Source organism: Planococcus kocurii, from assembly GCF_001465835.2.
In the GTDB taxonomy this organism is placed as follows: domain Bacteria; phylum Bacillota; class Bacilli; order Bacillales_A; family Planococcaceae; genus Planococcus; species Planococcus kocurii.
The window spans coordinates 1,153,428-1,211,098 of the sequence record NZ_CP013661.2 but is presented as its reverse complement, the minus strand read 5'-3'; the positions used below and the strand labels follow the sequence as shown (position 1 = coordinate 1,211,098).

Annotated in this window: 47 protein-coding genes, 2 pseudogenes and 1 riboswitch (2 of these 50 cut by a window edge); of the genes and pseudogenes, 38 read left to right on the top strand and 11 right to left on the bottom strand. The window is 42.0% G+C overall.

Going from position 1 to position 57,671, the window contains the following annotated elements; all coding sequences use genetic code 11:
- Nucleotides 1-1,102: the 3' portion of a uracil-xanthine permease family protein gene (locus tag AUO94_RS05905; RefSeq protein ID WP_058386355.1), read on the top strand. Its footprint begins 239 nt before the window's first position; the window shows 1,102 of its 1,341 coding nt (coding positions 240-1,341); its start codon lies beyond the left edge, outside the window; the stop codon is at nt 1,100-1,102.
- 44 nt (nt 1,103-1,146) lie between these two features.
- On the opposite strand, the gene AUO94_RS05900 is transcribed toward AUO94_RS05905, so the two are convergent.
- Complete coding sequence (locus AUO94_RS05900) at nt 1,147-2,493, bottom strand: LLM class flavin-dependent oxidoreductase (RefSeq protein WP_058386354.1); 1,347 nt, start codon at nt 2,491-2,493, stop codon at nt 1,147-1,149.
- A gap of 373 nt (nt 2,494-2,866) precedes the next feature.
- On the opposite strand from AUO94_RS05900, the gene AUO94_RS05895 reads away from it, so the two are divergent.
- Entirely contained in the window at nt 2,867-3,766 is a 900-nt protein-coding gene (locus AUO94_RS05895) for a mechanosensitive ion channel family protein (protein WP_058386353.1), read from the top strand.
- A gap of 139 nt (nt 3,767-3,905) precedes the next feature.
- Here the strand turns inward: AUO94_RS05895 and AUO94_RS05890 are convergent, their stop codons facing one another.
- Nucleotides 3,906-5,312 carry an MDR family MFS transporter gene (locus AUO94_RS05890; protein ID WP_058386352.1) on the bottom strand — a complete coding sequence of 469 codons (1,407 nt, stop codon included), beginning with the start codon at nt 5,310-5,312 and terminating at the stop codon, nt 3,906-3,908.
- Nucleotides 5,313-5,681: 369 nt separating this feature from the next.
- Between AUO94_RS05890 and AUO94_RS05885 the strand changes: the two genes are divergently transcribed.
- From AUO94_RS05885 to AUO94_RS05825, 13 genes and pseudogenes are all read left to right on the top strand, one after another.
- Nucleotides 5,682-6,431 carry an SDR family NAD(P)-dependent oxidoreductase gene (locus AUO94_RS05885; RefSeq protein WP_237150186.1) on the top strand — a complete coding sequence of 250 codons (750 nt, stop codon included), beginning with the start codon at nt 5,682-5,684 and terminating at the stop codon, nt 6,429-6,431.
- Between the two features lie 194 nt (nt 6,432-6,625).
- Nucleotides 6,626-7,201 carry a TetR/AcrR family transcriptional regulator gene (locus AUO94_RS05880; protein WP_058386350.1) on the top strand — a complete coding sequence of 192 codons (576 nt, stop codon included), beginning with the start codon at nt 6,626-6,628 and terminating at the stop codon, nt 7,199-7,201.
- A 57-nt stretch (nt 7,202-7,258) separates the two neighbouring features.
- Nucleotides 7,259-8,587: an MATE family efflux transporter gene (locus AUO94_RS05875; protein ID WP_058386968.1), complete on the top strand. Its 1,329-nt coding sequence runs from the start codon at nt 7,259-7,261 to the stop codon at nt 8,585-8,587.
- 364 nt (nt 8,588-8,951) lie between these two features.
- Entirely contained in the window at nt 8,952-10,670 is a 1,719-nt protein-coding gene (locus AUO94_RS05870; RefSeq protein ID WP_149457089.1) for a hypothetical protein, read from the top strand.
- Nucleotides 10,667-11,689: a membrane dipeptidase gene (locus tag AUO94_RS05865; RefSeq protein WP_058386348.1), complete on the top strand. Its 1,023-nt coding sequence runs from the start codon at nt 10,667-10,669 to the stop codon at nt 11,687-11,689. Before AUO94_RS05870 ends, AUO94_RS05865 begins: the two co-directional genes overlap by 4 nt.
- On the top strand, nt 11,671-12,462 hold the full coding sequence (locus AUO94_RS05860) for a DUF3726 domain-containing protein (protein WP_058386347.1): 792 nt from the start codon (nt 11,671-11,673) through the stop codon (nt 12,460-12,462). The genes AUO94_RS05865 and AUO94_RS05860 overlap by 19 nt, the downstream gene beginning before the upstream one ends.
- A 28-nt stretch (nt 12,463-12,490) precedes the next feature.
- Nucleotides 12,491-13,963, top strand: coding sequence for an aldehyde dehydrogenase family protein (locus AUO94_RS05855; protein WP_237150185.1), 1,473 nt, complete (start codon nt 12,491-12,493; stop codon nt 13,961-13,963).
- Nucleotides 13,964-14,058: 95 nt separating this feature from the next.
- Nucleotides 14,059-14,799 (top strand): IclR family transcriptional regulator, encoded by a 741-nt coding sequence (locus tag AUO94_RS05850; RefSeq protein ID WP_058386346.1) that lies wholly within the window; start codon nt 14,059-14,061, stop codon nt 14,797-14,799.
- Between the two features lie 19 nt (nt 14,800-14,818).
- Nucleotides 14,819-15,262 (top strand): RidA family protein, encoded by a 444-nt coding sequence (locus tag AUO94_RS05845; RefSeq protein ID WP_058386345.1) that lies wholly within the window; start codon nt 14,819-14,821, stop codon nt 15,260-15,262.
- 63 nt (nt 15,263-15,325) lie between these two features.
- Nucleotides 15,326-16,819, top strand: a pseudogene (locus tag AUO94_RS05840) (BCCT family transporter); the annotation flags it as partial.
- 375 nt (nt 16,820-17,194) lie between these two features.
- Nucleotides 17,195-17,701, top strand: a complete 507-nt coding sequence (locus AUO94_RS05835) for a GNAT family N-acetyltransferase (RefSeq protein WP_058386343.1) — start codon at nt 17,195-17,197, stop codon at nt 17,699-17,701.
- A 550-nt stretch (nt 17,702-18,251) separates the two neighbouring features.
- Nucleotides 18,252-19,745: pseudogene (locus tag AUO94_RS05830) on the top strand (BCCT family transporter); the annotation flags it as partial.
- 361 nt (nt 19,746-20,106) lie between these two features.
- Nucleotides 20,107-20,952: a DegV family protein gene (locus AUO94_RS05825; RefSeq protein WP_058386341.1), complete on the top strand. Its 846-nt coding sequence runs from the start codon at nt 20,107-20,109 to the stop codon at nt 20,950-20,952.
- Between the two features lie 69 nt (nt 20,953-21,021).
- Here AUO94_RS05825 and AUO94_RS05820 read toward each other — a convergent pair whose 3' ends face one another.
- The 4 genes from AUO94_RS05820 to AUO94_RS05805 all read right to left on the bottom strand — a co-directional run bounded on the left by AUO94_RS05820 (nt 21,022) and on the right by AUO94_RS05805 (nt 24,990).
- Nucleotides 21,022-21,369 carry a DUF6568 family protein gene (locus AUO94_RS05820; protein WP_058386340.1) on the bottom strand — a complete coding sequence of 116 codons (348 nt, stop codon included), beginning with the start codon at nt 21,367-21,369 and terminating at the stop codon, nt 21,022-21,024.
- A 163-nt stretch (nt 21,370-21,532) separates the two neighbouring features.
- On the bottom strand, nt 21,533-22,627 hold the full coding sequence (locus AUO94_RS05815; protein ID WP_058386339.1) for an NAD/NADP-dependent octopine/nopaline dehydrogenase family protein: 1,095 nt from the start codon (nt 22,625-22,627) through the stop codon (nt 21,533-21,535).
- Between the two features lie 44 nt (nt 22,628-22,671).
- Complete coding sequence (locus AUO94_RS05810) at nt 22,672-24,099, bottom strand: YfcC family protein (RefSeq protein WP_058386338.1); 1,428 nt, start codon at nt 24,097-24,099, stop codon at nt 22,672-22,674.
- Between the two features lie 168 nt (nt 24,100-24,267).
- Nucleotides 24,268-24,990 (bottom strand): GntR family transcriptional regulator, encoded by a 723-nt coding sequence (locus AUO94_RS05805; protein WP_058386337.1) that lies wholly within the window; start codon nt 24,988-24,990, stop codon nt 24,268-24,270.
- Nucleotides 24,991-25,370: 380 nt separating this feature from the next.
- Here AUO94_RS05805 and AUO94_RS05800 point away from each other — a divergent pair, with 380 nt between their 5' ends.
- The 3 genes from AUO94_RS05800 to AUO94_RS05790 all read left to right on the top strand — a co-directional run bounded on the left by AUO94_RS05800 (nt 25,371) and on the right by AUO94_RS05790 (nt 28,255).
- On the top strand, nt 25,371-26,327 hold the full coding sequence (locus tag AUO94_RS05800; protein ID WP_058386336.1) for a sensor domain-containing diguanylate cyclase: 957 nt from the start codon (nt 25,371-25,373) through the stop codon (nt 26,325-26,327).
- A gap of 286 nt (nt 26,328-26,613) precedes the next feature.
- Nucleotides 26,614-27,597 carry a tRNA dihydrouridine synthase gene (locus AUO94_RS05795; protein ID WP_058386966.1) on the top strand — a complete coding sequence of 328 codons (984 nt, stop codon included), beginning with the start codon at nt 26,614-26,616 and terminating at the stop codon, nt 27,595-27,597.
- A gap of 193 nt (nt 27,598-27,790) precedes the next feature.
- Nucleotides 27,791-28,255 carry a MarR family winged helix-turn-helix transcriptional regulator gene (locus tag AUO94_RS05790; RefSeq protein WP_058386335.1) on the top strand — a complete coding sequence of 155 codons (465 nt, stop codon included), beginning with the start codon at nt 27,791-27,793 and terminating at the stop codon, nt 28,253-28,255.
- 62 nt (nt 28,256-28,317) lie between these two features.
- Here the strand turns inward: AUO94_RS05790 and AUO94_RS05785 are convergent, their stop codons facing one another.
- On the bottom strand, nt 28,318-28,830 hold the full coding sequence (locus AUO94_RS05785) for a CarD family transcriptional regulator (protein ID WP_058386334.1): 513 nt from the start codon (nt 28,828-28,830) through the stop codon (nt 28,318-28,320).
- Between the two features lie 240 nt (nt 28,831-29,070).
- On the opposite strand from AUO94_RS05785, the gene AUO94_RS05780 reads away from it, so the two are divergent.
- The 5 genes from AUO94_RS05780 (at nt 29,071) to metH (ending at nt 36,637) form a co-directional block, all read left to right on the top strand.
- Nucleotides 29,071-29,283 carry a hypothetical protein gene (locus tag AUO94_RS05780; RefSeq protein ID WP_058386333.1) on the top strand — a complete coding sequence of 71 codons (213 nt, stop codon included), beginning with the start codon at nt 29,071-29,073 and terminating at the stop codon, nt 29,281-29,283.
- 118 nt (nt 29,284-29,401) lie between these two features.
- On the top strand, nt 29,402-29,917 hold the full coding sequence (locus tag AUO94_RS05775; RefSeq protein WP_058386332.1) for a YehS family protein: 516 nt from the start codon (nt 29,402-29,404) through the stop codon (nt 29,915-29,917).
- A gap of 174 nt (nt 29,918-30,091) precedes the next feature.
- Nucleotides 30,092-30,679, top strand: a complete 588-nt coding sequence (locus tag AUO94_RS05770) for a hypothetical protein (protein WP_237150183.1) — start codon at nt 30,092-30,094, stop codon at nt 30,677-30,679.
- A gap of 504 nt (nt 30,680-31,183) precedes the next feature.
- Nucleotides 31,184-31,288: riboswitch (SAM riboswitch) on the top strand.
- Between the two features lie 71 nt (nt 31,289-31,359).
- Nucleotides 31,360-33,219 (top strand): bifunctional homocysteine S-methyltransferase/methylenetetrahydrofolate reductase, encoded by a 1,860-nt coding sequence (locus AUO94_RS05765; protein WP_058386331.1) that lies wholly within the window; start codon nt 31,360-31,362, stop codon nt 33,217-33,219.
- Nucleotides 33,200-36,637, top strand: a complete 3,438-nt coding sequence (gene metH / locus AUO94_RS05760) for a methionine synthase (protein WP_058386330.1) — start codon at nt 33,200-33,202, stop codon at nt 36,635-36,637. The genes AUO94_RS05765 and metH overlap by 20 nt, the downstream gene beginning before the upstream one ends.
- 675 nt (nt 36,638-37,312) lie before the next feature.
- On the opposite strand, the gene msrA is transcribed toward metH, so the two are convergent.
- The gene (msrA, locus tag AUO94_RS05755) at nt 37,313-38,452 is read right to left on the bottom strand and encodes a peptide-methionine (S)-S-oxide reductase MsrA (protein ID WP_058386329.1); all 1,140 of its coding nucleotides are present in this window, start codon (nt 38,450-38,452) and stop codon (nt 37,313-37,315) included.
- A gap of 249 nt (nt 38,453-38,701) precedes the next feature.
- Here msrA and AUO94_RS05750 point away from each other — a divergent pair, with 249 nt between their 5' ends.
- Together AUO94_RS05750 and AUO94_RS17685 are read left to right on the top strand one after the other, a co-directional pair.
- Nucleotides 38,702-39,709 (top strand): LLM class flavin-dependent oxidoreductase, encoded by a 1,008-nt coding sequence (locus AUO94_RS05750; protein ID WP_058386328.1) that lies wholly within the window; start codon nt 38,702-38,704, stop codon nt 39,707-39,709.
- Between the two features lie 56 nt (nt 39,710-39,765).
- Nucleotides 39,766-39,897, top strand: a complete 132-nt coding sequence (locus AUO94_RS17685; protein WP_256204315.1) for a hypothetical protein — start codon at nt 39,766-39,768, stop codon at nt 39,895-39,897.
- A gap of 159 nt (nt 39,898-40,056) precedes the next feature.
- Here AUO94_RS17685 and AUO94_RS05745 read toward each other — a convergent pair whose 3' ends face one another.
- On the bottom strand, nt 40,057-41,085 hold the full coding sequence (locus AUO94_RS05745) for an NADP-dependent oxidoreductase (protein WP_058386327.1): 1,029 nt from the start codon (nt 41,083-41,085) through the stop codon (nt 40,057-40,059).
- A 183-nt stretch (nt 41,086-41,268) separates the two neighbouring features.
- On the opposite strand from AUO94_RS05745, the gene AUO94_RS05740 reads away from it, so the two are divergent.
- On the top strand, nt 41,269-42,390 hold the full coding sequence (locus AUO94_RS05740) for an NADH-dependent flavin oxidoreductase (protein WP_058386326.1): 1,122 nt from the start codon (nt 41,269-41,271) through the stop codon (nt 42,388-42,390).
- Between the two features lie 111 nt (nt 42,391-42,501).
- Here AUO94_RS05740 and AUO94_RS05735 read toward each other — a convergent pair whose 3' ends face one another.
- On the bottom strand, nt 42,502-43,830 hold the full coding sequence (locus AUO94_RS05735) for a TrkH family potassium uptake protein (protein WP_058386325.1): 1,329 nt from the start codon (nt 43,828-43,830) through the stop codon (nt 42,502-42,504).
- Between the two features lie 178 nt (nt 43,831-44,008).
- On the opposite strand from AUO94_RS05735, the gene AUO94_RS05730 reads away from it, so the two are divergent.
- From AUO94_RS05730 to AUO94_RS05680, 10 genes are all read left to right on the top strand, one after another.
- Complete coding sequence (locus tag AUO94_RS05730) at nt 44,009-44,857, top strand: MurR/RpiR family transcriptional regulator (RefSeq protein ID WP_058386324.1); 849 nt, start codon at nt 44,009-44,011, stop codon at nt 44,855-44,857.
- Nucleotides 44,858-44,990: 133 nt separating this feature from the next.
- Nucleotides 44,991-45,875 carry an N-acetylmuramic acid 6-phosphate etherase gene (gene murQ / locus AUO94_RS05725; protein WP_058386323.1) on the top strand — a complete coding sequence of 295 codons (885 nt, stop codon included), beginning with the start codon at nt 44,991-44,993 and terminating at the stop codon, nt 45,873-45,875.
- 24 nt (nt 45,876-45,899) lie between these two features.
- Complete coding sequence (locus AUO94_RS05720) at nt 45,900-47,279, top strand: PTS transporter subunit EIIC (protein ID WP_058386322.1); 1,380 nt, start codon at nt 45,900-45,902, stop codon at nt 47,277-47,279.
- 47 nt (nt 47,280-47,326) lie between these two features.
- Nucleotides 47,327-48,379 (top strand): DUF871 domain-containing protein, encoded by a 1,053-nt coding sequence (locus AUO94_RS05715; RefSeq protein WP_058386321.1) that lies wholly within the window; start codon nt 47,327-47,329, stop codon nt 48,377-48,379.
- 1,029 nt (nt 48,380-49,408) lie between these two features.
- A complete protein-coding gene (gene nagE, locus AUO94_RS05705; protein ID WP_058386319.1) occupies nt 49,409-51,325 on the top strand; it encodes an N-acetylglucosamine-specific PTS transporter subunit IIBC in 1,917 nt (638 codons plus the stop codon).
- A 64-nt stretch (nt 51,326-51,389) separates the two neighbouring features.
- Complete coding sequence (gene nagA, locus AUO94_RS05700; protein WP_058386318.1) at nt 51,390-52,559, top strand: N-acetylglucosamine-6-phosphate deacetylase; 1,170 nt, start codon at nt 51,390-51,392, stop codon at nt 52,557-52,559.
- On the top strand, nt 52,556-53,296 hold the full coding sequence (gene nagB / locus AUO94_RS05695; RefSeq protein ID WP_058386317.1) for a glucosamine-6-phosphate deaminase: 741 nt from the start codon (nt 52,556-52,558) through the stop codon (nt 53,294-53,296). Before nagA ends, nagB begins: the two co-directional genes overlap by 4 nt.
- 5 nt (nt 53,297-53,301) lie before the next feature.
- Nucleotides 53,302-54,024 (top strand): GntR family transcriptional regulator, encoded by a 723-nt coding sequence (locus AUO94_RS05690; protein WP_058386316.1) that lies wholly within the window; start codon nt 53,302-53,304, stop codon nt 54,022-54,024.
- An 18-nt stretch (nt 54,025-54,042) separates the two neighbouring features.
- Nucleotides 54,043-54,312 carry a phosphocarrier protein HPr gene (locus tag AUO94_RS05685; RefSeq protein WP_006828617.1) on the top strand — a complete coding sequence of 90 codons (270 nt, stop codon included), beginning with the start codon at nt 54,043-54,045 and terminating at the stop codon, nt 54,310-54,312.
- A 25-nt stretch (nt 54,313-54,337) separates the two neighbouring features.
- On the top strand, nt 54,338-55,072 hold the full coding sequence (locus AUO94_RS05680; RefSeq protein ID WP_058386315.1) for an SIS domain-containing protein: 735 nt from the start codon (nt 54,338-54,340) through the stop codon (nt 55,070-55,072).
- A 418-nt stretch (nt 55,073-55,490) separates the two neighbouring features.
- Here AUO94_RS05680 and AUO94_RS05675 read toward each other — a convergent pair whose 3' ends face one another.
- The gene (locus tag AUO94_RS05675) at nt 55,491-56,096 is read right to left on the bottom strand and encodes a YdhK family protein (RefSeq protein ID WP_058386314.1); all 606 of its coding nucleotides are present in this window, start codon (nt 56,094-56,096) and stop codon (nt 55,491-55,493) included.
- A 133-nt stretch (nt 56,097-56,229) separates the two neighbouring features.
- Here AUO94_RS05675 and AUO94_RS05670 point away from each other — a divergent pair, with 133 nt between their 5' ends.
- Nucleotides 56,230-57,156 carry a F510_1955 family glycosylhydrolase gene (locus AUO94_RS05670; protein WP_058386313.1) on the top strand — a complete coding sequence of 309 codons (927 nt, stop codon included), beginning with the start codon at nt 56,230-56,232 and terminating at the stop codon, nt 57,154-57,156.
- Nucleotides 57,157-57,190: 34 nt separating this feature from the next.
- Nucleotides 57,191-57,671, top strand: partial view of a sensor histidine kinase gene (locus AUO94_RS05665; protein ID WP_058386312.1) — the start only. Its footprint extends 908 nt past the window's final position; 481 of the gene's 1,389 nt are visible here — the first part of the coding sequence; the start codon lies at nt 57,191-57,193; its stop codon lies beyond the right edge, outside the window.

Below are 57,671 nucleotides of genomic sequence, written 5' to 3'. Positions count from 1 at the left end.
CATATGGAAGGTTGGTGCAGGACTCCCAGTCGTGATGGGGACGAGTTTTGGGTTTCTCCCTACGAATATAGCAATAGCGAGCTCATATGGCATATCCGGATTATTAGGTGCCAGTCTGATCGGCGGTTTATTCGGCGGCACTTTAGGGTTTTTTATCAAGAAATTAAAACGCTTTTTCCCGAAAATTGTAACAGGTACAGTCGTTCTTACGATCGGTTTGTCGCTTTTACCTACAGGTATTACATCTATGGCTGGAGGAAGTGGATCTGAGAATTTTGGGTCAGCTAAAAACTGGCTGGTGGCTTTACTGGTTTTGGTCATTGTGATCTTCCTAAATAGATATGCAAAAGGGATGGCTAAAACCTCTTCCATTTTAATCGGTATCGTTGTTGGGTATATCGTGGCTTTACCACTAGGCATGGTTGAGTTTTCAGCCATAAGAGAAGCCTCATGGTTTTCAATTCCAACCCCTTTTTATTTTCCGATGGAATTTTACTGGGGAGCGATTCTTCCTATGTTAATTATGTTTATCGTTACATCTGTTGAGACAGTTGGCGATGTGACAGCCATTACGAATGGAGGAGCAGACAGAGAACCTACGTCTGATGAACTTTCGGGTTCAGTAATAGCGAATGGGCTTACCTCTTCTCTAGCAGCAGTTTTTAACTCGTTGCCAAACACGTCTTTCAGTCAAAATGTTGGAATGATCGCATTTACAAAAATAATGAGTAAATACGTCGTAGCCGTTGGCGCTGTGTTTTTAATATTGGCTGGTCTTATTCCTAAGATTGGAGCGCTTATCTCTACCATGCCACCAGCCGTTATTGGCGGCGCCACCGTCATTATTTTTTCTCAAATCACATTAACCGGTATAGACATTTTGACGTCAGAGCCTTTAAACGAGAGAGCAAAGATTATCATTGGATTATCTTTAGTATTTGGACTCGGATTAAGTCAAGTACCCGATGCCATGAATGCATTTCCAGACATTATTCAACTATTATTTGGACAATCCGGAATAACAATCGCTTGTTTTGTTGCGATTTTGTTAAACTTAGTCATTCCAGAGGATTCAATAGAAAAAGACGCAGAGATAGAATAAAAGAAGCCTCTTAAAAATTCATTGAATTTTTGAGAGGCTTCTTTTTATACGTTTACGCGCATCCGGTCGTCTTTGGATTTTGCAGCAAGAATATCCTCCGTATAAGGCAACTCCAAATGATCCCGAAGTGTTGTCCCTTCGTATTCCGTTCGGAAAATCCCACGCTCTTGTAGAATCGGCACCACGTGATCGACAAACGCTTCGAGTTCGCTTGGCAAATTGGCAATGATCATAAAGCCGTCTGCTGCGTGTTGGTCGTACCACGATTCGATTAAATCAGCGATGTGTTCGGGTGTTCCCATAAAAGGAGTGCGCGGTGTAGCTTCTCTTAAAGCTACTTGACGCAAGCTTAAGTTTTCCTCGCGTGCTTCAGCTTTAATGCGATCGGTATCGCTTTGGAAACTGTTTTTGCCGATAGCGCCGAGTTCCGGAAACGGTTCGTCTAGTGGGTAGTGAGAAAAGTCATGGTGTTCAAACAGCCGTCCTAAAAAGGCGAGTGCTTGTTCAATTGTTACTAAACTCGCCAGTTGTTGGTATTTTCGTTCGGCTGCTTCGTTTGTGTCGCCAATAATTGGACTGATGCCTTGTAAGACCAGCACGTCATCCGGATGACGACCATTCAAGCGGGTTTGTTCTTTGATGTCTTGATAATACTGCTTGGCTTGTTCGACTCTAGGCATAATCGCAAACACCGCGTCTGCTTGTTGTGCAGAAAAGGCAATGCCGTCTTTAGAAGAACCGGCTTGAAAAATGACGGGCTGACCTTGCGGTGAACGGCCAATATTCAACGGGCCTTGTACAGAAAAGAACTCGCCTTGATGATTCAAGGCATGCAATTTGGTCGGGTCAAAAAATTGACCCGACGCTTTATTGCGAATAAACGCATCATCGTCCCAAGAATTCCATAAGCCTTTTATGACTGTCATAAATTCAGCAGCCATCCGGTAACGCTCAGCGTGACTTGGATGATCGCTTACTTTTTTGCTGAAATTTAGCGCGGTTTTTTCCAGTCCAGACGTTACTGCATTCCACCCGGCTCGTCCTCCGCTTAACAGATCAAGTGAAGCAAACTGTCGTGCTGCTGAAAAAGGTTCGCTATACGTAGTCGACAATGTACTAACGAGTCCGATGTTCGACGTGACCGCAGCAAGTGCAGAAAGAATCGTTAACGGTTCAAAGCGATTCAAGTAATGAGGATTTGATTTTTCGTTGATGTACAAGGCATCTGCAATAAAAACAAAATCAAACTTTCCACGTTCTGAAGTTTGGGCTTGCTGTTTATAAAAGGCAAAACTGACACTGGCATCTGACGGCATACTCGGATGACGCCAATCGGAAATCTTCTCGCCGACACCGTGAATCATCGTTCCTATTTTTAACTGCTTTCTCATATGGATTATCCCCTCAGCGGTCATATTACACACTATAACCATTCATTGTCTTTGATTATCGTATGTGTCGCGGTTTGTGTCAAGACAGGTGTCGTATGACGTGTTGCATGCTACAGAACTTGAAAAGTGAAATAACCATCAAAACCATTGGAGCAAAGGTAGTTGAACAATGAGAAATACCCTTATTGGTGATGGAACATAGATGGTTTCAGCGATTGTAAATAATAGAGAAAAACATATGATATAAAAGCTCACACATTCATAAAATGTGAAACTCTTTAATTTTGTAGAATCATACGATTTTCTTATCTAAAAATGGCTTCTCCAAATTAGGGTATACTACTAGTACGAATTGACCGAGGAGCGTGAAACGATGCCGGATTTTCTAAAAGATTATTTTACTGATCTATCGGAAGGCTTATTCTCAACGTTGAATACACCAGATGCTTATTTCAATAAAATCGCGCTGACGGTTATTGTGGTTGTGCTGGCTGCACTTTTTTATTTTTTGGTAAAGAAACTGCTGACACGCAATGAAACGGATTTTAAAAAACGACTCAAGTCTCAGAAAGTCTTAAAAAGCGGCGTGATGGTACTCACCATTCTTTCTATCTTATTTATTTGGATTCAGGCAATCAATGCACTGATCTTAATTGCGTTGCTGATTGGTGTTTTTTTGGCCTTTATGGTGAGAGGACTTACGACAAATATTACGGCGTATTTTGTCATTAAGTATTGGAAGTATTTCGAGATTTCTAACCGAATAGAAATCAATGGCATCATTGGAGATGTCATTGATATCACCCCGATAAACCTTAAGTTGCTAGAAGTACGGGGCGGACTATCAGCTGATGCCAACACAGGAAGAGTGATCAAGTTGCCAAACAGCATTATTTTCAACGAATCTCTTGAAATCGTTGGAGGCAAAAATTCCTTCGTATGGCAAGAAATCAGCTACGTTCTTTCTTTTGATAGCGATTGGCAAGCCGCTGAGAAGATGATAACCGAAGCAGGCGAAACGTATTTCGAAGAACAAGTACAGCATCAATTGAAAAAAGATATTCTTCATTTGTCAGAACAACAAGCAGCCTTGCGTCCGGTGTTCTCAGTAGATACGAATGATGCGGGAATTGTATTAGCATTACGCTATCTCGTTGATTACCAACACGGCACGCAGGTGAAAACAGAATTACAACGCAAGATTTTGCCGCAATTAATAAGCTGTTCAGCTATCGAATTTGCGGTTTTGGAAGTGAAGGTGTTTCGTGGGTAAGTTGGCGTGAGCGCCATAAAACTAGTTACTAGACCAAATAAACTCAATGGGAGACGATAGCCCATTCCGATAAAATATAAAAATTCTCCGACACATATGTGTGTCGGAGAATTTTTAAGTGGAGTAACCGATTCATCGATTATTGGCTTGATTTCTTGTCGCGAATAGCAAAAGACAATAGTAAACCGAATGCAGCGACACTCCCTGCTACGATGAAAGCAACGTTCACACCGTGAATCGCATCAGCTACAGAGCTACCGCTTGCCGCAGTAACGGTAATGGTCACAAGTACAGCTGTTCCAATCGCTCCTGAAATTTGGCGGAAGGTGTTATTCATTGCTGTACCATGAGAAATTAGGTGAAGGGGCAATTGGTTCAAGCCAAGTGTTGTAGATGGCATCATCACCATTGCGATACCAAGCATCCGAATGGCGTTCAACGTTGCTAAATACGCAAAGGTTGTTTCTTGCGAAAGATTGGCAAAGAAAAACGTTGTAACTGTCAAAATGGCAAAACCAATACGCAATAACCATTTTGCTCCGTATTTATCAAACAACGCACCGGTTACAGGGTTCATGACGCCCATAACAATCGCCCCTGGCAACAACATCAGCCCAGAATGCAAGGCGTTAAAACCGAGGAGATTTTGCATGAAAAGTGGCAAAATAACGGTTGTTGCAATCATTGAAGCAAATACGATCATACCAAGCGCTGTAGCCAGTGAGAAAATGCTGTACTTAAATACACGAAATTCAAGGATAGGTTCTTTCAGTTTTAACTGCCTAGTGATAAACAAGTACAGCGTAACCGCACCGACTAAGAGTGAAATGAGTACATTCGGGCTAAGCCAACCGACGTTCCCTGCCACACTAAAGCCGTAAAGAAGACCGCCGAATCCAAATGTCGAAAGGACAATCGATAAATAATCCATTTTCGGATTGGTTTGTTCGGTTACGTTTTTTAGTAAAAAGTAAGCTGCGACAATAATAACAATCGCAATCGGTAACACGACATAAAATACACTGCGCCACGGATAATGGTCAACTAGGTAACCCGATAAACTCGGTCCGATCGCAGGTGCAAAGGCAATGATTAAACCAAACATGCCCATCGCTTTGCCGCGTTGCGAAACAGGGAAGATTAAAAACAAAATGGTTTGCAAGAGTGGCATCATAATTCCGGCACCCGCACCTTGCAACATACGTCCTATTAACAAAAACGTGAAGTCAGGAGAAACGGCTGCGACGAGCGTACCTGTCGCAAATATGCCCATCGCGGTCAAAAACAAACTGCGCGTCGTAAACTTACCGATTAAAAACGCGGTGATGGGAATCATAATGCCGTTGACCAGCATGAAAATCGATTGCAACCATTGAACCGTACTTTCACTAATCTGAAGATCTTTCATAATTGGCGGTAATGCCGTAGCAAGAAGTGTTTGGTTCAGAATGGTGATAAAAGCACCTGATAGCAACACAGCTAACAGCGGAATGTATTTTTTTAAATCGAATGATTGCGGTGTATCGACAGTTTGTGAATGAACCATTATTTTATGAACACCTCTCTAGTTGGGTTGTGAACCTTTGTATAAGGCTGTTGGAATCTAAAGTCGACTTGCTTTTAAAACGAAGAACAGTTATCTATACCCTAATTTTCTCGTTTGATGCCACGAGGTGTGGATGTTTTCTACTACCGACTTACCCGCAGTTATATAGAAGAAAATAGAAAAAAACAAATAATTATTCATTCAACTTGATTGTAGAATTTCAGAACAATGAACCTAACTTCATACCTATTACTTCATATAGTTGCCTATTGAATCGAGCGATTTTAAAGCAAAAGCAGGATAAAAATAAAGTATACAGAATCATTAGAATGTATGGATAAAAAAGGAGGAATTGGTTTGGGTGCTCTAATGATGGATAAGGTAGGAATTATTACAGCAGCGGGGAGTGGACTTGGAAGAGCGAGTGCACTTGCGTTTGCCGCAGAAGGTGCAAAAGTGGTCGTCTCTGATATTAACGAAGAAGGCGGTAAAGAAACAGTGCGACAAGTCGTAGAGGCGGGTGGCGATGCAATTTTCTTACGATGTAACGTTGCAGATGAGCAAGAAGTAATCGATCTTGTGAAGCAAACGGTCGAACATTATGGCCGCTTGGATTGGGCACATAATAACGCTGGAATTGGTGCGCCATCTTTGCCGATTGCCGAAACGAAAACAGCCGACTGGGACCGTTGTATACAAATTACGCAACCTAGTTTGTACTTTTCATTAAAACACCAAATTCCAGCAATGCTCGATTCTGGTGGAGGGAATATTGTAAATACCGCCTCTACATCAGGTCTGATTGGATCAGAAAACTTAGCAACGTATAGTGCTGCAAAATGGGCGGTCAATGGACTGACGAAATCAGTCGCGCTAGAATATGCGAAAAAAGGAATTCGCGTCAATTCAATTTGTCCGGGGATGACGCTAACTCCTGCTGTAGAGGCGTGGGCAAAAGAAGTACCTGACCAAGCAAAATACGTAGAAAATGATATTCCACTTGGGCGCATGGCACTCCCGGATGAACAAGCACAAGCGGCATTATGGCTTTGTTCAGATCGATCTTCATACATCACGGGTGTCAATTTAGCAGTAGACGGTGGTCAAACTGCAAAATAACCAACTAACGCAGCTCGGCTAGTGCAACTAATCTCAGTACAAAACCTAATCCTCCTATGGATTAGGTTTTTTGAATCCCTCGAATACGAGGAAATGGCTTTGAGGCTTTTTTATAGACACAAGTTACAGATTATACTATTGTTAAACCAGAAAAACTAAAATGGTTTTTAAAGTTTTCTAAGGAGGAGAATATATTGAAAGCACGAATCATACAAGCATTTATTGAAGAAACACGTTACAACGGCATCAAATTCACGATGGATGAGCTGGCAAAGCGCCTGGGCATAAGTAAGCGCACATTATACGAAAATTTTTCATCGAAAGTGGATATTCTTGATGCCATTATCGACAGCACACTTAATAAATTTGACTATCAGACTCGGCAAATAATCGATAACACAGATTGGACGCTTGCTGAAAAGATTAAAAAAACCATTGCTGTTTTACCGAAATACAACGAATTTTACGATTTGCGCATTCTGGAGCAATTAAAACGCTCCTATCCTGAACAGTGGGAGCGCGTAAATCGGGAGTTCAACCAGTGGGATGATATTAAGGAGCTTCTTGAAGAAGGTATTCGAACAGGGATTGTTAAGGATATAAACATCGACTTGTTGATCAGAGTGATTATAGAGACTTCCAACATTACACTGGATAAACATTTCTTTTTAGTACATAGCATTGCGGTAACAGAATCAGTTGAAACAATTGTGGACGTATTATTGACCGGAATTTTAACTGAAAAAAAGGATGAATGTCCTAATTCGTAATATACCAATCCCTTTTATGTTGGTAACGTAATTCTTAGGTGAGGATTTGAATTGGTTATGGAAGAGAAACAAACAACAAATAGATTGGACATGGAATCAGTAGGAAAATCTTTCTTGAGGTACTTAATTCCGTCGATTGTTGGAATGTTGCTGATGGCTGTTAATATTGTTGCTGACGGGATTATGGTCGGCAACAAGTTGGGACCTATCGCTTTGGCTGGTGTCGGAATTGCGGGACCCGTATTCACTATTTTTGTAGCGATGTCCTTATGGATTGGTATTGGTGCTGCGACTCGATATTCGGCAATGATGGGTGCAAAACGTCCAGATCAAGCACGGATCATTTTTTCACATGCGATCGCCTCTATCTTTGTCTTAACGATCATCATTGGGCTGACTGCCTTTATCTTCAGAACAGAACTTGCTTATTTACTAGGTGCGAATGTGGATACGTTTGAATATACATCCGGTTACTTGAACGTTATGTTGCTGTTTGGATTCGTCTTCACAGTAGAAAACACTTTTAGTATTTTAGTGCGAAATGATGGAGGTCCTAATACAGCAATGATTGCGCTGATCTCTACGTCAGTGGTCAACATCATATTGAACTATGTGTTTTTATTTATACTAGATTTTGGCGTAGAAGGTGCAGCTTTTGCAACGATACTTGGTGGACTTGTTGGTTTAGTTATTCTCAGTACGCATTTTTTTAGAAAAAAAAGCAACTTACGTTTGGTACGTTTCAAGTTTGATAAGAAGCTTACTCTTCTTATATTAGCGGTTGGGTTTCCAAGTTTTCTTGCAGAAGTCGGAATTTCAGTTTTTACGATTTCTCATAATCTTACCTTTAAATATCTTGCTGGAACTGTTGGTGTATCAGCTTTTACCATTTTGAACTATGTTCACAGTGTGATGTTGTTGTTATTTCTCGGAATGGGTGCTGCTATCCAACCGTTGATCAGTTATTACAGCGGAGCCAAGGATGAACAAAAGATAAAGCAAACGATACGTCTGGCAATTGCTACATCTCTAGCAGCGGGTATCTTCTTTATGCTCATTGGTCAATTTGCAGCAACTCAGATTGTCAGTTTGTTTGGTGACTTCCCAGAAGAAGTGCTGGCGCTAGCGGTATCGGGCATTAAACTATTCTTTATCGCCTATCTCTTTATGGGAACAAACTTTGTCATGATGACTTATTATCAATCTATTGGACATATTCGAATGGCGACCTGGATTACTGCAGCACGCGAAATGATTGTTTTGCTAATCTTACTGATGATTATGCCTCGACTATTTGGACTGACGGGTGTCTGGCTCGCGATTCCAACGTCCGAATTTATCGTTCTTGTGACAATTTACTACTATCATAGAAAATGGCATAGCTAAGAGTTGATTTTGATGATATTTAGATCGTGTTCGACTTTACAGTTAGCTAAAAATATATTAAAAGAGAGAAACCTTAGCGTATTTGGGTTCTCTCTTTTTTTTGCATCGTGAAAATAGGAAGTGCTGAAATCACATAAAATAGAACTGGATTACTAGTTTCTCAAATGAAGGAGCGGAAGCTTGGTATCACTCAAATAGGAGTATAGAATATAAAAAAAATTTGAACATTTCGTATTATTTTATACGAAATGATTGACAGAGTATTCAAACGGAATTATGATAAATGGAGTGATTCGGAAATGCATCCCGTTATTCGGAATTAGATAAAAGTGCTGTAGGAGTAGAAAGATGGAGGATGGTTATTATGGTCAACCGAGCGATTGAAAATTGTGATGCACTTAGACCTGCATCTGAAGTAATGCAAATCCAAAGACTAGGAGTTATGCGCTCAACCAGTCTCAGTTTTTTACGAATTATGTTCCGCAAAATGATGCGCGAAGCTTGGGATATTAAACAAACATTATTCGATTTAGATAACGATGGCTACGGGGAAGCTTTATATAAAATTACAACTCCGCAAGGACATTATACGTTTGTTGCCTTGTCACGAGAAATTAGTGATGAAGTTCGAAGTGATCGTGTCATTTCAGAACGATGGGATATCACATTCGCATTGTGTGAAGGCGAAGTTTCCGAAAAGAAATTAAAAAAAATGAAGCAAGAACTTCCAAAACAAGAAATGGGCAGAGGCGATGTAACGGATCTCGTTTGGTCAAGAGCTAATAAAAGTCAGCGTGTTTTCAAGCACGTTGTGGAAGCGCTATCAAAAGGAGAACAGCCAGACTTAAATATCCTATACGAAATTGGCTACTTGTTCAGAACGACAGCGGTTTATGGTAATGGCAAGTTTGGCATTGCGCCTTATGAAAAAGTAAAAGAACATCATACATTCAGCGGTGCATTTCAAGCGCAAATGTTCGCGGTATATATGTTGCGTCATTTCAGCTTTGAAATGGTTGAACACATCGCGCGCAAACGGAATCCACAAGCGGCTCAACTGGGAGTAGAGGCAAAAAGATTAGTAGGCACAGGGAATGCAACGGGCCTTGGAATGGTTCCTTATGTGATTTCGCATCCAAAACTTCTTAACCAGTGGATGATGATTCGAGAAACGGCATTGGCGTGTGCAAAACAAAAAAACCCTTCACCTGAAGATTATAAGCGTTTCATTCGCAACTTAGATCGGGTTCATCACTTCTTTGAAAGTGCACCTATTCCACACACATTGTTTTTTGAAAACCCGAGACACTTAGCTAATGAAGTCGAAGCCATTTTAACGTTAGTAAAAGATAGTAGTGAAACAGCAATTCGTTCAGGAGGCAATACTGAACAGACTTGGGTGCAATTGACGGACCGAGTAAAAGAGCAATTTACTGTCGAAGCACAAGAACTTATTAATTCTCAACTAATCGAATTATATCCAGAAATTATTGTAGACTTGGAGCAACAAACAAATGCAGATGATCGCATTCTCCTAGTACCTGAAATGACGATTGGAGCTCTGCGTTCAATTATTAAAAAGCAGTACGAGTGGGTATTCCAATATGATTTCAGTCAACCCGAGCAAAAACATTATTTCTGGTATCGATCAGTCGAAAAAGAAGAACCTCGTCTAGGTGAACACGGAGTCGATCCCGGCGCTGAACTCGCAATGCCGATGAATATCGCCGAGCAAGTTCAACAACTCACAGCAGAACTAGCAACGTGTGAAGATGAGCAGTCAGTTGCGTTATTCTTATTTGAAAAGCCAGAATTAAGAGGAATTGTTAGAAGAATTCAATCTCTTGAAGGATTACCGTATGGGGAAGTACAAGCGAATTTAACAGGGGCTGATTTACTGCCAGTGTACTTGTTGCGATGTAAGCTTGCCATTTTTGGAGCAGAACGATTTGATCCGAAGTCGAATCGGTGGGTTCGCATTACATTATTCCAAGGTGCTCCATTAGTTGAAGAAATCGGAACCTCTGCATTTAATGATGATTGGTTCTATCCATTATTACCAAATTCGGAGGAGATCAAATGACGATTGATATAAAAGACATGATGGTTATAGACGCACTGGAACTAAGTAAATGGGACCGAGATTTTGTAGTGATGCTGCAAAAGGGTGGCGTTAAGTGTGTGCATGCTTGTGTTGGATTGTGGGAGAATGCTCGTGAAACTTTGACCAAAGTGGCGGAATGGCATCGATTCTTTGCGGATCACAACGACCTAGTAATGGCTGTAAAAACAGGAGAAGATATTGCTACAGCGAAGCGTATCGGAAAACTGGGCATCATTCTTGGTGCACAAAATACATCTGCTTTAGAAGATGAACTGGGATTAGTATCGGTATTCAATCAACTTGGTGTGAAAATTATGCAATTAACATACAATAATCAAAATCTTGTCGGCAGCAGCTGTTATGAAGAAACAGATCCTGGTCTTTCAAGATACGGCAAGAACGTTATTGCCGAGATGAACCGCGTTGGAATGGTCATTGATTTGTCCCACGTGGGCAACAAAACATCATTAGACACACTGGCACTATCAAGTCGTCCAGTTGCGATTACCCATGCTAATCCAGATTGGATTTACCCTACAAAGCGTAACAAGTCAGAAGAAATTTTAACGGCATTACGTGACAATAAAGGCGTGCTTGGTGTGTGTGCTTATCCTCACTTGATCAACGGAGCAGGTACAACTTTAGAAGAGTTTTGCGATATGATTGCACGCACTGCAGATTTCATGGGCATTGATCACATCGGAATTGGAACCGATTTGACGCATAACATGTCTGTTGATTTTCTGGCATGGATGAGAATGGGAAGGTGGACGCATGAAATCGAGTATGGTGCGGGTTCAAAAGAAAATCCAGGTTGGCCGGATTGGCCAGAATGGTTCCAAACGCCACTTGATTTCCCGAATATTGTTCAAGGGTTATCTGCTCGTGGCATGACGTTTGATGAAATTTCTAAAATTATGGGTGGCAACTGGTACCGTTTCTTCGACGAAGGGTTTAAGGCGCAGAAGGAGTTGGTGACATGCGTGTCTCTCACATAGAATTATATACGCATTGCAAAAAAATCTTTCAAGCGTGTGGAGTTCCTTACGGATACGCAGAAGAAGGGGCAGAAACCGTTGCAAATGCCGAGTTTCTTGGGTTATATGGATTGCAGCAATTATCAGATGAGTTGCCAAACTTACAAAGCCAACTAGAAGAATTGAAAATAGTAAGTGAAACAGCGCAACTGACAGTGATAAATGGTGGCAAACAAAGTGGAATGTTACTCGGAAAAGCGTGCGCTGATTACGTAATTGCGCGTTTGCAAAATCAACAATCAACCGCTGTGTGCATTAAACAAACGACTCCGTCACGCGTACTGGCGCAGCAAGCTATGTATATGTCGAAAAAAGGACTGGGAAGCATCATTTTGTATAAGTTAAGAGGTCATTCGTCGCTCATTATCGCGTCACCAAGTATGGAGTTTCCGGTGATGATTCATAAGCGAAACAATGCGGACATAGTGGAAATAATCAATAAACAATTGAGGCTTACTGGAGACAAAGCGCTCGTATTGCCGGAAACCTTTACAGACTTTTTCATGTTCGGAACAAAGTCTATAGAAGCCATAGATCAATTGATTGAGCAATTCGAACAAACCATCGACCCATCTTGCATTATCACAACAACTGAGGATTTCGAACAAAAATGGATTTCTTCATGGGAAAACGGCGCAGAAATCAACAAAGAATTGTGGATGGATTTAAACGAAACGGGCAAGCGAATGTTAGTCGAATCAACAGACCAATCCCGATCGCATGGAGCGGGCTAAACCATATAACAGCTGGAGGAGATTGTAAATGATGACAGTAAAAAATGAAGTACGCGTGTTAAAGAACTTTATCAATGGTGAATGGGTAGAAACATCAGGAACAGATATGCTTGAAATTAGAAACCCTGCAAACAAAGATGAAGTTGTGGTAAACGTTCGTCAGTCTAACGAAAAAGACGCGCAAGCAGCTATTGAAGCGGCAGCAGCAGCATTCCCAGCATGGAGTAAAACACCCTCTCCTGCAAGAGGCGAATACTTATTCAAAATTGCAGCGATCATGGAAGCAGAAGCAGAAGAAATTGCTCGAATCATTGTTCAAGAAGAAGGTAAAACATACGCAGATGCATTTAAAGAAGTGAATTACGCAGCAGGCATCGTGAAGTTTTATGCAGGTGAAGGACGCCGCATGACAGGACGTATCATTGAATCGGATATGGCGGGCGTTCAAATTGAATTACACAAAGAAGCACTAGGTGTTGTATTAGTCGTAACACCATGGAACTTCCCATTGTCGATTCCAGCTTGGAAAATTGCGCCTGCTATTTTGAGCGGCAATACAGTTGTGTTAAAAGCTTCTTCTGAAACGCCATTGACGGCACAGAAATTTATGGAAATTGTTGAAAGAGCGGGTGTACCTTCAGGTGTCGTAAACCAATTAGTGGGACCGGGTCGCCTTGTAACGGAGATGATCAATCATCCTGCAGTTAAAGCCATTACATTTACAGGATCAAATCGTGTAGGAAACTTAATTTACGCAGAAGCCGCAAAAGAAATGAAACGTGTCTTGCTTGAAATGGGTGGCAAAAATCCATTGATCGTGATGGAAGATGCCGACGTGGATGCAGCAGTCGCACTTGCCGTAGCTGGTGGATACGGTCAAACGGGGCAAGCCTGTACAGCAACGAGTCGTGTAGTTATTCACAAAGACATTCGTCAAGAGTTTACGGATAAATTAGTGGCGAAGTCAAAAGAAATCAAAATAGGTAATGGCATGGATGAAGGCGTTACAATGGGTCCTCAAGTAAGTGAAGGAGAGCGTCAATCTACATTAGATCTAATTCAGAAAGCAATCGATGAAGGCGGCGAAGTATTAACGGGTGGCGGAATTCCAGAATTTGCAGGGTCAGACAAAGGATTTTTCGTTGAACCAACGGTTATCGGTAGTGTAAAATCAGCGATGACCATTGCACAAGAAGAAGTATTTGGTCCTGTTATTAGCATTATTGAAATTGACTCAATTGATGAAGCAATTGAAGTAGCAAATGACGTGGCATTTGGTTTGTCAGCTGCTATTTGCACGAAAAACTTAACATACATGAACCGCGCACTTAGCGAAATTCAAGCTGGAATTGTCAAAGTGAATATGACGACAACAGGCACATTCTTCCAAGCACCTTTTGGCGGCTACAAGCAGTCAAGCACAGGCACATATAAAGAGCTAGGCAGCGAAGCCGTTGAGTTTTATTGCCAAAACAAAACACGTTACATTAACAGTAACTAAGTAAAGAGTAGCAGCAGGGAAGGATGCAGCCTTCCCTTTCTATTTTACTAATTTGCATGTAACATAATGAGTCATAATAGAGTGCAAAGGAGTATATGAATGTGAAAAAAACGCCGGAAGTATCAGCAACAGTAGTACGTGCCATATCAATTATTAATTATTTGAATGAAGGATCAGGTTCAAAAGGTGTCGGGGAAATTAGTAAAGACTTAGGGCTATCAACGACAATTGTTCATCGCTTGTTAACAACATTAAAAATTGAGGGCATGGTTTTTCAAGATCCTCGCTCTAAATTATATTCTTTAGGAACTGTATTTTTAGATTACGCCAATAAAATCTTAACGGAAGTGCCAATTGCCCCTGTGGTTGAACCGTGGCTGTTGTCGCTACGCAACGAAACAGAAGAAACAGTTGGATTTTATATGCCAACAGGTCAAATGCGCATCTGTGTATTAGAGTATGAAAGTCAGCAAGAAATCAGACGTTCAGTTGGAATGGGCAAACGGTTACCGATTCATGTCGGTGCAAGCGGACGGGCGATTCTTGCATTTCAGTCAACTGAATTACAAGAGCGTGTGCTGTCAACACGCCCACCAGAAGAAAGAAGTCGAATCGAGCAATTGCTTGAAGAAACAAGAAATCAAGGATATGCAACAAATGAAGAGGAAATTACGACCAATGTAGCAGCGATATCGGCACCGGTATTTGATCCGCAACACCGCGTCATTGGTGCAATCTCTATATCCGGCCCACTTTTTAGATGGAACCGTAAAACGATGGAGCCACATATCTCGAATTTATTAGCTGCAACAAAAGAAATTGCATACTCACTTTAAAAAGGGCAAGGTGATCCAGATGAAACCAGAAGAGAAATTAAAAGAACTAGGATTAGCGTTACCTGAAAAACGTGCAAAAGGTGGGAATTACATTTCTTGTGTTCGAACAGGAAATTTACTGTTTTTATCCGGTTCACTTTCTTATGATGTAATTGGCAAAGTAGGCGATACCTTAACAATTGAAGAAGGCTATGAAGCTTCAAGACAAGCGATTTTATTTGCGTTAACGACGATTAAAGAAGAAGTTGGAGAATTATCAAAAGTGAAGAAATTCGTCAAATTACTCGGCATGATCAACACGGCTTTCGATTTTACGGGTCAGGCAAAAGTTATGAACGGCGCATCAGACTTATTGGTTGAAGTGTTTGGTGAAGAAGTTGGCACGCATGCGCGAACTGCAGTTGGCATGATGTTGCCGCGCGGAGCAGCTGTTGAAATTGATATTATCGTTGAAGTGGAGTAAAGTTTCTCCACTTTTTTTAAAAAGTAAGCGGTTACAACATATGCGGATAGAGGAGGTTTTATTTTGAACAAATATGGATCTAGAACAGACTGGCCTGTACTGCTAATTAGTGGGGGGTTACTCGTTGCTTTTGTACTTGCGGCATTTATCAATGTAGATTTTGTATCAAATATGGTCAACCAATCTTTCGCATTTGCCGTAAAATACTTCGGATCATTTTGGCAAATATTGCTGTTAGGAACGTTTTTTATTGCACTTTTCCTCGGCTTCTCAAAATACGGCAACATTCGTTTAGGAGGTCTCAAAAAGCCGGAAGTTGCTTATTTTAAATGGATTGCCATGATTATGACGACGTTACTAGCAGGTGGCGGGGTATTTTGGGCCGCTGCTGAACCGATGTATCACTTTCTTGATCCTTCCCCTAATTTTGCTGGGGCAAGTGTAGTGGGCGGTACAGAGAGCGCTGTTATTCCTGCATTTGCACAATCTTACTTGCACTGGGGTTTTCTGGCATGGTCGATTCTCGGAACGCTTGGAACGATTGTGTTGATGTATGCACATTACCAAAAAGGCATGCCGTTAAAGCCGCGTACTTTGCTGTATCCTTTACTCGGTGAAAAAATCATGAAAAACAATGCACTTGGGACGATTATTGATGCGTCTGCAGTCATTGCTGTAGCAGCAGGAACGATTGGACCGATTGGGTTTCTCGGCTTGCAAGCGGCTTACGGAATGGAAGCGTTGTTCGGGGTACCTAACACTTTGTTGACACAAGTAATCATTATCATCGCTGTAGTTGTTATCGCTACGATATCAGCTGTTACAGGTTTGCGTAAAGGAATCCAATTTCTTAGTAATTTAAATGTCATCATTACGCTAATCCTAATGATTGCGATTTTACTACTGGGTCCAGGTGGATTTATTTTCGATACATTTCTCGCGGCATCAGGCGTTCACTTGCAAGAATTCCTTGCCATGAGTACGTTCCGCGGAGATTCGGTGTGGTTAGGATCTTGGACCATTTTTTTCTGGGGCTGGTTCCTTGGCTATGGTCCAATGATGGCGATCTTTATTTCAACGATTACCCGGGGACGTACGATTCGTGAATTGATTTTGGCGGTGTCCATTATCGCACCAGTCGTTACGGCATTTTGGTTTACGGTTGTCGGAGGTACGGGGATGTTTTATGAACTAGCTCAGCCAGGCGTTATTTCGGAGGCATTGAATGCATCAGGTACACCAGCTGCCATGGTAGCGATTACGCAACAATTGCCACTGAGTTCATTCATAGCACCGCTATTCCTGCTAGTTACCATTTTGTTCGTTGTCACGACTGCGGACTCGATGGCTTATACCATTTCAGTTGCGATAACAGGAGACGGTCATCCGCCAAAATCGATGCGTGTGTTCTGGGCAATTATTATGGGGGCAGTAGCGGTTGTGCTGTTAATGATTAGTGAAGGCGGGATCCAAGCGATTCAATCGTTTATTGTTGTTACAGCAATTCCGGTTTCCTTGTTGTTACTACCGACTTTTTGGGCTGCTCCAAAAGCAGCGAAAATCATGTATGAAGATCAGTTTGGAAAAGCAGTTAAAGAGAAGAAACCAGTGACAATAGCTGATGAACTGATTGCAAGTTCATTAGAAGACTAAGAAAGCTAGAAATTTCAATGGATTCGCATATGTTAGTTAGCAATATGCATTGCATCAAAAGGCCGCTAATCCAGTAATGGATTGACGGCCTTTTGAATGTTGTATTCACTACTGCTTATGTTGAAGTTCGGCTACTCGTTATTGAGGTATAGTAAGAGTGTTGATTTAAAAGCGAGTGTAACACGAGAATCTTTTTTGGAAGGTTGGTGAAACGTTTGCCAAACTTTGCAATCACCATCTTTGATAGAGCATTTAACGAATAGAAAGAAGGAAGTTATAGTGACCTATGCCATACGGAGTGCACAGCCAGAAGACGGTACGAAAATTATTGAGTTTTATAATAGAGTTGGTGGAGAGACAGACTATTTGTCATTTGGTCATGATGAATATTCCCTGTCTGCGGAGAGCCTGACACAAGTCATTGTACAAATGAAAAAATTCAAAGGTACTTGTATGTTTCTTGTAATAGAAGGAGAAGAGATTTTGGGGATCGGCACAATTGATTCTAGTTCTAAGCCTAGGTATCGCCATGTGGGAACACTGGGCCTTGTGATTAGTCAGTCATATACAGGAAATGGACTAGGCCGCGTATTGATGAATACTTTAATCGATTGGGCTAAGACAAATGGACAAACCGAAAAAATTTCACTCGTCACGCGTGCAGATAATGAGCGTGGCATCGCACTTTATAAGAAAGTAGGGTTTGAGCAAGAAGGTACTTTTTATCGAGACGTCTATGACGGCGAACGTTATTACGATAACTTATCCATGGCACTTTATTTATGAGGATAAAAATCCCTAGCATAAAAGCGTGTTAAAGACTTTTTGAATGTATTTACTAATAAAAGGAGCGGAAATGGTTTTAAGTAGAATTTAAAGGATAAACAAAAGAGAAACAAGCTAATGTTCAGAGATAACTACTTGGTTTTGGGCGTTTGTATGATAGAACTTCCGTAAAAAGGATGTTAACTGAATCTATCTCTTCAATTCATATTGTAAGTGATGAAAGAGTTGGTAAATTGTGTGTATATCATATACAATTGTATACTTATTGCAAAAAACCTTTCAAGTGAAAAGTTCTTTCTTTCTATGCAAAGTAAGAGTGGAAACAATTGAAACGATTACTGTTTATGGAGGTACAGCTTATCATATTTGCCAGGTCAATTGTCTAGTACACAGGATCAACAAAAGTAGATGAAAACAAAAATGGATGGTTGCTTAGACACTTGTGTACAGCAGATGCTGTCGATTGCGGCAACTATTAAAATGGATATCATAACCAAACAACAGCTAGAAATATGTATGTAGATTTTATGCGGATAAAGGAGGTTTTATTTTGAATAAATATAGATCGAGAACAGACTGGCCTGTACTGCTAATTAGTGGGGGATTACTCGTTGCTTTTGTACTTGCGTCATTTATCAATGTAGATTTTGTATCGAATATGGTCAATCAATCTTTTGCATTTGCTGTTAAATATTTCGGAGGATTTTGGCAAGTGCTGTTTTTAGGAACGTTTTTTATTGCACTTTTCCTTGGGTTCTCAAAATACGGCAACATTCGTTTAGGGGGTCTTGAAAAGCCGGAAGTTGCTTATTTTAAATGGATTGCCATGATTATGACGACGTTACTAGCAGGTGGTGGGGTATTTTGGGCCGCTGCTGAACCGATGTACCACTTTCTTGATCCTTCCCCTAATTTTGCTGGGGCAAGTGTAGTAGCTGCTACAGAGAGTGCTGTTATTCCTGCATTTGCACAATCTTACTTGCACTGGGGCTTTCTGGCATGGTCCATTCTCGGAACACTTGGAACGATTGTGTTGATGTATGCACATTACCAAAAAGGCATGCCGTTAAAGCCGCGTACTTTGCTGTATCCTTTACTCGGTGAAAAAATCATGAAAAATAGTGCACTTGGGACGATTATTGATGCGTCTGCAGTCATTGCTGTAGCAGCAGGGACAATTGGACCGATTGGGTTTCTCGGCTTGCAAGCGGCTTACGGAATGGAAGTATTGTTTGGAATTCCGAATAACTTGTTAACGCAGGTAATTATTATTATTGGTGTAGTGATAATCGCTACAATTTCGGCTATTTCAGGTTTACGTAAAGGGATCCAATTTCTTAGTAATTTAAATATTATTATTACACTGATCTTAATGGCTGCGATTTTGATACTAGGACCAGGTGGTTTTATCCTCAATACATTCCTGGCGGCGACAGGCGTTCATCTTCAAGAATTTCTTGCCATGAGTACGTTCCGTGGAGACTCAGTGTGGTTAGGTTCTTGGACCATCTTTTTCTGGGGTTGGTTCCTTGGTTATGGTCCAATGATGGCGATCTTTATTTCAACGATTACGCGCGGACGTACGATTCGTGAATTGATTTTAGCAGTGTCTATCACAGCACCAATCGTCACGGCATTTTGGTTTACGGTTGTTGGAGGTACGGGGATGTTTTATGAGCTAGCCGAACCAGGCATTATTTCGGATGCTTTGAACACTTCGGGTATGCCAGCTGCGATGATGGCCATTACACAACAATTGCCACTCGATTCATTCATTGCACCGTTGTTCTTGTTGGTTACCATTTTGTTCGTTGTCACGACTGCGGACTCGATGGCCTATACCATTTCAGTTGCGATAACAGGAGACGGTCATCCGCCAAAATCGATGCGTATTTTCTGGGCAGTTATTATGGGGGCAGTAGCAATTGTGCTGTTGATGATTAGTGAAGGGGGAATTGAAGCGATTCAATCGTTTATTGTCGTTACAGCAATTCCGGTTTCCCTGCTTTTAGTGACAACTTTTTGGTCTGCTCCAAAAGCAGCAAAAGTTATGTATGAAGATCAATTTGGCAGAACTGCTAAATTGAAAAATAGAGCAGTAGTCAGTAAGAAAACAAAAGATAATTCACTAAAAGACTAAGTTCATGCTCATCTTGTTAACGGATGTATGTTGAAAAACACACTAGAAATAACTACTCAAACAGCCAGCAACGGATCATCCGTTGCTGGCTGTTTTTTTGTCAAGAAAAAGCAAAAGGGTAGATATGTTCAAAATATGACAGCGCTTTTAAAACTTCTCCTATATATGACAACTGTCACTAGTGCGCTCGTTGTCAGTCAGGTAAGTTATCGTTAGTAGATAGCTAGTTCCAATATGAAACTTGTATGTAGAGGGGAAGTTTTTAATGAAAAAAATAGCTTGGATTACGGATACAGCTGCACAATTAGACGACGCTTTTATCCAAAAACATGATGTATACGTACTGCCTTTAAGTGTTGTTTTTTCTGATGGGTCATTTAGAGAATCCGTCGATCTCACACAAGAGGAGTTTTACGATAGATTACGCTTATCAAAATTTTCACCTAAAACTTCACAACCAGCAATTGGAGAAATGCTTGCTTTATACGAAAAACTAGAATTAGAAGGCTATGATTTTGCAGTTGCTGTACATCTATCAAGTGGACTTTCGGGGACAATTGACTGCGCACAGGCCGCTTCAAAAATGACCGACTTTAAAGTATATCCGATTGACTCGAAAATTGGTTCTTTTCCAATGATTAAAATGATTGAAATGGGTAGTAAACTGTTCGCAGAAGGCAAAGACGTAGAAGAAGTAGTGGCAACTATTACGAGAATGACAGATAAATCGAAGCTGTCTTTTATTCCTTCGAGCTTAAACCAATTACATAAAAGTGGGCGTGTTTCTGGAACACAAACCTTCATTAGTAATTTACTGAACATTAAAGTTGTTATCAGTTTCATAGATGGCAAACCCGTTATGACCGAAAAAGTACGGTCAAATAAGCGGGCGAAAGATCATGTCCTGTCTTTATTGCGTGCAGATATGGCCATAGCCACGGTGCCAGAAATTGCTGTGATTCACTGTAATAACGAGGAAGACGCAACAACCTGGAAAGACGAGCTCGTGCAAGAGTTTCCTGATCTGAACGTACACGTGATGGCACTCAGTGTTTGTGTAGGTGTTCATGCGGGCGAAGGGACGACCGGATTGAGTTGGGTTACTTATTAAGTTTAAAAGACAAAAAGACCGCTGATTCCTACTAGGATCAGCGGTCTTTTCTTTTTTGTTGGAAGTAGCTTATTTATTCATATAAGCTTTGATTTCTGCTTTGTTCATAGATGAATCACATTTTACGTTTGTCGTGTCACCTTTTGTATAGATGAAACCAGGAACTGTTGGAATGTTGTATTGGTTACGGAATGCTGAAATGCCATCCATATCAGCTGCTTCTACGCTGTTCACGTAGTAGATATGCGTATTCGTTTGCTCCGAAACATCTTTTAGTTTTTTAACGAAAGTTTGGCAGAAAGGACATACAGCCTTGCCAACGTAGATGACGGCTTCGGTTTCCCCTTTTACCAATTCTTGTGCTTTCGCGGAATCAATTTTTTCAAAACCTGCTATGTTTTCTTCGTAAGTCGTCATTACCAAATCAATCTCCTCTCTCTATTATCTTCATTGTACAGGAGTGCCTGTGTAGACGAAAAAAATATGCTTGAGCGGATGTAAGGAAATAGGGAATTCGAAATGGTCAGTCTGTTTTAAGACTCAACCACTCGGATGCGGCTGCCAGGTATAAATCCAGTTTTTAAGATCGCTGACCCGTTTGGACATATTGCAAAAATTCTTCGGCGGTCATGTCGTCAATACCAAGATTTTCAAGCGTTCTTGCATGAGTCATTAAATCACGGTCAAGGACAAGTTGTGCCATCTCGATAATTACTTCCATTCGTGCTGTCGGTAATTGAAGCAACTTGCCAAGAGCGACGAAAGGCACAAGGCCCATAGGAATATCTTCTGATAAGTAACGTGTATCAAGCGTTTTTTGTCCTTTAATATCCTGATATACGCTATTATTCCGTACCGATTCTGCGAGACTATTTTCATAAACATCATACTCAACTTCAAGCTGCTGACGACACGATAATAACTCAAGACCTAAAGCGCGTCCGATTGCAAGCCGTTCCTCATCCATGCTTTCAACAAATCGTCCAATGGATGGAGTAAAGCCATCAATATAAAAATGCCATTCGCGATCGGATTCGATTGTGCCGGCATTCAGCAATGTTGTCGCTGGGTGCAAAATCGGATTGGTGTTATCAAAGCTTGTTACCAAAATGCTATCGGCGGCTTCAAACTGCGGAAATGCCGTTTGCAAAGCTGCCACAACTCTTGGCGTTTCAGTAGCGGGAAGTGCCGCAATCAAAATTCGGTTTTTCAGTCCGAACACTTGAGTTCTACCGGCTTCGATTATGCGGCAACCATACAATAACGTGTTTGTTTCTGCCAGTGTCACATTTGCTGTACAGCCTTCGTCATGGAGAGTTTTTTCAAATGCTAATGATCCGAATGTGGCTGCTGGATTTAAGACAATAATTTGCCCATCTTTCAAATGCTTTGCACATGCCTTGGCAACTAAAGTATGTGCAGTAGCAGGTACTGTGATCAGTACGATATCGGCATCTTGCAATGCTTCTTCGATATTCGTTGTGGCACAGCTAACTTTGCCGAATCCAGTTAATGCATCTTCAAGAAAGACGCCACCTTGTTTTTTAATGGCTTGAATCGTATCTTCAAAAATGTCATACAGTGTCACGTCGAATCCCATTATTCCTAAATGCCCAGCTGTTGTTTGCCCGCCGTTGCCGCCACCTAAGATCGTCCATTTTGTGCTTTTTTTCATCTTTATCTACTCCCAGTTCGCGATTTTTCTTTTACTAGTTGGAATCAAAATGGACCCCAGTCAATCCATACACCAATTGCTAAAATAATCATTGTCCAAATCGTCCATTTTAATACGAGTGGTCCTGCAAAACGAATCCATTTACCAAATGGAACAGCTGCAATGCCAAGTGCCGCCATCAGAACTGGATGTGTTGGAGTAATCATATTCCAATAGCCATCTCCAGATTGAAATGCCTGAACGGCAATTTGACGGTTAATGCCAATCACATCACTAATAGAAGACATAATCGGCATCACAACAGCAGCTTGTCCTGTAGATGACGGAATAACAAAGTTAATAAGTCCTTGTGAAATGTACATGCCCCAAGCGGCAAAGACACTATGTAAGCCTGCTAGCGGCGTAGACACAGCATAAACGAAAGTATCAATAATCTGTCCTTCTTCCATGACGACAAGAATCGCACGAGAGAGGCCGATGATAAGGGCGGCAGCTGTTAATTCAGCAGCACCTTTCATAAATTCATCGGTAAATTGATTAAAGCTACCATTGAATGCAATAAGACCAACGATAATGCCCATCAGTAACATTAATGCAGAAATTTCTCCGAGGTACCAGCCGTATTTCAATACACCGAAAACGAGTGAAACAAGTGATAAGCCCAAAATAATCATAATGGCTTTGTGTTGCTTGGTCATGGTGAGATTATCCAGCAATGTAACGTCAGTTTCGACTTCGACTGTTTCTCCTGATAAGAGACTTGTTTTGGGATTCAGTTTCACTTTCTTGGCATATCTCAATGTGTGATGAATGGCGATGATCAATCCGCCAATCATTAGGATAGTACGTAAGCCGATACCTGAAAAAAGAGGCAATCCAGCGATAGCTTGTGCAATTCCAACGTTAAAAGGATTGAGAGGACCAGCAGAATATCCTGCATACACGCCGACGACCACAATCGATACTGCGACAATTCGGTCATAGCCCATCGCAATTGTTGCAGCGAGTACAATCGCAACAAAAGGCAAAGTCTCTTCGGCCATTCCGAACGTCGCACCGCCAATCGCAAATGCAGTCATGGCAATGACGATAAAAAGAGATTCTCTTCCTTTCAGGCGATGGATCAATCGAGCTAGCGCCGCATTAATGGCGCCACTTTTAACGATGACCCCAAAGACGCCACCGACAATCAAGACAAATGCGATAATCTCAGCAGCGCCAACGATGCCGTTAAACACGGATGACAATACGCCGCCAGGCCCAACAGGTGAAGATTCTGTATAAGAGAAGCTATCCGCAACGATTAATTCTCTACCGGTTTCATCATCCATTGCTCGCTCGTACTGACCTGCAGGTACGATATAAGTTAATAATGCGACAAGAACGATGATGAACATCAGTAATGCAGTTGTTGTAGGCGCTTTCAATTTCAACTTTCGTTTTTCATTTTTCCCCTTGCTGTGCTTTTCCATGTAACCCACCATCCTTCTAAATGTATAAAAAACAGGTAACTCAGCTTTAAAATCATATTAACTTAATTAAGTATAATATTATAACTTTATATAATAATAGAAACTAAAATGATACTAGTTTCTATATAAAACGATGTAGGCAACATTAGAGATCACTTTTTCTATCGATCAAGTCAGTTCTAACTCTACATAGTACTTGTCTTTGTCTTGTTTCATAACGAATTTAGAATACTCAACAGGCTCTCCGGACGTGGAGTACGTAATGCGCTCCCAAACAAAGAGCGGCGTATTTGAACGAACTCCAAGCAACTTCATTTCTTTTTCATTGGCGACTGCTGCAGAAAAGTAATTTTTCGAACGTGCTAGAGAAATTCCACATGTTTTTTTCAGAACGTCATAAACAAATGTATCTTTGTTGGGTGGCTGTTCGATAGCGGGCCAGATATTCTGAGGAATATAAGTGTACTCTAACGAAACCAATTCTCCTTCTTCATAGCCAAGTCGCTCTAAATAGACGAATTCAGTGTCTGCAGGCAAACCTAACTGCTTAGCTACCCCAGGATAGGCTTGATGAAAACCACTTGCAAGTAAATCATGAGAACTGCTAATCTCTTCATTCATCTTGATAAACTCTGATTTGTGGATATTTTTCTCTGTTGGCAGTTTGGTTACAAAAGTTCCGCGTCCGCGTTGTCGCATGAGCATTCCTTTGTCCACTAAATTCATAATGGCTCGTTTGATGGTAATGTTGCTAACATCGTGCGTTTCTGCCAATTCGTTTTCTGTTGGAATCTGAAAGCCTTCGTCCCAAACTCCTGTCAGAATCTTATCCTCTAAAATAACCTCTACTTGCGAATAAAGAGGAGTTGTTGCTGCTTTATCAATTTTCATGCATCCCACCCTCTGTCTGGTGATTATAATGTTATAACTATTCAGTTACTATATAAGAGAAATTATTGATTGTAAAGCTTTTTTTTATTGAGTCTTTAGGCAAAAATTATCTTTTATCAATAAAAAGTAAACACAGACTCTCCATCAATTGAACTATAAAAGAGCTTTTTTCGGGTATTGCTATTTATTTCACTAGGTGTCTGACAAGAAACGAAGCTCTTAAATGTCTTCAATAATCACTTAGTGGGTCATTCAAGAGGCGGGCAAGTTGTTTAACAACCATTCGCTGTCTATGTTAAGCTTTAGTGAGACTTATACGATTAAATGGATAGTTGGTTAACTTAAAAATACGGACATGACGATAATCGAGGTGCCTGACGATGACGATATTTCAAGAATTAGAAATGTACAAGAATTTTGATGAACTAGCTACTGACTTACTCGATCTCGCCAAAGAAATCTTGCCGGAGCAATTTATTTTTTTAAGTTCTATTAATGATACGCAGCAAGTAATATTGAAATTATCAAATGATAATACAAGCATTGATGTCACTGAAGGTACGATTGTAAATCTTAATGATACCCTTTGTCAGCACATTGATTTTGGAACAAAACAACCGTTGATTTATGAAGACGTCAGCAAAGAAAGTAGTTTAGGTGATTTTAAGAATATACTAGAAAAAGCCAACATTAAATCTTATTTGGGGATCCCTATTTCTTTTGTTAATGGAGAGAAATTCGGAACATTGTGTGCAGTGAATGATCAAGTAAGCCGTTTTGATGAGAAAAGTATTCACTTGCTTCAACGAATTGTTCGGATGTTTTCTTATTACTTGGATTTAGAGCGTTTTGCTTATAGAGATGTGTTAACCAACCTATACAATAGACGTTATCTTGCTAAATTTTTCGAAGACCATCACGATTCTGGAGGAACAGTGTTCTTTCTAGATTTGGATGGCTTTAAAGGAGTCAACGATTTGTACGGTCATGACGCCGGAGACATGGTGTTAGAAGAAGTTGCATCCAGACTTCTGAAATTTATCGATGGGTATGAGGATGTTTTTGCTGTTAGATTAGGAGGAGATGAATTCGTTATCCATTTCTCTCAACCAACTAGCGCAGAACGACTGAGTGAAATGGCGACACGTTTACTGGATAGTTTGATGACTTGGGATGATGATTTTCAACTTTCTGCAAGTCTTGGAATTGCTACGTACTCAATTAACAGCGAAATTGACTTGAAAACACTCCTTAAAAATGCGGATTTCGCTTTATTTCAAGCGAAGAAATCAGGGAAAAACGCGTATCAGTTTTTTGAAACAGAAAAGATCGTGTGATCGTTGATTTCCAAGCTAAAAGCGTCAACTCTATAATCGAGTTGACGCTTTTATGATGAAAAGTAGTACGATGACTAGCCAATCTAAAGTCAGCAAGCGATTAAACAACGTAGCATTGTCAATACAACCCCCGCCACTTTCCACAAACGGACGATTCGTGTAAACTGTATAAGGTTAAGAAAAAATGAGATGACGATACAATAAAGATTGCTAGTATAAATCGAATGATAATGTTTGGATGAAGAATCGATCTTGCATCCTTTAATGAGAGGATTGGAACTTGAATATGAAAGAGAATTTTTGGCGTGATTTACCACGACCTTTTTTTGTATTGGCGCCGATGGAAGATGTTACGAATGTAGTGTTTCGCCATGTAATAGCAAAAGCGGCAAAACCGGATGTGTTTTTTACTGAGTTTACAAATACGGAAAGTTACTGTCATCCGGAAGGAATCTTTAGTGTGCGAGGGCGTTTGACCTTTACTGAAGACGAACAACCAATGGTGGCTCATATATGGGGCAATAAGCCTGAGCATTTCCGAGAGATGAGCATCGGAATGGCGAAACAAGGCTTTAAAGGAGTCGACATCAACATGGGTTGTCCTGTGCCAAATGTTGCGGCCAAAGGAAAAGGCAGTGGCTTGATCCGTTATCCGGACAACGCAGCTGATATTATCCAGGCAGCAAAAGCAGGCGGCTTGCCTGTCAGCGTCAAAACAAGAATTGGGTATACGGACGTGGACGAGTGGAAAGGCTGGCTGACTCATCTATTTGAGCAGGATATTGCCAATTTATCGATTCATTTGCGGACTAAAAAAGAAATGAGCGCAGTGCCTGCACATTGGGAATTGATTCCAGAAATCAAGAAACTTCGTGACGAAATCGCGCCAGATACTCTTTTGACGATCAACGGAGATATTCCGGATCGTCAAACGGGTCAGGAACTTGCCGATAAATATGGGGTTGACGGCGTTATGATCGGGCGAGGTGTTTTTCACAATCCCTTTGCTTTTGAACAAGAACCGACAGAACATAGCCCGAAAGAATTGTTTGACTTGCTGAGGCTACACCTAGACCTTCACGACCACTACTCAACAGAAAGTCAGCCCATCGCATTCAAACCGTTGCGCCGCTTCTTTAAAATTTATGTTCGTGGAGTACGAGGCGTTGGTGAATTGAGAAATCAGTTGATGTATACTGAAACGACAGATGAAGTACGTGCATTGCTGAACGACTTTGAGAAGCAGGAGCAAGAGCTGACATCTGTCTAATAGAACGCAATAGAATTCTTTTGTGCAAGTGTTTTTGAAATGAAATAATGGTATCTTCATCATAAGAAACCGCCTGAGTATTCCAAAAAGTGGAATGTCTAGGCGGTTTTTTAGGACGATATGACGAAGAGAAAGTTATGGAATCGCTAGTATTTTCACAAATTGACTTCATCTGATAGAATCGGTATATTAAATGGCGAAGCAAATGATTGGAGTGAACCGTTTGACCCCGTACGTGGAATTGCAGAATTTAGAGTTGATTGATTTATTGAGCGAACGCCATATTTCAACACAGAGAATTTCAGAGCGTGCATGGAATGACACGAGTGACATCCACATTTCAAACTCTGAATGGCAGATTATGGCACGCATTTATAAAAAGCAGCCCACTATTTCGTATGTTACCAAAAATGTAGACATCTCTCGCCAGGCCATCCATAAATTCATTAAAAACTTGGTGACTAAAGAATTGGTAGAAGTACAAAATGTTGAGAACAATAAAAAAGAAAAATGCATTCGACTCACGACGTTAGGGGAAGAATACTACGAAAAAAACGAAGCATTGAAAATTCAGTTGGAACATAAAATTGCAGAAAAAATTGGTGCTGATCAAATGAAAATGCTCAAAGATCTTTTAAAGACCGATTGGGGAATATAGTTTGGATGTTAAAAAAGATCTTGTTTCATCAATTTATTGATGAAACAAGATCTTTTTTTAGTCTAGTTAACAGTCGACGACGGTTGATCTTCTGTGATCAGGTCGTTAATCATTTGATTGATTTCTTCAAAGCTCGTGTCCATTGCGTGAGCAAGTTCTTTAAAGAGCATGATCTGTGTGTTGTTAATCAGTTTATAGTCATGCGCGTAGAAAGTTTCTTTCTGAAGCTGCGTATCAAACTTTTTGCGCATTAGCGTATTAACAATTTCCGCAATTTGCATGCGGTCTCCTGTATTAATGAGCTTAGGCTGTAACGCTTTAGCAGTTGACTGATCGGGCTCTACTCCAGGCTTTTTAAAAATTTCAATGATTTCGAGTGCTTGTTCTTTTTGGAGAAGCTTCAGCATCACGACTTTATCGTTATCGACAGGCGTAGTGATGGTCACTAACGTATTCGCTAAAGGATGCAATTTATAATATTTCTTTGTGACACCTGAAACTGTTTCATCACGGATATCGTTAATTCTACATAGGCCATGTGTGGAATAAATGATGTGATCTCCAATGGTAAACATTTTTTTCCTCCTAAAATGTATCTCAACTAATTCTAGTATAGCACACATGCTTTAAATCGTAAACTTAGTTGACAATTAAAGAAAGGGGCCTGGGGCAAAAGAGATGTATTCGTTACTTTTCCTTCTTTATTGAAGCTCGTGCAGACATAATACTGTCACAAAAAAAGGATTAAAGCATGAAGAAGTAGGGAATAAAGGGGAAAGCTTGTTCGTAGATTGTCGAAGTGGAGGTAACAAGAGATGAAGAGTATAGAAGAAGCAAAGCGTTTGATTATCGCCGAAAAACTGAAACACTATAATGAACGTCTGGCAGATATGGAGCGAGATTTGCAGTTTTTCTATGAAGAGTCGACGAACGATAAAGAATCTTTGGACATTATTCAAGATATGAAAGAGAAAGTCGAACAATTAAAAGAAGTAAAAAATAAAGAAAACCACGAGACAGTGTTTTAATCCTGTCTTTTTTGCTGTCTTCGCGTAAGTGCGATGACCCGGGGATTATGTGCTATCATTAGAATTGAATCGACTTCGGATAACGACGATAATGAGCAAGCTACAGGAGGAAGAAAAGATGGATAATAACGATTTATTGATCAGACTGCGTTATGCACTAGATATAAAAAACAGGGATATGGTCGAAATTTTCAAATTGGGTGGTATAGAACTTAGCAAAGATGAAGTATTAAAAGTGCTGACAAAAACCCCAGATAGCGAAGAGGAAGAGGAAGATCGTATTTGGATTGACCGGGAAGAAGACTATATTAAAGCAGAAGACGCTCTATTTGAATCTTTTTTAAATGGATTTATCGTTTTCAAAAGAGGACGTCAAGAGCCCAAACCTGGGCAAACTGAAGTTTCTGCAGTGACCAATGAACGTTCTAACAACTTACTGCTGAAAAAAGTGAAAATTGCTTTACAGCTAACGAGTGAAGACATGTTGGAGATTTGGGATTTAGCTGGAGTTACGGTAACAAAAGGTGAACTTGGAGCGTTACTCCGAAAAGTTGGCCATAAAAATTACAAAGAATGCGGCGATCGCTATGCACGCAACTTCTTAAAAGGATTAGCAATCAGATTCAGAAAATAAAAAAAGCGTGTCTACGAGTCAGCGTTACTGATTTGTGGATAGGTTTTTTTTATTGTCGTAGACTGGATAGCTTAGAAGCAGACTTTCTTCATGGATAAAAAGAACTATCCCTTTCGTGTGAAAATGATATGATAGAAAGAAGAAATCATAGATGGGTGCAAAGGGGATAGCAGGATGAATTGGTTGCCGAAGAGAAAAAATAAAGTGGCGGCTTTTTGGGAATGGTTTGCAGACAATAAAGAGGTCTATAGTCGCTTGGATGAGTCGAGTAGAAGCAAACTATTAAATCAATTGGAAAAGAAATTGCACAAGGTTAACAAACATTTGGCGTTTGAACTTAGTGAACGTTTAATTAACGACAAACGACAATTCATCATCAGTGCGGACGGCATGGTTGAGGCATTTGATGACGTCATTGATCTAGTTGGTCAGGCTCCAGAATTTGAATCGTTTACGATTATCGCCTTTCGCCAGCGACAAGACGAAGAGGTATCGATCGAGTATGGCGATATTAAATTAGCATGGGAAGACATCTTTTGTACTTTTGAAAAAGATAACGCCAACGACGAAGTGAATTTAATTCTTTACATTAAAGGTTTTACTGAAGAAAATGAAGATGAATTTATCTCGGCTTCTTTTATTCTATTGGATACAGTTATCGGGGAATACAATGCTGGCATGCGCATTGGAGAAATTGAATTTATTAGTTACGAAGGACAAGCAGACGCTCGGCCGGTAAAGGATTTGCAAAGTCTTTTTTAAAGAAGAAGAAGACAGTATACTTATAGAAAAACCTGTCGGAAGTTTTTAATCCAGATAGGTTTTTTGAGTCGCAAGCGAGCTGATGAAGTGGCAGCGGTGTTAGGGTTTTGCCCAAGTGTCTTGGCTAAACCAAGTGCATACATAACTGGATTCTGATCGGCCAGAAGCCTAGAACATTTTCATAATATACATAAAGGTGCCATTGTTTTTGATCGAACATTTTCCAAGTGACTGTATGTTACTGTCCTTATGAATAAGCATGTAACTCTTCTGCTGATTTACTTACTGATCCAGTATTTACTGAAATGGTTTGTACAATAAATAAACAGATGTAGAGATGAGAAAGAATAGGGGGGCGGCGAAAAACCGTTAACAGCTTCTAAAGAATAAAAGGATTCTGTTTTTAAAGAAACTCACAGAAAGTTCATTTTTTTCTAACAAAATATATTGACCTGACCAATAGATACCTGTACTATACTAAGAATACTAAAACTGAATAGTGAATCTTTATCGAGAGAAGTTGAGGGACTGGCCCTATGACGCTTCAGCAACCAGCCGAAAGGTCAGGTGCTAAATCCAGCAGGCAAGAGATTGCCTGACAGATGAAAAGGAACGAGTTTGATATCGTAAAGCCTTCTTTTTCATGGAGGCTTTTTTTGTATATATAGGGGGTTGAGTAGATGGGTTTATTAGATGAACTGAAGACGAAAATTTTGACGGCGGACGGTGGCATGGGAACCTTGCTGTATTCGTATGGCATTGAGTATTGCAACGAGGAATTGAATTTACAGCGCCCGGAAGTAATCGAAAAGATTCATCAAGACTATATCAGAGCTGGAGCAGATATCATTCAAACCAATACGTACGGGGCTAATGCACTCAAACTTGCTCGTTACGGATTAGATGAACAAGTTGCAGACATCAACAAAGCTGCTATTGAAATTGCGAAACGCGCAGCAGCACCGGGTGGTCAATTTGTCTTTGGAACGATTGGCGGCATTCGCGGAATTCGTAAAAGTGACGCCACCTTGCAGGAAATCATTGCGATGGTCGACCAGCAAGCGAGTCAGTTGCTTGCGGGCGATCCCGACGGCCTACTACTCGAAACTTATTACGATTTTGAAGAATTAGCAGCAACTGTTAAACATTTGAAAGGCATCACAGACACCCCATTGATTGCACAAGTATCGATGCATGACCCGGGTATTTTGCAAAACGGCATGTCATTGAATGACGCTTTGCATCAACTAGAATCACTTGGAGCAGACATTGTTGGTGTCAATTGTCGTCTAGGACCGCATCATACAATTCAAGCTTTTGAAGAAGTAACCTTACCCGAAAAAGCTTTTCTTTCTGCATACCCAAATGCTAGCCTGCTTGACGTAGAAGATGGGCGGATTGTTTACGAATCAGAAGCAGATTATTTCGGACGTGCTGCTTTATTGTTAAGACAAGAAGGCGTTCGCTTGATTGGCGGTTGCTGTGGTACAACACCAAAGCATATTGAAGCGGTGAAAAAACACCTCGGTAAGTTACCGCCGATTTTTTATAAAGAAGTAACCAAAAGAAAGCCGATTGTCATCCGAGAGGCCGAAGCGCTAGAAGTAAAGCCGCTTCACGAAAAAGCGAAAACACAACGAACCATTATTGTGGAACTCGATACGCCACGTCATTTGGACGTCACAAAATTTCTTGAAGGCTCTGTCGCTTTGCATGAAGAAGGTGTGGATGCTGTCACCATGGCCGATAATTCATTAGCGTCGCCGCGTATTAGTAATATGGCAATGGGCTCGATCCTCAAGCACACAGAAAAAATTCGGCCGCTCGCTCATATTACGTGTCGCGACCGCAACTTAATTGGTTTGCAGTCACATTTGATGGGACTCGATGCACTCGGTATGCACGACATTCTCGCTGTCACGGGCGATCCGACCAAAGTTGGAGATTTCCCAGGAGCGACAAGCGTTTATGACGTGTCCAGTATGGAATTGATTCAATTGATCAAAAAACTAAATGAAGGCATTTCGTTTTCTGGTAAACCGCTACGGAAAAAAGCTAATTTCTCTGTCGCTGCAGCGTTCAATCCGAATGTTCGCGTGCTTGACCGAGCCGTAGCAAGACTTGAGAAGAAAATTGAAAGCGGAGCGGATTATTTTATTTCGCAGCCCGTATACACAAAAGAAAAAATCATTGAAATGTACGAAGCGACAAAGCATTTGAATACGCCCATTTTTATTGGGGTAATGCCGTTGACTAGTATTCGCAGTGCTGAATTTTTGCATCATGAAGTGCCGGGTATCAAGTTGTCAGAAGACGCACTTGAACGCATGCGTGCATGTGGAGATGACAAGGACCGTGCAACAGCGGAAGGCATTCAAATCGCTAAAGAATTGATTGACACAGCAGCAGAGCTATTCAACGGTATTTACTTGATCACACCGTTTGTCCGTTACGACATGACCGTGGAATTGATTCGGTATATTCGACAACTAGATCAACAGAAAGAGAGCGATCGCAGCCATGTCCAAACATCTTATTGAACAACAGCTTGAAAAAAGAATCTTAATTATCGACGGAGCGATGGGGACGATGATTCAAAATGCCGATCTGTCACCTGAAGAATTTGGCGGAGAAGAATTTGACGGCTGCAATGAATACTTGAACATTGTCCGACCGGATGTTATTCAAAATATCCATACGGCTTATCTTGAAGCTGGAGCCGATATTCTTTGCACCAATACATTTGGAGGTACACCGATTGTTTTGGACGAATACGGAATCGGTGACCAAGCGGCGGATATTAATAGACGCGCAGTCGAAATTGCGAAACGAGCGGCTGCTGAATTTTCCACCCCGGAATGGCCTCGTTTTGTGGCAGGTGCGATTGGACCGACAACGAAAACTTTGTCTGTAACGGGTGGCGTCACATTTGATGTCATGCTGGAAAATTTTTACGTGCAAGCCAAGGCACTTGTTGAAGGCGGAGCAGATCTCATCTTGCTCGAGACCAGTCAAGACATGTTGAATGTGAAAGCGGCGACAATTGGCATTAAACAAGCTTTTGAAGAAACGGGAATCGAATTGCCGATTATGGTGTCCGGAACGATTGAACCGATGGGGACGACACTTGCCGGTCAAAGCATTGAAGCGTTTTACATTTCCATTGAACATGTCAAGCCGCTATCCGTCGGGTTAAACTGTGCAACAGGTCCAGAATTTATGACAGACCATATTCGTTCGCTGTCAGAGCTGTCGGACGGCTATGTTAGTTGTTACCCAAATGCAGGCTTGCCAGATGAAGACGGTCATTATCACGAAACACCCGAATCACTTGCGAAAAAATTAAAAGGTTTTGCAGATAAAGGGTGGCTGAACGTCGTCGGTGGTTGTTGCGGGACCACACCGGAACATATTAAAGCAGTGCGTTTGGCTATGGACGGATTGCCACCGAGAAAACCAGACCCTGTTGAGCGCGGTCATGTCGTGTCTGGAATTGAGCCTTTGCAATACGACGAAACGATGCGTCCTTTGTTTATCGGAGAGCGGACGAATGTTATTGGTTCTCGTAAATTTAAACGATTAATAGTCGATGGCCAATTTGAAGAAGCATCTGAAATTGCTCGCGCACAGGTGAAAAACGGAGCGCACGTTATTGATATTTGTTTAGCAAATCCGGATCGTGACGAAGTTGAAGACATGACAAAATTCATGAAAGAAGTCGTCAAAAAAGTAAAAGTACCGCTCGTTATCGATTCTACAGACGAAGAAGTGATTGAAGTCGCATTGAAATTTTCACAAGGAAAAGCGATTATCAACTCAATTAATCTAGAAGACGGAGAAGAGCGTTTTGATGCGGTGATGCCACTCGTGAAAAAATATGGTGCGGCAGTCGTTGTGGGTACAATCGACGAAGTTGGGATGGCGGTCACGCGTGAGCGTAAGTTGGAAATAGCCGAACGGTCATATGACTTGCTGGTCAATAAATGGGGGCTAGCACCGGAAGACATCATTTTTGATCCACTGGTATTCCCAGTCGGTACGGGCGATCAGCAATACATTGGTTCTGCAGTAGAAACGATTGAAGGTATTCGGTTAATTAAAGAAAAACTGCCACGCGCATTGACGATTTTAGGTGTTAGTAACGTTTCATTCGGCTTACCACCGGTTGGTCGTGAAGTGTTAAATGCCGTGTATTTGTACCATTGCACGCAGGCAGGTTTGGACTATGCCATCGTCAATACGGAAAAGTTAGAGCGTTATGCATCCATTCCAAAACAGGAAATCGATATGGCTAATGAATTGCTGTTTACGACAACAGATGAAACTTTAGCTGACTTTACGGCTTTTTACCGCGATAAGAAAAAAGAAAAAACAGAAGATGATATTCCGAAAACAGTACCAGATCGACTCGCTTACTATATTATAGAAGGAACAAAAGAAGGGTTGATTCCAGATTTGGAAAAAGCACTAGAGATGTATGATGAACCGCTTGATGTCATTAATGGACCGTTGATGAAAGGTATGGCGGAAGTAGGGCGCTTGTTTAATGACAACCAATTAATTGTTGCGGAAGTGCTGCAAAGTGCAGGCGTCATGAAAGCAGCCGTGTCATTTCTTGAGCAGTTTATGGAGAAAAAAGAAGACGATTCTGGAAAAGGGAAAATCGTTTTGGCTACTGTTAAAGGCGATGTTCATGACATCGGTAAAAACTTAGTGGAAATTATCTTAAGCAATAACGGCTTTAAAGTGATTGATGTTGGGATTAAAGTGACGCCGGCTACCTTGATCGAAGTAATTCGAAAAGAAAAACCAGATATGATTGGCTTGTCGGGGTTACTCGTTAAGTCGGCGAAGCAAATGGTCATCACCGCGCAAGACTTTAAAGAAGCGGGCATTGATGTACCCATTTTAGTGGGCGGGGCGGCATTGTCGAGACGCTTTACCGAAACCAAAATTTCAGCGGAATACGACGGGCCGGTCATTTACGCGAAAGATGCGATGCAAGGATTAGACCTAGCAAATCGGCTGCAAAGCGGTGCCGGAAAAGCAGAGTTGCTGCTAGAGTTGGATGCACAACAAGAAAAACGCCAAGCCTCTGAAGCAGTGCGAGCAGCAAAGCCCGCTGTTGCCGTTGCTGAAAAACCAGTGAAAACGGTACGCGAAGATGTTACGGTTTACGTGCCGAACGATTTGCGTCGTCACGTATTGAAAGAGTATTCTGTGGCTCATTTGTATCCATACGTCAATATGCGCACGTTGATTGGTCATCACCTTGGATTAAAAGGCTATAACGATAATACGTTAGCGAAAGGCGATCCGCGTGCTATTCAGCTTCATGAACTGACGACCGAGTTTTTAGGATCAGGACTGTTAAAACCATCAGGGCTGTATCAATTTTTCCCAGCTCAAAGTGACGGAGACGATGTCATCGTTTATGACCCTGCTGATGGCAAAACAGAAATCGAACGATTTACATTTCCACGCCAATCCGCGTTACCATTCTTATGCTTGTCCGATTACTTAAAATCAGTCGACAGTGGCGAAATGGATTACGTGGCCTTTATGCAAGTAACTGCAGGCTTTGGCGTACGCGAACAAGCAACACGCCTGAAAGAACAAGGCAAATTTTTAGAAAGCCATGCACTGCAAGCAACAGCACTTGAACTCGCAGAAGGTTTTGCTGAACGCATCCACCAAGAAATACGCGATCAATGGGGCTTCCCAGATACAACCGATTTCTCCATGCGCGACCGTTTTGCCGCCAAATACCAAGGCCAGCGCTTCTCATTCGGTTACCCCGCGTGCCCGAACTTAGAAGACCAAGCCAAATTATTTAACTTGATCAAACCCGAAGACATCGGCGTGCATTTAACCGAAGAATATATGATGGACCCCGAAGCATCCGTGTCCGCAATCGTATTTGCGCATCCAGATGCCAGGTATTTTGTAGTTGACTGATAGTAGAAAAGCGGAAGCGCCCGTGTAGCTCTGCCGGGCATAAGACAGACTAGCGAAGTGGCGCACTTTGCCACAGAGCTGGGCGCTGGAGTCTGGACAAAGAAAAGCGGAAGCAGCCGTGTAGATTCGACGGGCATAAGACGCGCTGGCGAAGTGGCGTACTTTGCCGCACAGCCAGAGTGGCTTATGACCCTAGAATCTGGCTGCTGGAGTCTAGACAAAGAAGAAAAGCGGAAGCAGCCGTGTAGCCACTGGCGATTCTATCTAAAGTGAGTATTTCTGAGTCTCATAATTCACCAGCTATAAATAGAAAAAGGGCAGTCAGCTAAATGCTGACTGCCCTTAGACTGTAGACAAAGTCTATAAAAAATAAATAGTCGTGCATAATCCAACCGGTCCGGCCACTTTGCTTTCCGCGGTCTCAAATCAGCGAGAGTACCTAACGAATCTACTTTTCATAAGCACTCTCTCAAGGATTCGGAGCGCAATGCGGTGACTCCTGCGGAAGAACGAAGTGATGAGACCCCGCAGAAGCTTACGACGAGAAGGCTCAGCACTTCGTCCGCGGAAAGCGTCCGCATGGAGCACAGAATCCAGTATATCCAAGATGCAGCGACTATTTATTCTTTAATTAACGTAAAAATTCTTTTGTCTACGACCTGAGGGCAGTGTAAATCAATTTACTTTATCTAACAAAAAGCCGTAGCCTTCTGCTTCCATATCTGCTTCAGGTACAAACAATAGCGCTGCACCGTTCATGCAATAGCGTAAGCCACCTTTGTCTTCCGGACCGTCAGTAAAAACGTGGCCTAAATGATTATCGCCAGCACGGCTTCTGATTTCGGTTTGTTGCAGGAAGAGAAAACCGTCATCATGCTCGGTGACAACTGCCGGATCGATTGGCTTCGTGAAACTCGGCCATCCTGTTGTGGAATCGTATTTATCTGCAGAAGAGAAAAGCGGTTCTCCAGTAGTGATATCTACATAAATACCGGGCTCATAAAAGCCGTCGTATTCGCTAGAAAAAGCGCGCTCCGTATCGTCTTTTTGTGTCACATCGTATTGAATATCAGTCAATGTTGCTTTTAGTTCTTCGTCACTCGGTTTCGGGTAAAGTGTCGGGTCGATTACCGACTGTGCATCTCCTTCTACGTCTTGACCTTCTAACGTATCAAACTCAACATGACAGTAGCCATCTGGATTTTTTTCAAGGTAATCTTGATGGTATTCTTCAGCTAAATAATAATTATCCAGCAGTTCAACTTCTGTCACAATCGGCTCATCGTAGCGCTCTTTTTGGGCTGCGAAAACCTTATCGATAACAGCTCGATCGTCTTCATTTTCATAATAAATTCCTGTGCGGTATTGTTCGCCGCGATCATTGCCTTGCTGATTCAAGAGTGTTGGATCGATAATCATGAAGTAATGGCCGAGTAGCTTCTCCAAATCGACACGCTCTGGGTCGTAACGAACGTGAACGGTTTCAGCATGTCCAGTGTTTTCACGGATAACTTCTTCGTAAGTCGGATTTTCGGTATTGCCATTGGCATAACCTGACGTCACATCATAAACGCCGTAAACGCGTGCCATATAAGCTTCGACTCCCCAGAAGCAGCCGCCGGCCAAATAGATATCCTGCAATTTATCGGTATCGAACTCGAGATCCACATTCGGATTATCCGGAAATTTAGAAGTGCTTGTATTGGTTGCTTGCCCAGAAGCTGAACTGCTAGACTCGGAAGCATTCGAAGTAGAACAGCCTGAAAGCACCAATAATACTAAAACAATAAAACCTGCAAATGAGAGTTTTTTCATAGTGAAGCTCCTGCCTTTCTTGGTGGAGGGACGTGTAAGCGCTTTTCCATTTTTATTATCTTTAGTGTAATAGAATGTCAGAAAAAGGGGAACTGAAGCGATTCGGAAATAACTGTTAAATTGCGGCGGCTGTCACAGAATAGATATATTAAGTTAGAAGTGTATCTGTAAGATTTGTAGGACAGCAAAGTAGAAAGGGCATCGATTTGCATGCTAAGCTTTAAGTATAATGAAAAGGAGTGCAGGCAAATGGTTCTACTGAACGTCTTGGATTATTCACCTATTGATGAAGGGCAGACAGCGTCAGTTGCGCTCAAACAAACGACTCAACTTGCACAGCTAGCAGAAAAGCTTGGATTCAAGCGTTTTTGGGTAGCTGAGCACCATAAAGTCGACTCAGTTGCTGGCAGCTCGCCCGAACTGTTGATGATGCATTTGGCGACTTCTACAAAAACCATTCGCATCGGTTCAGGTGGTGTCATGCTGCCTCATTATAGTGCTTATAAAGTTGCAGAAAACTTTCGTCTACTTGAAGCCTTGCACCCGGAGCGCATCGATCTCGGCATCGGGCGTTCGCGCAGCTACCGAATCGTTAACGAAGCATTGAATGAAAGCAAAACAAAACGGTTGCCTTATGAACAACAGTTGACGGACCTTCAAAAGTATTTTTCAGATGATACAACGAGCGAACATCGTTTTCAAGCCTTACAAGTAATGCCGACGATTGAAACAGCACCTGAATTGTGGCTTCTTGGTACAGGATTTGGCAGTGCCCGGCTTGCTGCTGAAAAAGGGATGAGTTATGCTTATGCGCATTTCGCAAAACCGTCTGAACAAGCAGTGGATGTTATAAAAACTTATCGTTCAAACTTTCAGCCTTCGGTATTTTTACAACAACCGCAAGTCATCATTGCTGTTTTTGCAGTAGTTGCCGAAACGATGGAACAAGCGGAGGCGTTGGCGACCGCTTTTGATTTGTGGTTATTGTTTATTGAGTCGGATTCACCACCGCCTTATTATCCATCGATTGAAACGGCTCGAAAACGTGGCTTTAGCGCAAGTGAGCAAGAAAAAATCGAACGCAATCGTAAGCGCATGTTGATTGGTACCGCTGAACAGGTGAAAGAGCAAATTGAAGAGATTGCTGAACACTTTGAACCAGATGAAATCACCATCATCCCGAACATTTCAGGTATAACAAATCGCATGAACGTATTGCGTTTATTGGCATCGGCATTCGATTTATCTGAAAAATGAAACCAATCCTTGCTTGCTACGTATAAAGTAAAAAAGTAGAAGGGGCGGCGTGGTAGATGGAAATCAAAACGAAGGAGAAAGAAAAGAAGAATCGCTGGTGGATTTTTGATGTGATTCTTGAAGGTCTGGAGATTTTATTTTATATCCCGCGTTTAGTTTTGCGAATCGTTTTGGAAGTGTACCGATAAGCGAGGATTTGACGATTCGGACAGTATTTCTTGAAATTGGACAGTATGTATCTCCATTTGGACAGTATTTTATACGATTCCGACAGTATTCTAGCCCATCTCGACAGTATCGCCAATAAATGGAAAAAGCCGCCTAGTCTAGGCGGCTTTTTCATCGTTTTATAGCTTAGCAAACTCAGGATCAGCGACTTTGACCAATTGTTTGCCGAGATTGGTGCCTTTAAATAGGCCGAGAAACGCATCCGGTGTATTTTCAAAGCCTTCGACAATCGTTTCATCGTATTTCAATTTGCCTTCTTGTAGCCATTGCGTTAGTGCCACAACGCCTGTTGGTAAATCTTTGGCGTAATCGCCGAGTGTGAAGCCTTTCATCATTGCGCTTGTTTTGATGAATTGACCTTGAATGCGGGGTCCAACATCCCCATCTACAGAATTGTAAGAAGAAATTGCGCCGCACACGGTAACACGCGCATGCTTGTTTAACTCATTCATGACTGCATCGGAAATGTCACCACCGACATTATCAAAGTAAACATCAACACCATCTGGAAGAGCGGCTATCAAGTCTTCTTTAAAGCTGTCTTTTTTGTAATTAACAGCTGCGTCAAAACCGAGTTCGTTGATCAAGTAATCAATTTTGTCATCAGAGCCTGCGATGCCGACAGCACGTGCACCTTTGATTTTCGCCAATTGGCCAACGATGGAACCGACTGCACCTGCTGCGCCAGAAACAACAACCGTTTCACCAGCTTGAGGTTTGGCAATGTCGAGCAATCCGAAATAAGCAGTCAGTCCAGTCAATCCAAGAACACTCAAATGTGCTGTGATAGATGCTGCAGTTGGATCAACTTTTTGAAGTTTGGTGGCATTCGCCACGTTGTACTCCGACCAGCTAAGATTGTTGCTGACAATGTCCCCTTTTTCAAATAAATCCGAACGTGATTCAACAACTTCAGCTAACACGCCACCGACTAAAGCTTCGTTTAGCTGGAATGGTGGAATGTATGATTTTATATCTCTCATTCGTCCGCGCATATACGGATCCACTGATAGGTAAAGAGTCTTCAATAGGACTTCGTTTTCGCCTGGTGTCGGAATTTCTTTCTCAACAAATTTGAAATCGTCGTTTGTCGGCATGCCCTCAGGACGATTCACTAAATGAATTTCTTTATATTTTTGAACGGTCATGGAAAATTCCTCCTTATGTATGTAGATTCGATGAAAAGCGTACCACTCGGAGTAGAAGTGGTCAAAAATAATGTACCGAAAAAAGGGAGCGAGCGCGTATTCTTGATTCCTTAAAATTCATATGCTATTTTGAAATACCGATAGCTTTCGGAGAAGATGAGCACGAAGAAAAGAGGAACTTCCATGAAACCATTATATAAAGAGTTATTCCATGAAATTACTTTGCCAAACGGCGTAGTATTAAACGATCGTTTGGGTGTAGCGCCGATGACAACTTATTCGGGAAATAGAGACGGGACTGTTTCAGACGAAGAATTAACGTATTACAATCGTCGTGCAGGTCTAGGTAGTTTATACATCACAGCGTGCATCGCCGTTTCAGAAAATGGCATTGCGTTTCCAAACCAATTTATCGGGTTTGACGACAGCGCACTTCCACGCCTAAAACAATTGGCAAAAGAAATGAAATCAAAAGGCAGCAAAGCAATTTTGCAAATGCAACATGGCGGTCGTCAAGGACAGCCTGAATTGATAAAAGCCAATGAAACCGTAGCGCCAAGTGCTGTAGGAGAAGCGGGCAAGCCAACACCGCGCGAATTGACGGAAGAAGAAATCTACGCAATTATCGAAGATTTTGGGGCAACGACTAAAAGAGCAATCGAAGCCGGCTTTGATGGTGTGGAAATTCACGGTGCCAATACGTACTTGCTCCAGCAATTTGTATCGAAGGTTACCAATCAGCGTGAAGATCAATGGGGCGGCAGTCTAGTAAATCGCATGAGATTCCCACTTGCTGTCATGAAGAAAGTTCAAGACACGGTCGCAAAATATGCGGATGAGCAATTTATTGTCGGCTACCGTCTATCACCAGAAGAAAACAATGAAAAATCGACGGGCTATACAATAGAAGAAACGAAGATACTCGTCGAAGAATTGGTTCAACGTGGTATCCATTATATTCATGTATCGCTGTTCGAATTCAAGAAAACACCAAAAGGCGCTGAACAAGGCGATAGCATCGTTCGCATCTTAGCGGATCAAATCAATGGCCGTGCCGCTTTTGTAGCAGTCGGCAGCATTAAAACACCAGAAGATGCGGTAACGGCTTTGGCAGAAGGCGCAGATATTGTCGTCTTCGGACGTCAAGCGCTAATTGATCCTGAGTGGACGGATAAAGTAAGACAAGGAAAAGAACAAGAAATCCATCCGGCGATTACCCAACAAATGGTCGGTAAATTGGATATTCCGCAAAATATGTGGAACTTGATTACTTCGTACGGAATGATTAAAGTCGCAGATAATTGATCTGACAAGGTTTAAGCGCTCAACTGTAATTGAACATTGCTCGTTAGTTAGCAGGAAATAGAGTAAATACAAAAACGCAGCTCCAGAAATACAGGGAGCTGCGTTTTTATATCATCCAGTAAATACAGGATCGTATGGATACCGATAATTTTCTTTGCGAGGTTTCATTAAAATAAAGAAAAGCGTCAATGGTCCAATGCGACCCGTAAACATCACGAGGCTCAAAAGCACTTCGCCGATACTACTCAAGTCTCCTGTGATGCCCATAGATAAGCCGACCGTACCAAAGGCAGATACCACTTCAAAGGCGAGTGGCAAGAACGGAATTTTTTCTGACACAGTCAACAAAAATAGGAAGAGAACGACGAGCAAGACGCTGATGGTAGTAATGGCAAGTGAACGAATGACCGTTTCCAGTCGAATTGAGCGACCGAAAAGCTCAGGTTCGCGGCGTGACTTCAAGAATGAAACAGTCGCTAAAATGACGACAATAAACGTAGTGAGTTTAATGCCCGAAGCTGTCGAAGCGCTACCACCACCAATAAACATTAACAACATCGTGAACAATAAAGTCGGGTCTTCAAGTTCGCCGTAGTTCAACATATTAAATCCGGCAGTTCGCGGGGTTACCGCACTAAAATAAGAAGTCGATAATTTTTCGTATAAGGACATGTTACCAAGTGTCCCAGGATTATTATACTCCAAAATGAAAATGACAATTGTCGCGACAGCATTCAAAATCAGAGTGCCCCCAATCATCAGTTTCGTGTGCAAAGACCAACGATGAAATGATTTTTTTTGTGCGATATCCATAACGACTGTAAATCCAATGCCCCCGATAATAAACAATGAGGATAGTAAGATAGTGACTAGTGGATCTCCAGCAAAGCTGATCATATTATCAGGAAACAATGAAAATCCTGCGTTGTTGAAAGCGGAAATGACGTGAAAGACACTGTAGTTGAGTGCATCTTTAAAGCCGAATTCAGGGGTCCAGTAAATAGTCAGTAAGACAGTCGCGATAGCTTCCACGGTTAAAGCAAATGTCAAAATCGATTTGACGAGCTTAACAACGCCGCCGATTGAACTTTGAGTTAACGATTCCTGCAGGTAAATTCGGTTTTGAAGGCCAACCTTTTTACGGAACAAGATGAGAATCGCAACCGCGAAAGTCATCAAGCCGATGCCGCCGCATTGAATCAATACCAATAGAACCAATTCGCCAAATCCGGTAAGAACCGTGGCGGGGTCAAAAACGCTAAGACCTGTCACGGTCGTAGCGGATGTAGCGGTAAATAAGGCATCAGTCCAAGAAATTGGCTGTGTTGTTGCGAAAGGGAGTTTCAGCAACAATGTGCCTGTCATAATCAAAAACAGAAAACTTCCGGAAATGACTAAAGGAGGAGAAATCGACATCCGCTTTTTTTTCCAGGACTGCATACCAGACACTTCCTCATCCTATAGAAATAAAATATGAGCCTACTCTATGCTTGTTTCAAGAAACTGTCAACAAAAAAATAGCTGACTACTAAAAAAATCGTGTATGCTATATAAGATGAACAAAAGAGTTTAAGATAATAGATTCAGCATATACAAACAGAATTACAGGAGGTTCAAAATGACTTCTTTAAGACAGAAAATCGAACAAGCGCTTTTGGAATTATCGGAAGCAGAGCGTCGCATTGGAGAGTATGTTCTTGGGAATTCTGAAGCGGTTCCTCATATGACGACAAAAGAACTTTCAAAAAAAGCAGCTGTGAGTGAAGCGACCATTATTCGTTTTTGTAAGTCCATCGGTATTGGAAGTTATAAATCTTTTAAGCTTGCTTTGATGAAAGACTTAACTTTAACAGATACAAGTTTAACGGATTTTTCAGTATTAAATAAAAAAGACTCGCCCTATGACCTTTTTCATAAAGTAATTCATGTCAACAAGTCAGCAATTGAATCTTGTGCCGATTCACTAGATCGCAAAGAGTTAACCAAAGCGGTAGATGCAATTCGCGATGCACGAAAAATCGTGTTTTTTGGCGTTGGCGGTTCTTCAACAGCTGCAGTCGATGCGCAATATAAATTCACGAAACTTGGGTATCACTCGATTACTTCATTGGATTTCCATCATATGCTTTCTGTGATTCCGCATTTGACTGAAAAGGATGTTTTTGTTGCGATTAGTACATCCGGTAAAACAAAAGATGTGCTAGAGCTTACTCGATTCGCTCAAAGAAAAGGCGCGACTGTCATTGCTATCACCACACTTAGCAAATCTCCTTTATACAAAGAAGCGGATGTTCACTTATGTACACCAAACGTCGAACAAGATTTTCGCATTGGCAGTCTTGCTTCTCGTATGACGCAATTGACTGTGATCGATACCTTGTATTTGAGTATTTTCCATCATGTTGGAGAAAAAGTATTGCAGCAATATTATGATGCACGCGGTGAAATGGAACGCTTGAGAAGATAAGAGTCGATGATTCGGCTCTTTTTTTATAGAGTTTCATGAAATTAAAATTCATTATTTTTTTAAAATATATTGACATTAAGTTTCTTGAGGATAGAATGAAGACAACAAATAAATGTAAAGAAGGGGTGAGCTGATGCTGGAAAACTTGTCCACAGAAAAGCGTAACAACAACACCATGAAAATGGATGAAATGTCAGTGCTAGAAATATTGAAAACGATGAACCAAGAAGACAAAAGTGTTCCAGGAATCATTGAAAAAGAATTGGCGAGCATTGAAGAAGCGGTTGAAAAAGTAATCCATTCCTTTAAGGCGAAGGGCAGATTGATCTATATTGGCGCTGGAACGAGTGGGCGTTTAGGAATTTTGGATGCAGTTGAATGTGTGCCGACTTTTGGTGTCTCACCAAATCAAGTCGTTGGAATTATTGCAGGTGGTGCAGAAGCGATAAAGACAGCGATTGAAGGTGTGGAAGATAGTCGTCAATTCGGGATGGATGATTTGAAAGCGGTTTCTTTAACGAAAAATGATACAGTTGTCGGCATTGCAGCAAGTGGTCGTACACCCTATGTTATTGGCGCACTTCAATATGCTAAACAAATGGGTGCGGGGACAGTCGCCGTTTCCTGCAATACACAATCGGAAATCAGTGAATTTGCCGATACCGCAATCGAGATCGAAACAGGTGCAGAAGTATTAACGGGTTCTACACGTCTAAAAGCCGGAACTGCTCAAAAGCTCGTACTCAATATGATTTCAACAGCTGCGATGATTGGCGTAGGGAAAGTTTATGGGAATTTGATGGTTGATGTCCAAGCGACGAACGCAAAACTGATTGAGCGGTCCAAACGGATTATTATGGATGCAACGCAAGTCGATTACGATGCTGCAGAGCGTTTTTATGAAAAAGCGGATGGTCACGTGAAGACAGCAATTGTGATGAGTTTACTAGATTGTACAAAAGAACAAGCAATTGAAAAACTGGAAATAGCAGGTGGATTTGTTCGCAAAGCTTTATAACAGTTAGGGGAGCGGAGGGGTTGTATGAAAAAAGAACAACAAATGGCGAAGGATATTCTCGAGAAAATTGGTGGGAAAGAGAATGTTCAGCAAGTCGCGCATTGTATGACACGATTGAGATTATCACTTAAAGATGACAGCAAAGTAAATCTTAATGAACTCAAGCGTGTAGACGGGGTAATGGGTGTTGTCGAAGACGATACGCTTCAAATTGTTATAGGCCCGGGTACGGTTAATAAAGTAGCAGCTGAAATGAGCAACGAAACGGGACTGTCTATTGGGGAAATGGCCGATATTAATGAAGATAACATGAGTTTCGAAGAAAAAGCCGTGATGAAAAAAGCAAAATTAAAAGAAAAAAACAAAACACCTTTCAAATTGTTTTTGCGTAGTGTGGGAAATATCTTTATTCCATTGATTCCTGGATTAGTCGCTTCAGGACTGATTAACGGAGCAGCTAACTTTGCAATAAATGGTGGTGCTGATCGAACGGAAACATGGATGCAGATTTTATTATTGCTCGGCAGCACGGTATTTGCCTACTTAGCGATTTTAGTTGGTTGGAACACAGCAAAAGAATTTGGAGGAACACCGGTACTAGGCGCGATTGCCGGCGGAATTTTGTTTAATCCATTGTTAGCGGATATCGTGATTTACGGAGAACCATTAATTGTGGGCAGAGGCGGATTGTTTGGTGTCATCTTTGCTGCTTGGTTGATGACGTTTGTTGAGAAAAATGTTCGTAAAGTGATGCATAGTTCGGTGGATATTTTATTTACACCACTCTTTACGCTATTAATCGTCGGATTCTTCGCTCTTTATGCGATTGTGCCAGTCGCCGGTGTTTTATCAGATGGCATCATGACCGTATTAACTTCTGTACTTGATGTTGGTGGCGCTGTAGCGGGTGCGATTCTGGCAGGGTTCTTCTTGCCGCTTGTTATGCTTGGATTGCACCATGGACTGACACCGATTCACTTAGAGTTGATGAACACTGTAGGTGCGACAGCGTTACTGCCGATCTTAGCAATGGCTGGAGCAGGTCAAGTTGGTGCAACGATTGCGGTATTTGTGAAAACAAAAAATCAGCGTTTAAAGAATATTATTAAAGGCGCATTGCCTGTAGGTTTTCTTGGTATCGGAGAACCTTTGCTTTACGGTGTGACATTACCACTGGGTCGACCGTTTATTACAGCTTGTATGGGAGCTGCATTTGGAGGCGCGTTCCAAGCAGTTATGCAGACCGCCGCTCTTGGAATCGGAGTATCCGGTATTTCATTGATTCCTTTAATTGCTGAAAATAAATATGTTTGGTACTTTGTTGGATTGGTTGTTTCGTATGTTTTTGGATTCATCTTTACATATCTGTTTGGGTTCAAAGAAGAGATGGCAGAAGGTATTTAAAAAAGGGAGAGAAATCTCTCTTTTTTCTATTCAGAGGAGCTGACAAAATGCTTGGTATTTCGGTGTATTTGGGCGACGAGTCTTTCACACACTTAAAACCTTATATTGAACGGTTGAGCAAAAACGGATTTGCCGCTATTTTTACTTCACTCCATATACCAGAGGACAATCCGCGCCTCTACAAAGAACGATTGCAGCAACTAGGAAACTGGGCGCAGCAATTTGATATGGAGTTAGTAGCGGATATTGCGCCGCAATCTTTGGCTCACCTTGGCTTTGATTGGCACAATGCAGAAGGTTTGTTGGACTGGGGCGTCACTGGTTTACGAATTGATTATGGAGTCGATGACCAAATAATTGCTGCTTTGTCGCACAAGATGAAAATCGCATTAAACGCCAGCACATTGACTAAAGAGGGACTTGCTGCATTAGTGGAATCTGGGATGCAGAAAGAAACTGTAGAAATGTGGCATAATTTTTATCCGCGACCAGAAACTGGGTTAGATGCCATGGAGTTTGTGAAAACAAATCTATGGTTAAAAAGCGAAGGCTTGACGGTAATGGCGTTTATCCCGGGAGACAAAACTCTTCGAGGCCCTTTGTACAAAGGGTTACCAACTTTAGAAGAACATCGGGGAATGGCTCCTTTTGAAGCGTATCTATATTTAAAAGAAAATGGGGCAGTGGATAAAGTACTGATTGGTGATATCACGCTCAGCGAGAAAAGCTTGCAGCAATTTGAGATGTTTGGGCAAGGGATTATTTCTCTGAGAGCAAAGAATTTTGTGCAACTAGATGAGATGCCGGCTCAAACCAATCGGTGGGATGCTGCTCGTGATTGCATTCGGTCAATGGAATCTCGTCAATATGGCTTGATCGGCACTCATTTACTAAAGTCCGAAAACACTATTTTTCGAAGTAAAGGAAGCATCACCGTGGATAATGAACAGTACGGACGCTATAGAGGTGAGCTGCAAATTACAAAAAGGGATTTGCCAGCTGATGATAAAGTGAATGTGATTGGCAAAGTGATAGAAGAAGATCTTGCTTTACTAGCATTCATAAAAGGCGGAGTTAAATTTCAAATAAAGTGGATTTGAAGAAAAATTAACTTTTCAAACTGCAACTAACTCGATTAGTTCGAGTTAGTTGCAGTTTTTTTGTGGAGAAAATCTCGTTGGGTGTTGAGTGGGAGATGGCTATGCACGCTCCAGGAAAAATACGCACGCTCGGAAGCTGGATACGCACGCTCCAGGAAAAATACGCGCGTTCGGAAGATGGCTATGCACGCTCCAGGAAAAATACGCACGCTCGGAAGCTGGATATGCACGCTCCTGGAAAAATACGCACGTTCGGAAGCTGGATACGCACGTTCCTGAGAAATACGCACGCTCCTGGAAAAATACGCACGTTCGGAAGATGGATATGCACGCTCCTGGAAAAATACGCACGTTCGGAAGCTGGATACGCACGCTCCTGAGAAATACGCACGTTCGGAAGCTGGATACGCACGCTCCTGAAAAATACGCACGCTCGGAAGCTGGATACGCACGTTCCTGAGAAATACGCACGCTCCTGAAAAAATACGCACGTTCGGAAGCTGGATACGCACGCTCCTGAAAAAATACGCACGTTCGGAAGCTGGATACGCACGCTCCAGGAAAAATACGCGCGTTCGGAAGCTGGATACGCACGCTCCTGAAAATACGCGCGTTCAGAAGCTAGATACGCACGCTCCTGAGAAATACGCGCGTTCAGAAGATGGATACGCACGCTCCAGGAAAAATACGCGCGTTCGGAAGCTGGATACGCACGCTCCTGGAAAAATACGCACGCTCGGAAGCTGGCTATGCACGCTCCTGGAAAAATACGCACGTTCCCCGTAATCCACCAATTACACAAAAAAGCACGGCAGAAAAACATGCCGTGCGCTAAGAGCCAATCTCAAGACGCCCTAATTTTCTCGCTACCCGTGCCGTCCAAGTTCCGCTATATAAAAAACGCCAAAGTTTTTCTGCATTCATAAGAAAACGCTTACTTTATTTTCATTAATTCTCAAATTGGTATAGACAACTATACCGATTGTAGCTATAGTGAAAATTAAGAATACATTAAAGGGGTGGAAATTTATGTTCAGTTTTCTACAGAAAATAGGGAAATCGTTGATGTTCCCGATTGCTACATTGCCAGCTGCTGCATTGCTGCTGCGTTTTGGACAAGAAGATATGCTTGGCATTCCGTTTATGTCGGCTGCCGGTGCTGGAATTATCGATAACTTGGCCATCATTTTTGCCATTGGTATTGCCATGGGCCTTGCTCATGATGGCAATGGTGGAGCGGCTTTAGCCGGTGCGGTTGCTTATCTCGTACTAACTTCATCGATCGTAACGATTAACGAAACGATTAACATGGGCGTTTTTGCTGGGATTTTATCCGGTATCGTCGGAGGTCTTCTATATAATAAATTCTACAATGTGAAATTCCCGCAATGGCTTGCGTTTTTCGGGGGACGGCGATTTGTGCCAATAATCACCGCTGCGACCATGACCATTTTAGCTGGGTTACTGGGTTACGCTTGGCCTCCAATTCAAGAAGGAATCGACAGTGCGGGGGAGTGGATTTTAAATGCAGGCATGTTTGGTGTAGGTGCTTATGGTTTCTTGAACCGTTTATTGCTACCAACTGGTTTGCATCACGTCATCAACACGGTTGTCTGGTTTGATTTCGGAACATTTACCGATGCTTCTGGAGAAGTTGTGCGCGGAGAAATTAACCGTTTCCTAAAAGGTGACCCAACAGCGGGTCCATTCCTATCTGGTTTCTTCCCGATTATGATGTTTGGTCTGCCTGCAGCGTGTCTCGCTATGTATGCAACTGCTAAAAAAGAACGCAAAGCGATCGTTGGGGGTATGTTGTTCAGTATCGCTTTTACATCGTTTTTAACAGGAATTACAGAACCAATTGAGTTCTCATTCATGTTCTTATCTCCAATTTTATATGTTGTCCATGCATTGTTAACCGGTGGTTCGATGATGGTTGCTTATGCATTGGATATCCATCACGGTTTCGGTTTCTCTGCCGGAGCGATTGACTTTGTCTTGAACTATGGCTTAGCCAAAAATCCATTGCTGCTGCTGGTCATGGGGTTAGTGGTCGGCGTTATTTACTTCTTTATCTTCTACTTCTTGATTATCAAATTAGATTTGAAAACGCCTGGTCGTGAAGACGAGGACGAAGAGGGTGCAGAAAATGCAAACTCAAGCAATACAGCAGTTGATGTAAGAGCCTACCACACAATTGAAGGACTTGGCGGTGTTGATAATATTACTGCAGTCGGCTATTGTACGACACGTCTACGCATGACTGTTAAAGATTCTGATTTGGTCAATGAAAAAGAATTGAAACGTCATGGTGCTATGGGCGTTATGAAAATCAATAAAACAAACGTACAAGTCGTAATCGGCACAGCTGTTGAATTTCTAGGAGATGCCATGAAGCCGCGCTTAGCAAATGGCAATCCAGCTCCAGCTGCTAGTTCTGAAACTGCTGGTACGAAAAACGAAACAACAGAAGAACCTGCAATGAAACAAATTATCGCTAAAGATTTTGAAATGCCGATTCAAGGAGAAATTATTCCACTATCAGAAGTGCCAGATGATGTATTTGCACAAGGCATGATGGGGCAAGGCTTTGCGATTATGCCGACCGGCAACGTTCTCCATTCGCCAGTTGATGGTCGTATTGTTAGCGTATTCCCAACAAAACATGCCATTGGTATCGAAACAGATACCGGAATTGAATTATTGATTCATGTTGGTTTGGATACTGTAAAACTTAAAGGTGAAGGTTTTGAGACTTTGGTAGAACAAGGTCAACTTGTTCAACGCGGAAATGCCTTGCTGAAACTAGATTTAACATTCTTAAAAGCCAATGCGCCGTCTGTTGCGACGCCTGTGATTTTCACAAACTTAACAGAACAAAAAGTAACGATGTTAAAAAATGGTTTCCAAGAACAAGGAACAGCTTCGATTTTGAAAGTCGAATAATACGAGCCGGAAAACCAGGGACATCCACCGCGATTTTCCTGGTTTTTCGCAAGGAGTGGTCTACATGAAGAACAGTATATTAATTTCAGGCATTACCATTGCAGATGCTATTAACCAAAGCTTCGTTGGGGATATCCTCATTGAAGACGGAAAAATAAGTCGAGTTGCTGAAAAAATCGATGCCCAAGCAGATAGCTATGTAGACGCAATCGGCAAAAATTGGACAGCGTTTCCTGGATTTATTGACATTCATATTCACGGAGCTGCAGGACACGATACGATGGATGCAACACCGGAAGCGTTAGCAGGATTAGCCGGGGCATTGCCAAAAGAAGGCACAACGAGTTTTCTGGCAACGACGATGACTCAAACAGACAGCGCAATTTCAGCGGCTTTGCAAAACATCGAGAAGTTTCAAGCACAGGATGGACAAGCCGAAATGCTGGGTGTCCATTTAGAAGGACCGTTCATTTCCGATAAACGAGCCGGAGCACAGCCAATTGAACATATTATCGAGCCGTCTTTAACACAATTCCAAAACTGGCAAAAACTTAGCGGCAACCAAATTCGTTTGCTGACAATTGCTCCAGAAACGACAAATGGATTGGCTGTGATTAAAAGTTTGACGGATGAGGGCATCATTGCATCGATTGGCCATTCAGATGCTACATTTGAGGAAGTGCAAGCAGCGGTTCGTTCAGGTGCCAGTCACGTGACGCATCTGTACAACCAAATGAGTCCATTTCATCACCGCAATCCAGGGGTAGTCGGTGCGGCGTTAGTAGAAGAAAGCTTAACCGTAGAAGTAATTGCTGATTTTATTCACAGTCATGCCTCTTCTGTTGAACTAGCTTTCCGCCAAAAAGGAGCAAAACGACTGATCCTTATCACCGATGCCATGCGCGCCAAAGGTCTACCACCGGGTGTTTATGACTTGGGTGGACAAGATGTACAAGTTACTGACAAAGATGCACGGCTTGCCGATGGGACGTTGGCCGGCAGCATTCTGACGATGGAAAAAGCTGTTCAAAATGTCCAGTCACTCACAGGCTGTAGCTTAAACGAGCTGGTGGCAATGACTTCAGCCAACGCAGCAAAAGATCTCAAGCTTTCGAATAAAGGCAAAATACAAGTTGATCTGGACGCCGATATAGCGATACTAGACAACAGCTTCACGGTCCAAATGACCATTTGCAAAGGAACTATCGCTTACCAGAAGGAGTGTCAAAAATGAAACTGATCTGCGTCGAAAACTACGAAGAGATGAGCAGCAAGGCGGCACAATTAGTCGAACAACAAATCCAAAGAGATGACCATTCGGTGCTGGGGCTTGCAACAGGCTCGACTCCACTTGGTCTTTATGAAAAATTGATTCAAGGGGTCAAAGAACGGAACATTTCTTACAAGCATATCCGGACCGTCAATTTGGACGAGTACCGTGGATTGTCAGGAGACCACCCGAATAGTTACCGCTATTTTATGAATGAAAAATTATTTCAAAATATCGATATTATGTTTGAAAACACCTATGTTCCAAATGGCAAAGCGGTTCCAGTAGAAGCGGAATGCCAACGTTATGAGGAGTTAATCGACAAAATCGGACCACCCGATTTACAAATTCTCGGCATGGGAATGAACGGTCATATCGGCTTTAATGAACCCGGTACACCTGAAACGAGTGTGACTCATTGTGTTCAACTTGAGGCATCAACACGCAATAGCAATGCACGATTTTTCAGTGATCGTGACGAAGTACCAACTCATGCCATTACGATGGGCATCCAATCTATTTTAAAAAGTGAACAAATTGTCGTTCTGGCTTCTGGTAAAAACAAAGCACAGGCAGTAAAACGATTTTTAGAAGGCCGCATCAGCACCGATTTTCCGGCTTCATTTTTATGGGAACACAATCACGTCACACTGATTGTAGACAAAGATGCTTATAGCTTAGTGACGGCAAAAGAGGAGTGATCGCTGTGCTGGACAAACAATCGCCGATTCCGATTTACAGTCAGATAGAAGAACAGTTGAAGCAACAAATTCAGCAAGGCGACTTTCCTATCGGCACAGCAATTCCCTCTGAACGAGAACTGACCGAGCGTTTCGGCGTCAGCCGGATGACGGTACGTCAATCTATCACAAATTTAGTCAATGACGGTTTGTTGTACCGAGAAAAAGGACGTGGCACATTTGTGGCTTCTCCGAAAGTGGAGCAGCCATTAAATGGTTTGACGAGCTTTACGGAAGATATGAAGGCGCGTGGCATGGTACCGAGCAATAAAATAATTAGGTTTGAAATATTGGTCCCGGATATCGATATAGCGGCTGACTTGCGATTGGCTGCTGACGATCAAGTATATTTTATTGAACGTATTCGCTTTGCCGATGACAAAACGATGGCAATCGAACGAACGTATTTGCCAGTCGACCGATTTCCTGGACTGCAGCCAGATTTGCTGCAAGGGTCACTGTATGCGATGATTGAAAATAACCAGCACCTGAAAATTAGTCATGCTACCCAACGAATGGAAGCGGGACTGGTGAAAAAAGAAGATGCTGAGCTGTTGCAAATCAAATCACCTGCAGCTATTTTAATGATTGAACGCATCAGTTATTTAGCTGGTGATGTTCCATTCGAAGTGGTTCGTAGTACATATCGTGCAGATCGTTATAAATTTACAACAGACATTCAAAGATAATCAAAAGGAGAAATGAACATGATTGAAAAAACGTACACCATTACTAGCGACGAGGGACTTCACGCTCGTCCAGCATCCAAATTAGTCGGCGCAGTATCGCCATTTTCTGCAGACGTAAAAATGCTTTATAAAGAAAGAGAAGTCAATTTGAAATCAATTATGGGTGTTATGTCACTAGGTGTTTCAAAAGGCAACACGGTCAAAATTACGGCTGACGGCAGCGATGAAGAATCACTAATGGCTAAAGTTGACGAATTGATTGTGGCTGAAGGACTAGGAGAAGCATAAGTAAGTGTGCTGGAGGTAAATTACTATGTTGACTCGTTATTTCAAGCAAGTACAAGAACGTCTCGAGACTGTGGAAAAAAATGAAAAACCAGCAATGCTAGCGGCTGCCAAAAAAGTAGCGAGCGCGATTCAAGCTGGGGGCATCATTCATTTGTTCGGTTGCGGTCATTCGCATGTTTTAACGGAAGAAGTGTTCTATCGTGCAGGAGGACTCGTGCCAATCAAACCGATTTTCGTCGAGCCGCTCATGCTTCACGAAGGGGCGGTTCAATCTTCCCTACTGGAACGTCAACATGATTACGCAGCAAGCTTCTTGCAAGATCAGGACTTTCGTCCAGGTGACATCGTCTTTGTTATTTCGACTTCAGGGCGTAACCCTGTGCCAATAGACGTAGCATTAGCTGCTCGAGAAAAAGGCGCGTTTGTTGTCGGCCTCACTTCACTCGAATATTCCAGAAGCCAGTCTTCACGGCACGAGACAGGCAAACACCTGTTTAATACGGTGGATCTGGTGATTGATAATCATTCGGTTTTGGGTGATGCGGTCTTAGCGTACGAAGGCGTTGAAATTCCATTTGGCCCTACGTCCACTGTCGTCGGAGCAACTATCCTGAATGCCATTTTCGCCGAAGCCATTAAAGAAATGGCGGACGCAGGCTTTGCCCCACCAATCTTCTTAAGTGGCAATATCGACGGAGCAGACGAGCATAATAGCAAATTGATCGAGATGTATAGTGAGCGTATTTCGCTGCTGTCCTGACGGTCTGAGCGCACGGCAGGATTTTCCTGCCGTGCTTTTTTGTGTAATGGTGCTTTTTTTGAACGTGCGTAAGTGTTGTGGAACGTGCATATTTCGCGCTGAGCGTGCGTAAGCGGTGTGGAACGTGCATATTTCGCGCTGAGCGAGCATAAGTGTTGTGGAACGTGCATATTTCGCGTTGAGCGCGCGTAAGTGTTGTGGAACGTGCATATTTCGCGCTGAGCGTGCGTAAGTGTTGTGGAACGTGCATATTTCGCGTTGAGCGTGCGTAAGTGTTGTGGAACGTGCATATTTCGCGTTGAACGTGTGTAAGTGTTGTGGAACGTGCATATTTCGCGTTGAACGAGCGTAACCAAACGTCAGCGCACAACCAAACGCATTAAAAAATCCCCTACGCAAAAAGCAGGGGATTTTTGATTTATTTAGCGGATAATTCGCTTTGGGTTACCCATTTATGATTGGTCACTTCCTCGCCACTGTCGGTAGTCGTAAAGTCGACCATGTAAACGGTGGTTTCTTCGGCAGAGTCGATTGTCGCTTCGGCACCATCCATGCCTTCCATGTGATCCGCGGCAATAACAGCTTTGTCACCCGCTGCTAGTGGCGTGTCGCCCGCATCTTTTAACTCTTCGTGAATGACCCATTTGTGATTTTCAATAGGCTCACCACCAGTAGTAGGTGTAAAGCTCAACGCATAAACCGTCGTGTCGTAAGCGCCGACGATGGTCGCCTCAGCACCATCCATCCCCGCCATGTGGTCAGCACTTATGCTAGCTTGGCTGCCAACTTCGAATGTGGGATTGGCAGATTCCATCAGTCCTTCGGGCACTTCGCCAGAACTCGAATGACTCATGTCGCCATGACCCATATCTTCTTCTGTATCTTTATCCATTTCTTCATTCATCTCGTTTTGATTATCAGGGTTGGCTGGATTCATTTCAGTTTCTTCTGTATCACCACAAGCTGCTAACGTAATGGCCGTTAAAGTTGACATGGTTACTAACAAAAACTTGTTTTTCATCATCTAAATCCCTCTTTCATTATATGAATGATTTTACTTTACCCAGAAATTATGCAAATACTGTGCAGAATCTGCACCGAAACTCAAAACTTTTCCTCTATAATAAAAAAAATCAAGTGATGAAAGGTTGAGTGTAATGAATAAAAATGGGGTATGGCTTTTTTTACTGACAAGTTTGTTGCTTGCGGGTTGTGGAGAAACGGAGACGTCTACTGCCAAAGTCGACAAAAATACGGAGGAATTTGAAGTAGCATTCGACGGCCAGATGGATCATGTTCATGGGATGAATTATATTGAAAATGAAGACGGCTTGTATTTTGCATCACACGAAGGCTTGAAAATTTACCGTGATGGGGAGTGGTTTGAGACGAGTGATAATACGCATGATTACATGGGATTTAATGCGGTGGATGATGGCTTTTATACATCAGGACACCCAGGATCCGATTCAATGATGCAAAATCCGATGGGCATCCAGCGCAGCGATGACGGCGGTCGCTCGTTAAATCATATGGGTTTTGAAGGTGAAACCGATTTTCATGGCATGGCAGTTGGTTACCAAAGTCATCACATGTTTGTGATGAATCCACAGCAAAATTCAATGATGGGACCTGGGTATTTCCGCAGCGAAGATAAAGGAAAAGATTGGAGCCAAGTCGATGGATCTGGGTTACAAGGGGACATTTCTTCTTTTGCCATGCACCCAAGCGATTCTCAATTGATTGCTGCAGCGACGACGGCAGGAATTTTCTTATCGGAAGATGGCGGGGACACCTTCACATTGTTGACAGAAGAGGGCCTCACCGGAACTGCTGTGTTTTTCAGTGAAGACACTTTGTATTTTGCAACTTTCAGTACACAAGCAGAGCTCATCCAGTATACTTGGGGAAATGGTGAGCAGCAGATGCTCGAATTGCCTGACCTGCCAGAAGACGGAGTTTTGTACATCGCGCAAAATCCGTCTGACGCAAAAGAACGGGTCATTTATACAGCAGCTGGCCACGCCTTTGTTTTTGAAAATGATAAGTGGCAGCAAATTCTGAAAGCTGGACAAGTGGAGTAATGAAGAGAGATGCTTCATAACGATGGAGGTTGCTATGTTCAATAAATTATCGTTGAAAATCGGGTTATTGTTTTTTGTTTTTATTTTAATTATTGAAGCATTTTTGTTTTCAACGCTGTATTTTACGTTAGTTGATGAACGCGTTGAAGAAGTGATGGAAAATCTATTAGCGCGTGGTGACACACATAGTGAAGTATTAGAAGACAGTTTTGAAGAAATGACGCTAGAACACGTAGGCATGATGGAAGCAGCAACTGACTTTATTGCGGTCATTACTGACGAAACGGGCGAAATTTTAGTCAATTCGGATGACCTAGAACCAGAGATGCTGACAGTATTAAAACATACTGATTTTGCGGAAATGCCAATTTATAGTAAAATAGTTGAAAAAGATTGGCAAAAAAAGCGCTATATCGCAACAGACAGTCCAATTACGATTCACGACGAGCATGCGGGTCATGTCTTTATGTTCGCACCTACTAAAGATATCAAGCGCATTGTCGATCATTTGAAAA

Bases quoted from the DNA above. Each gene is read 5' to 3' on its own strand.
- AUO94_RS05780 (WP_058386333.1), top strand. From the start codon at position 29,071: ATGAAGAGTATAGAAGAAGCAAAGCGTTTGATTATCGCCGAAAAACTG.
- AUO94_RS05750 (WP_058386328.1), top strand. From the start codon at position 38,702: ATGGTTCTACTGAACGTCTTGGATTATTCACCTATTGATGAAGGGCAG.
- AUO94_RS05860 (WP_058386347.1), top strand. From the start codon at position 11,671: ATGCGTGTCTCTCACATAGAATTATATACGCATTGCAAAAAAATCTTT.
- metH (WP_058386330.1), top strand. From the start codon at position 33,200: ATGTCCAAACATCTTATTGAACAACAGCTTGAAAAAAGAATCTTAATT.
- AUO94_RS05745 (WP_058386327.1), bottom strand. From the start codon at position 41,085: ATGACCGTTCAAAAATATAAAGAAATTCATTTAGTGAATCGTCCTGAG.
- AUO94_RS05685 (WP_006828617.1), top strand. From the start codon at position 54,043: ATGATTGAAAAAACGTACACCATTACTAGCGACGAGGGACTTCACGCT.
- AUO94_RS05815 (WP_058386339.1), bottom strand. From the start codon at position 22,627: ATGAAAAAAAGCACAAAATGGACGATCTTAGGTGGCGGCAACGGCGGG.
- AUO94_RS05765 (WP_058386331.1), top strand. From the start codon at position 31,360: ATGGGTTTATTAGATGAACTGAAGACGAAAATTTTGACGGCGGACGGT.
- AUO94_RS05670 (WP_058386313.1), top strand. From the start codon at position 56,230: ATGAATAAAAATGGGGTATGGCTTTTTTTACTGACAAGTTTGTTGCTT.
- AUO94_RS05810 (WP_058386338.1), bottom strand. From the start codon at position 24,099: ATGGAAAAGCACAGCAAGGGGAAAAATGAAAAACGAAAGTTGAAATTG.
- AUO94_RS05890 (WP_058386352.1), bottom strand. From the start codon at position 5,312: ATGGTTCATTCACAAACTGTCGATACACCGCAATCATTCGATTTAAAA.
- nagA (WP_058386318.1), top strand. From the start codon at position 51,390: ATGAAGAACAGTATATTAATTTCAGGCATTACCATTGCAGATGCTATT.
- AUO94_RS05875 (WP_058386968.1), top strand. From the start codon at position 7,259: ATGGAAGAGAAACAAACAACAAATAGATTGGACATGGAATCAGTAGGA.
- AUO94_RS05870 (WP_149457089.1), top strand. From the start codon at position 8,952: ATGGTCAACCGAGCGATTGAAAATTGTGATGCACTTAGACCTGCATCT.
- AUO94_RS05895 (WP_058386353.1), top strand. From the start codon at position 2,867: ATGCCGGATTTTCTAAAAGATTATTTTACTGATCTATCGGAAGGCTTA.
- AUO94_RS05770 (WP_237150183.1), top strand. From the start codon at position 30,092: ATGAATTGGTTGCCGAAGAGAAAAAATAAAGTGGCGGCTTTTTGGGAA.
- AUO94_RS05740 (WP_058386326.1), top strand. From the start codon at position 41,269: ATGAAACCATTATATAAAGAGTTATTCCATGAAATTACTTTGCCAAAC.
- AUO94_RS05775 (WP_058386332.1), top strand. From the start codon at position 29,402: ATGGATAATAACGATTTATTGATCAGACTGCGTTATGCACTAGATATA.
- AUO94_RS05865 (WP_058386348.1), top strand. From the start codon at position 10,667: ATGACGATTGATATAAAAGACATGATGGTTATAGACGCACTGGAACTA.
- AUO94_RS05845 (WP_058386345.1), top strand. From the start codon at position 14,819: ATGAAACCAGAAGAGAAATTAAAAGAACTAGGATTAGCGTTACCTGAA.
- msrA (WP_058386329.1), bottom strand. From the start codon at position 38,452: ATGAAAAAACTCTCATTTGCAGGTTTTATTGTTTTAGTATTATTGGTG.
- AUO94_RS05675 (WP_058386314.1), bottom strand. From the start codon at position 56,096: ATGATGAAAAACAAGTTTTTGTTAGTAACCATGTCAACTTTAACGGCC.
- AUO94_RS05805 (WP_058386337.1), bottom strand. From the start codon at position 24,990: ATGAAAATTGATAAAGCAGCAACAACTCCTCTTTATTCGCAAGTAGAG.
- AUO94_RS05825 (WP_058386341.1), top strand. From the start codon at position 20,107: ATGAAAAAAATAGCTTGGATTACGGATACAGCTGCACAATTAGACGAC.
- AUO94_RS05715 (WP_058386321.1), top strand. From the start codon at position 47,327: ATGCTTGGTATTTCGGTGTATTTGGGCGACGAGTCTTTCACACACTTA.
- AUO94_RS05885 (WP_237150186.1), top strand. From the start codon at position 5,682: ATGATGGATAAGGTAGGAATTATTACAGCAGCGGGGAGTGGACTTGGA.
- AUO94_RS05795 (WP_058386966.1), top strand. From the start codon at position 26,614: ATGAAAGAGAATTTTTGGCGTGATTTACCACGACCTTTTTTTGTATTG.
- AUO94_RS05900 (WP_058386354.1), bottom strand. From the start codon at position 2,493: ATGAGAAAGCAGTTAAAAATAGGAACGATGATTCACGGTGTCGGCGAG.
- AUO94_RS05855 (WP_237150185.1), top strand. From the start codon at position 12,491: ATGATGACAGTAAAAAATGAAGTACGCGTGTTAAAGAACTTTATCAAT.
- murQ (WP_058386323.1), top strand. From the start codon at position 44,991: ATGCTGGAAAACTTGTCCACAGAAAAGCGTAACAACAACACCATGAAA.
- AUO94_RS05850 (WP_058386346.1), top strand. From the start codon at position 14,059: ATGAATGTGAAAAAAACGCCGGAAGTATCAGCAACAGTAGTACGTGCC.
- nagE (WP_058386319.1), top strand. From the start codon at position 49,409: ATGTTCAGTTTTCTACAGAAAATAGGGAAATCGTTGATGTTCCCGATT.
- AUO94_RS05820 (WP_058386340.1), bottom strand. From the start codon at position 21,369: ATGACGACTTACGAAGAAAACATAGCAGGTTTTGAAAAAATTGATTCC.
- AUO94_RS05730 (WP_058386324.1), top strand. From the start codon at position 44,009: ATGACTTCTTTAAGACAGAAAATCGAACAAGCGCTTTTGGAATTATCG.
- AUO94_RS05720 (WP_058386322.1), top strand. From the start codon at position 45,900: ATGAAAAAAGAACAACAAATGGCGAAGGATATTCTCGAGAAAATTGGT.
- AUO94_RS17685 (WP_256204315.1), top strand. From the start codon at position 39,766: ATGGAAATCAAAACGAAGGAGAAAGAAAAGAAGAATCGCTGGTGGATT.
- AUO94_RS05785 (WP_058386334.1), bottom strand. From the start codon at position 28,830: ATGTTTACCATTGGAGATCACATCATTTATTCCACACATGGCCTATGT.
- AUO94_RS05680 (WP_058386315.1), top strand. From the start codon at position 54,338: ATGTTGACTCGTTATTTCAAGCAAGTACAAGAACGTCTCGAGACTGTG.
- AUO94_RS05735 (WP_058386325.1), bottom strand. From the start codon at position 43,830: ATGCAGTCCTGGAAAAAAAAGCGGATGTCGATTTCTCCTCCTTTAGTC.
- AUO94_RS05800 (WP_058386336.1), top strand. From the start codon at position 25,371: ATGACGATATTTCAAGAATTAGAAATGTACAAGAATTTTGATGAACTA.
- nagB (WP_058386317.1), top strand. From the start codon at position 52,556: ATGAAACTGATCTGCGTCGAAAACTACGAAGAGATGAGCAGCAAGGCG.
- AUO94_RS05790 (WP_058386335.1), top strand. From the start codon at position 27,791: ATGGCGAAGCAAATGATTGGAGTGAACCGTTTGACCCCGTACGTGGAA.